General features: G+C 27.3%; 66 protein-coding genes (1 of these 66 running past the window's edge). 2 read left to right on the top strand and 64 right to left on the bottom strand.

All coding sequences use genetic code 11. From position 1 onward, the window contains the following. Positions 1 to 12: 12 nt before the first annotated feature. From scpB to TY07_RS06205, 17 genes are all read right to left on the bottom strand, one after another. Positions 13 to 723 (bottom strand): SMC-Scp complex subunit ScpB, encoded by a 711-nt coding sequence (scpB, locus tag TY07_RS06285; protein ID WP_396021000.1) that lies wholly within the window; start codon positions 721 to 723, stop codon positions 13 to 15. After that, a complete protein-coding gene (locus tag TY07_RS06280) occupies positions 716 to 1,471 on the bottom strand; it encodes a segregation/condensation protein A (RefSeq protein ID WP_042396824.1) in 756 nt (251 codons plus the stop codon). The genes scpB and TY07_RS06280 overlap by 8 nt, the downstream gene beginning before the upstream one ends. A 97-nt stretch (positions 1,472 to 1,568) precedes the next feature. Beyond that, positions 1,569 to 2,234: a TIGR03943 family putative permease subunit gene (locus TY07_RS06275; RefSeq protein WP_042396822.1), complete on the bottom strand. Its 666-nt coding sequence runs from the start codon at positions 2,232 to 2,234 to the stop codon at positions 1,569 to 1,571. Positions 2,235 to 2,252: 18 nt separating this feature from the next. Next, complete coding sequence (locus tag TY07_RS06270) at positions 2,253 to 3,161, bottom strand: permease (RefSeq protein WP_052330627.1); 909 nt, start codon at positions 3,159 to 3,161, stop codon at positions 2,253 to 2,255. Positions 3,162 to 3,177: 16 nt separating this feature from the next. Next, positions 3,178 to 3,813, bottom strand: coding sequence for a GTP-binding protein (locus TY07_RS06265; RefSeq protein ID WP_042396819.1), 636 nt, complete (start codon positions 3,811 to 3,813; stop codon positions 3,178 to 3,180). Positions 3,814 to 3,824: 11 nt separating this feature from the next. After that, the gene (locus tag TY07_RS06260; protein ID WP_042396817.1) at positions 3,825 to 4,775 is read right to left on the bottom strand and encodes a CobW family GTP-binding protein; all 951 of its coding nucleotides are present in this window, start codon (positions 4,773 to 4,775) and stop codon (positions 3,825 to 3,827) included. A 246-nt stretch (positions 4,776 to 5,021) separates the two neighbouring features. After that, the gene (locus tag TY07_RS06255) at positions 5,022 to 5,387 is read right to left on the bottom strand and encodes a methylglyoxal synthase (RefSeq protein WP_042396814.1); all 366 of its coding nucleotides are present in this window, start codon (positions 5,385 to 5,387) and stop codon (positions 5,022 to 5,024) included. A 54-nt stretch (positions 5,388 to 5,441) separates the two neighbouring features. Then, positions 5,442 to 6,053, bottom strand: coding sequence for a DNA-3-methyladenine glycosylase (locus TY07_RS06250; protein WP_042396811.1), 612 nt, complete (start codon positions 6,051 to 6,053; stop codon positions 5,442 to 5,444). Positions 6,054 to 6,116: 63 nt separating this feature from the next. Continuing rightward, on the bottom strand, positions 6,117 to 7,190 hold the full coding sequence (locus TY07_RS06245) for an SPFH domain-containing protein (RefSeq protein WP_042396809.1): 1,074 nt from the start codon (positions 7,188 to 7,190) through the stop codon (positions 6,117 to 6,119). A 46-nt stretch (positions 7,191 to 7,236) separates the two neighbouring features. Further along, a complete protein-coding gene (locus TY07_RS06240; protein ID WP_042396807.1) occupies positions 7,237 to 7,956 on the bottom strand; it encodes a PspA/IM30 family protein in 720 nt (239 codons plus the stop codon). Between the two features lie 121 nt (positions 7,957 to 8,077). Beyond that, the gene (locus TY07_RS06235) at positions 8,078 to 8,698 is read right to left on the bottom strand and encodes a hypothetical protein (protein ID WP_042396804.1); all 621 of its coding nucleotides are present in this window, start codon (positions 8,696 to 8,698) and stop codon (positions 8,078 to 8,080) included. 145 nt (positions 8,699 to 8,843) lie between these two features. Continuing rightward, entirely contained in the window at positions 8,844 to 10,058 is a 1,215-nt protein-coding gene (locus TY07_RS06230) for a D-alanyl-D-alanine carboxypeptidase family protein (protein WP_042396801.1), read from the bottom strand. Positions 10,059 to 10,214: 156 nt separating this feature from the next. Beyond that, a complete protein-coding gene (locus tag TY07_RS06225) occupies positions 10,215 to 11,519 on the bottom strand; it encodes a pyrimidine-nucleoside phosphorylase (protein ID WP_042396798.1) in 1,305 nt (434 codons plus the stop codon). A gap of 17 nt (positions 11,520 to 11,536) precedes the next feature. Next, entirely contained in the window at positions 11,537 to 12,709 is a 1,173-nt protein-coding gene (locus tag TY07_RS06220; RefSeq protein WP_042396795.1) for a phosphopentomutase, read from the bottom strand. A 41-nt stretch (positions 12,710 to 12,750) separates the two neighbouring features. Beyond that, positions 12,751 to 13,629 carry a tyrosine-type recombinase/integrase gene (locus TY07_RS06215; RefSeq protein ID WP_042396791.1) on the bottom strand — a complete coding sequence of 293 codons (879 nt, stop codon included), beginning with the start codon at positions 13,627 to 13,629 and terminating at the stop codon, positions 12,751 to 12,753. A 75-nt stretch (positions 13,630 to 13,704) separates the two neighbouring features. Then, entirely contained in the window at positions 13,705 to 14,340 is a 636-nt protein-coding gene (spoIIM, locus tag TY07_RS06210) for a stage II sporulation protein M (protein ID WP_078061300.1), read from the bottom strand. 84 nt (positions 14,341 to 14,424) lie between these two features. Beyond that, positions 14,425 to 15,093: an HD domain-containing protein gene (locus tag TY07_RS06205; RefSeq protein WP_042396786.1), complete on the bottom strand. Its 669-nt coding sequence runs from the start codon at positions 15,091 to 15,093 to the stop codon at positions 14,425 to 14,427. Between the two features lie 174 nt (positions 15,094 to 15,267). On the opposite strand from TY07_RS06205, the gene TY07_RS06200 reads away from it, so the two are divergent. After that, positions 15,268 to 15,600: a DUF1622 domain-containing protein gene (locus tag TY07_RS06200; RefSeq protein WP_243275558.1), complete on the top strand. Its 333-nt coding sequence runs from the start codon at positions 15,268 to 15,270 to the stop codon at positions 15,598 to 15,600. A gap of 30 nt (positions 15,601 to 15,630) precedes the next feature. Here the strand turns inward: TY07_RS06200 and spo0A are convergent, their stop codons facing one another. From spo0A to dapF, 34 genes are all read right to left on the bottom strand, one after another. After that, the gene (gene spo0A / locus TY07_RS06195; protein WP_042396781.1) at positions 15,631 to 16,449 is read right to left on the bottom strand and encodes a sporulation transcription factor Spo0A; all 819 of its coding nucleotides are present in this window, start codon (positions 16,447 to 16,449) and stop codon (positions 15,631 to 15,633) included. A 309-nt stretch (positions 16,450 to 16,758) separates the two neighbouring features. After that, complete coding sequence (gene spoIVB / locus TY07_RS06190; protein ID WP_042396778.1) at positions 16,759 to 17,949, bottom strand: SpoIVB peptidase; 1,191 nt, start codon at positions 17,947 to 17,949, stop codon at positions 16,759 to 16,761. A gap of 183 nt (positions 17,950 to 18,132) precedes the next feature. Next, positions 18,133 to 19,827 carry a DNA repair protein RecN gene (gene recN / locus TY07_RS06185; RefSeq protein WP_042396776.1) on the bottom strand — a complete coding sequence of 565 codons (1,695 nt, stop codon included), beginning with the start codon at positions 19,825 to 19,827 and terminating at the stop codon, positions 18,133 to 18,135. Between the two features lie 20 nt (positions 19,828 to 19,847). Beyond that, the gene (locus TY07_RS06180) at positions 19,848 to 20,297 is read right to left on the bottom strand and encodes an arginine repressor (RefSeq protein ID WP_042396774.1); all 450 of its coding nucleotides are present in this window, start codon (positions 20,295 to 20,297) and stop codon (positions 19,848 to 19,850) included. 37 nt (positions 20,298 to 20,334) lie between these two features. Beyond that, complete coding sequence (locus TY07_RS06175) at positions 20,335 to 21,165, bottom strand: NAD(+)/NADH kinase (RefSeq protein ID WP_042396772.1); 831 nt, start codon at positions 21,163 to 21,165, stop codon at positions 20,335 to 20,337. A gap of 42 nt (positions 21,166 to 21,207) precedes the next feature. Further along, positions 21,208 to 22,017 (bottom strand): TlyA family RNA methyltransferase, encoded by an 810-nt coding sequence (locus TY07_RS06170; protein ID WP_042396769.1) that lies wholly within the window; start codon positions 22,015 to 22,017, stop codon positions 21,208 to 21,210. 11 nt (positions 22,018 to 22,028) lie between these two features. Further along, positions 22,029 to 23,888, bottom strand: a complete 1,860-nt coding sequence (gene dxs, locus TY07_RS06165; RefSeq protein WP_042396767.1) for a 1-deoxy-D-xylulose-5-phosphate synthase — start codon at positions 23,886 to 23,888, stop codon at positions 22,029 to 22,031. Between the two features lie 17 nt (positions 23,889 to 23,905). Further along, the gene (locus tag TY07_RS06160) at positions 23,906 to 24,775 is read right to left on the bottom strand and encodes a polyprenyl synthetase family protein (RefSeq protein ID WP_042396766.1); all 870 of its coding nucleotides are present in this window, start codon (positions 24,773 to 24,775) and stop codon (positions 23,906 to 23,908) included. After that, complete coding sequence (gene xseB, locus TY07_RS06155) at positions 24,765 to 24,980, bottom strand: exodeoxyribonuclease VII small subunit (protein ID WP_042396764.1); 216 nt, start codon at positions 24,978 to 24,980, stop codon at positions 24,765 to 24,767. The genes TY07_RS06160 and xseB overlap by 11 nt, the downstream gene beginning before the upstream one ends. Next, complete coding sequence (xseA, locus tag TY07_RS06150; protein ID WP_042396762.1) at positions 24,958 to 26,193, bottom strand: exodeoxyribonuclease VII large subunit; 1,236 nt, start codon at positions 26,191 to 26,193, stop codon at positions 24,958 to 24,960. The genes xseB and xseA overlap by 23 nt, the downstream gene beginning before the upstream one ends. After that, positions 26,183 to 27,031, bottom strand: a complete 849-nt coding sequence (locus tag TY07_RS06145; protein WP_042396761.1) for a bifunctional 5,10-methylenetetrahydrofolate dehydrogenase/5,10-methenyltetrahydrofolate cyclohydrolase — start codon at positions 27,029 to 27,031, stop codon at positions 26,183 to 26,185. The genes xseA and TY07_RS06145 overlap by 11 nt, the downstream gene beginning before the upstream one ends. A gap of 25 nt (positions 27,032 to 27,056) precedes the next feature. Next, positions 27,057 to 27,464 carry a transcription antitermination factor NusB gene (gene nusB / locus TY07_RS06140; RefSeq protein ID WP_042396758.1) on the bottom strand — a complete coding sequence of 136 codons (408 nt, stop codon included), beginning with the start codon at positions 27,462 to 27,464 and terminating at the stop codon, positions 27,057 to 27,059. Positions 27,465 to 27,781: 317 nt separating this feature from the next. Further along, on the bottom strand, positions 27,782 to 28,174 hold the full coding sequence (locus tag TY07_RS06135; RefSeq protein ID WP_042396755.1) for an Asp23/Gls24 family envelope stress response protein: 393 nt from the start codon (positions 28,172 to 28,174) through the stop codon (positions 27,782 to 27,784). A gap of 84 nt (positions 28,175 to 28,258) precedes the next feature. After that, the gene (locus TY07_RS06130) at positions 28,259 to 28,789 is read right to left on the bottom strand and encodes a SpoIIIAH-like family protein (protein WP_042396752.1); all 531 of its coding nucleotides are present in this window, start codon (positions 28,787 to 28,789) and stop codon (positions 28,259 to 28,261) included. A gap of 39 nt (positions 28,790 to 28,828) precedes the next feature. Then, positions 28,829 to 29,440, bottom strand: coding sequence for a stage III sporulation protein AG (gene spoIIIAG / locus TY07_RS06125; RefSeq protein ID WP_042396750.1), 612 nt, complete (start codon positions 29,438 to 29,440; stop codon positions 28,829 to 28,831). 5 nt (positions 29,441 to 29,445) lie between these two features. Next, a complete protein-coding gene (gene spoIIIAF, locus TY07_RS06120) occupies positions 29,446 to 30,033 on the bottom strand; it encodes a stage III sporulation protein AF (RefSeq protein WP_042396745.1) in 588 nt (195 codons plus the stop codon). A 4-nt stretch (positions 30,034 to 30,037) separates the two neighbouring features. Further along, positions 30,038 to 31,237 carry a stage III sporulation protein AE gene (gene spoIIIAE, locus TY07_RS06115; RefSeq protein WP_042396742.1) on the bottom strand — a complete coding sequence of 400 codons (1,200 nt, stop codon included), beginning with the start codon at positions 31,235 to 31,237 and terminating at the stop codon, positions 30,038 to 30,040. An 8-nt stretch (positions 31,238 to 31,245) separates the two neighbouring features. Next, positions 31,246 to 31,629 (bottom strand): stage III sporulation protein AD, encoded by a 384-nt coding sequence (spoIIIAD, locus tag TY07_RS06110; RefSeq protein ID WP_042396738.1) that lies wholly within the window; start codon positions 31,627 to 31,629, stop codon positions 31,246 to 31,248. Positions 31,630 to 31,638: 9 nt separating this feature from the next. Further along, the gene (spoIIIAC, locus tag TY07_RS06105) at positions 31,639 to 31,836 is read right to left on the bottom strand and encodes a stage III sporulation protein AC (RefSeq protein WP_042396735.1); all 198 of its coding nucleotides are present in this window, start codon (positions 31,834 to 31,836) and stop codon (positions 31,639 to 31,641) included. An 18-nt stretch (positions 31,837 to 31,854) separates the two neighbouring features. Further along, entirely contained in the window at positions 31,855 to 32,373 is a 519-nt protein-coding gene (spoIIIAB, locus tag TY07_RS06100) for a stage III sporulation protein SpoIIIAB (RefSeq protein ID WP_042396733.1), read from the bottom strand. Beyond that, the gene (gene spoIIIAA / locus TY07_RS06095) at positions 32,358 to 33,281 is read right to left on the bottom strand and encodes a stage III sporulation protein AA (protein WP_042396730.1); all 924 of its coding nucleotides are present in this window, start codon (positions 33,279 to 33,281) and stop codon (positions 32,358 to 32,360) included. Before spoIIIAA ends, spoIIIAB begins: the two co-directional genes overlap by 16 nt. 264 nt (positions 33,282 to 33,545) lie before the next feature. Beyond that, positions 33,546 to 33,911, bottom strand: a complete 366-nt coding sequence (locus tag TY07_RS06090) for a CD1247 N-terminal domain-containing protein (RefSeq protein WP_042396727.1) — start codon at positions 33,909 to 33,911, stop codon at positions 33,546 to 33,548. Between the two features lie 111 nt (positions 33,912 to 34,022). Further along, a complete protein-coding gene (gene efp, locus TY07_RS06085; protein ID WP_042396725.1) occupies positions 34,023 to 34,580 on the bottom strand; it encodes an elongation factor P in 558 nt (185 codons plus the stop codon). A 165-nt stretch (positions 34,581 to 34,745) separates the two neighbouring features. Continuing rightward, positions 34,746 to 35,117: a hypothetical protein gene (locus tag TY07_RS06080; protein ID WP_042396721.1), complete on the bottom strand. Its 372-nt coding sequence runs from the start codon at positions 35,115 to 35,117 to the stop codon at positions 34,746 to 34,748. Then, the gene (locus tag TY07_RS06075) at positions 35,110 to 35,502 is read right to left on the bottom strand and encodes a hypothetical protein (protein ID WP_042396719.1); all 393 of its coding nucleotides are present in this window, start codon (positions 35,500 to 35,502) and stop codon (positions 35,110 to 35,112) included. The genes TY07_RS06080 and TY07_RS06075 overlap by 8 nt, the downstream gene beginning before the upstream one ends. Beyond that, the gene (locus TY07_RS06070) at positions 35,480 to 36,112 is read right to left on the bottom strand and encodes a hypothetical protein (protein WP_042396716.1); all 633 of its coding nucleotides are present in this window, start codon (positions 36,110 to 36,112) and stop codon (positions 35,480 to 35,482) included. The genes TY07_RS06075 and TY07_RS06070 overlap by 23 nt, the downstream gene beginning before the upstream one ends. Positions 36,113 to 36,129: 17 nt before the next feature. Next, the gene (locus TY07_RS06065; RefSeq protein ID WP_042396714.1) at positions 36,130 to 36,570 is read right to left on the bottom strand and encodes a hypothetical protein; all 441 of its coding nucleotides are present in this window, start codon (positions 36,568 to 36,570) and stop codon (positions 36,130 to 36,132) included. Next, positions 36,561 to 37,052 carry a type II secretion system protein gene (locus tag TY07_RS06060; protein ID WP_042396711.1) on the bottom strand — a complete coding sequence of 164 codons (492 nt, stop codon included), beginning with the start codon at positions 37,050 to 37,052 and terminating at the stop codon, positions 36,561 to 36,563. The genes TY07_RS06065 and TY07_RS06060 overlap by 10 nt, the downstream gene beginning before the upstream one ends. Beyond that, the gene (locus TY07_RS06055) at positions 37,045 to 37,479 is read right to left on the bottom strand and encodes a type IV pilus modification PilV family protein (RefSeq protein WP_042396708.1); all 435 of its coding nucleotides are present in this window, start codon (positions 37,477 to 37,479) and stop codon (positions 37,045 to 37,047) included. Before TY07_RS06055 ends, TY07_RS06060 begins: the two co-directional genes overlap by 8 nt. A 3-nt stretch (positions 37,480 to 37,482) precedes the next feature. Continuing rightward, on the bottom strand, positions 37,483 to 37,920 hold the full coding sequence (locus tag TY07_RS06050) for a prepilin-type N-terminal cleavage/methylation domain-containing protein (protein ID WP_042396705.1): 438 nt from the start codon (positions 37,918 to 37,920) through the stop codon (positions 37,483 to 37,485). 11 nt (positions 37,921 to 37,931) lie between these two features. Beyond that, the gene (locus TY07_RS06045) at positions 37,932 to 38,963 is read right to left on the bottom strand and encodes a type II secretion system F family protein (protein WP_042396701.1); all 1,032 of its coding nucleotides are present in this window, start codon (positions 38,961 to 38,963) and stop codon (positions 37,932 to 37,934) included. After that, positions 38,935 to 40,332: a GspE/PulE family protein gene (locus TY07_RS06040; protein ID WP_042396699.1), complete on the bottom strand. Its 1,398-nt coding sequence runs from the start codon at positions 40,330 to 40,332 to the stop codon at positions 38,935 to 38,937. Before TY07_RS06040 ends, TY07_RS06045 begins: the two co-directional genes overlap by 29 nt. Before the next feature lie 123 nt (positions 40,333 to 40,455). After that, on the bottom strand, positions 40,456 to 41,451 hold the full coding sequence (locus TY07_RS06035) for a hypothetical protein (RefSeq protein ID WP_042396697.1): 996 nt from the start codon (positions 41,449 to 41,451) through the stop codon (positions 40,456 to 40,458). Positions 41,452 to 41,468: 17 nt separating this feature from the next. After that, positions 41,469 to 42,287: a diaminopimelate epimerase gene (dapF, locus tag TY07_RS06030; RefSeq protein WP_042396695.1), complete on the bottom strand. Its 819-nt coding sequence runs from the start codon at positions 42,285 to 42,287 to the stop codon at positions 41,469 to 41,471. Between the two features lie 89 nt (positions 42,288 to 42,376). Here dapF and TY07_RS06025 point away from each other — a divergent pair, with 89 nt between their 5' ends. Further along, positions 42,377 to 44,116: an Rqc2 family fibronectin-binding protein gene (locus TY07_RS06025; protein WP_042396693.1), complete on the top strand. Its 1,740-nt coding sequence runs from the start codon at positions 42,377 to 42,379 to the stop codon at positions 44,114 to 44,116. A gap of 66 nt (positions 44,117 to 44,182) precedes the next feature. Here TY07_RS06025 and TY07_RS06020 read toward each other — a convergent pair whose 3' ends face one another. The 13 genes from TY07_RS06020 to mraY form a co-directional block, all read right to left on the bottom strand. Next, on the bottom strand, positions 44,183 to 45,340 hold the full coding sequence (locus TY07_RS06020; protein WP_042396690.1) for a THUMP domain-containing class I SAM-dependent RNA methyltransferase: 1,158 nt from the start codon (positions 45,338 to 45,340) through the stop codon (positions 44,183 to 44,185). Positions 45,341 to 45,355: 15 nt separating this feature from the next. After that, on the bottom strand, positions 45,356 to 45,892 hold the full coding sequence (pyrR, locus tag TY07_RS06015) for a bifunctional pyr operon transcriptional regulator/uracil phosphoribosyltransferase PyrR (protein ID WP_042396687.1): 537 nt from the start codon (positions 45,890 to 45,892) through the stop codon (positions 45,356 to 45,358). A gap of 78 nt (positions 45,893 to 45,970) precedes the next feature. Next, positions 45,971 to 46,882 carry an RluA family pseudouridine synthase gene (locus TY07_RS06010; RefSeq protein WP_042396683.1) on the bottom strand — a complete coding sequence of 304 codons (912 nt, stop codon included), beginning with the start codon at positions 46,880 to 46,882 and terminating at the stop codon, positions 45,971 to 45,973. A gap of 153 nt (positions 46,883 to 47,035) precedes the next feature. Then, positions 47,036 to 47,638 (bottom strand): DivIVA domain-containing protein, encoded by a 603-nt coding sequence (locus TY07_RS06005; protein ID WP_042396681.1) that lies wholly within the window; start codon positions 47,636 to 47,638, stop codon positions 47,036 to 47,038. A gap of 14 nt (positions 47,639 to 47,652) precedes the next feature. Continuing rightward, positions 47,653 to 48,420, bottom strand: coding sequence for a YlmH/Sll1252 family protein (locus TY07_RS06000; RefSeq protein ID WP_042396676.1), 768 nt, complete (start codon positions 48,418 to 48,420; stop codon positions 47,653 to 47,655). 266 nt (positions 48,421 to 48,686) lie between these two features. After that, complete coding sequence (locus tag TY07_RS05995) at positions 48,687 to 49,133, bottom strand: cell division protein SepF (RefSeq protein WP_042396673.1); 447 nt, start codon at positions 49,131 to 49,133, stop codon at positions 48,687 to 48,689. Positions 49,134 to 49,146: 13 nt separating this feature from the next. After that, positions 49,147 to 49,803, bottom strand: coding sequence for a YggS family pyridoxal phosphate-dependent enzyme (locus TY07_RS05990; protein WP_412221602.1), 657 nt, complete (start codon positions 49,801 to 49,803; stop codon positions 49,147 to 49,149). Positions 49,804 to 49,931: 128 nt separating this feature from the next. Then, complete coding sequence (locus TY07_RS05985; protein ID WP_042396667.1) at positions 49,932 to 50,669, bottom strand: DUF881 domain-containing protein; 738 nt, start codon at positions 50,667 to 50,669, stop codon at positions 49,932 to 49,934. Then, entirely contained in the window at positions 50,670 to 51,020 is a 351-nt protein-coding gene (locus TY07_RS05980) for a small basic family protein (protein ID WP_042396664.1), read from the bottom strand. Between the two features lie 12 nt (positions 51,021 to 51,032). Further along, positions 51,033 to 51,752, bottom strand: a complete 720-nt coding sequence (locus TY07_RS05975) for a DUF881 domain-containing protein (RefSeq protein WP_042396661.1) — start codon at positions 51,750 to 51,752, stop codon at positions 51,033 to 51,035. A gap of 10 nt (positions 51,753 to 51,762) precedes the next feature. Further along, positions 51,763 to 52,599: a cell division protein FtsQ/DivIB gene (locus TY07_RS05970; RefSeq protein WP_157029148.1), complete on the bottom strand. Its 837-nt coding sequence runs from the start codon at positions 52,597 to 52,599 to the stop codon at positions 51,763 to 51,765. A gap of 147 nt (positions 52,600 to 52,746) precedes the next feature. Then, entirely contained in the window at positions 52,747 to 53,871 is a 1,125-nt protein-coding gene (spoVE, locus tag TY07_RS05965) for a stage V sporulation protein E (protein WP_042396656.1), read from the bottom strand. 22 nt (positions 53,872 to 53,893) lie between these two features. Beyond that, positions 53,894 to 53,899: the 3' portion of a phospho-N-acetylmuramoyl-pentapeptide-transferase gene (gene mraY, locus TY07_RS05960; protein ID WP_042396652.1), read on the bottom strand. Its footprint extends 981 nt past the window's final position; 6 of the gene's 987 nt are visible here — the last part of the coding sequence; its start codon lies beyond the right edge, outside the window; its stop codon occupies positions 53,894 to 53,896.

Below are 53,899 nucleotides of genomic sequence, written 5' to 3'. Positions count from 1 at the left end.
ATATAATAAAAATTATTTATCTTCATCAATAGCAGCTTCATTCATCTCTTCTGCTACTTCCTCTTCTATATTATTTTCATTATCATTATTTTCAAAATCATCAACTTCTGGTTCCATATCTTCAATTGCTTTATTTAATAAATCAATTGAACTTTGAGTTTCTTCATCACTATATAAATCTAATGATGGTAATTCCTTTATTGTTTTTAAACCAAATTGTCTTAAAAATTCATCTGTTGTTCCATAAAGTATTGGTCTTCCTGGAACTTCTAATCTACCTATATCTTTAATTAATCCTCTTTCAATTAATCTTGCAATAGCAGATTCAGATTTAACACCTCTTATTTCATCTATATCTATACGTGTTATTGGCTGTTTATATGCAATTATTGCTAAACTTTCTATAGAAGCTTGTGATAGAGAATGTTTTTTATTTTTCTTTAATAGCTTTTGAACAAAATCTGAATTTTCACTTTTAGTTACTAATTGATATGCTCCATTTATGCTAATTAATCTTATTCCTCTACTTTTATCTTCATATTCATTTGCCATTTCACTCAGGATTTCTTCAACATTCTTTTCTTTAAGTTCTAAATTATTGCTTAATTCCCTTAATGCTAAAGGTTCACCACTTACAAATAGCATTGATTCTATGGCTGATTTTATATCTGACTTTCTTGATAGTTCATTAAATTCATATTGCTTAACATCAATGTTACTCAATATCTCTCCTCCTCTTAATAAGTATATTTGAAAAACTCTCATCTTGGAAAACTTGAATAGTTCTTATCTTTATAAGCTCTAATAATGCTAAAAATGTTACTACAGTTTCAAGCTTACATGTACTTTCTTTCATTAAGTTATTGAATTCAATAACTTCACTAGAATTAAACCTTTCTAAAAGTTCTTCCATCTTATCTTCAACCTTATACTTATCTACATATATCTTCTTTTGTACTACATTAACCTTATTTTGTTTCTCTCTATAGGTTTCTAATATTTTATTATAAATATTATATAAATCTAAAAGTGTAAGATTTTTAAATATATCATCATTATCGATTTTTTCTGGTTTTATTTCTTCAATAATTTCAGGCTTTTTACTAAAAACTTCACCAGCATTTATATATTTATTCTTAAAGAATTCTGAAACGTTCTTTATCTTCTTATATTCAATTAGTCGTTCCATTAATCTTTTTTCAATATCTTCTTCACTTTCCTCTTCTTCATCAACCTTTACTTTTGGTAAAAGATTTTTTGATTTTATCTCTATTAAAGTAGCTGCTACTACTATAAATTCAGATGTAATTTCAAGGTCCATTACTTTTCTAGTATTAAGATATTCTAAATATTGATTTGTAACTTTATATATCTCGATATTATATATATTCATCTTATTCTTTTTAATAAGATGTAGTAATAAATCAAAAGGTCCTTCAAAATCTGCCACTTTAACCTTTGGCAATTCCATTAATTCATCCCGCCTTTATATTTTTATTAAACTTCCCTATTAATCTTATAGGGTCTCATAACTTATATAATATCAATTTTCTAATAAAAGAACAACCCTAAAGGTGCTCATGATAATATATATCCGTTGGTTCATTTTGAAGCTTATATTCATTAGCTAATATAAAGAACTTTTCATCAAAGCAAATTTCTCCGCTTATACTTATCCATTGCCCATCTTCAAAATCATTATCAATACCTTTTACTCTTATTTGTATTTTTTCTTTATCTGCCTGACAGCATTTCACTGCTATTCTTGAAATAATAATGCAATCAGGATTTTCTTCACTTTTATCTACATACCCTAAAAAAATCATCTTTTTTCCTTCGAACTTTTCTTTATTGTCATTTATGTCATTTAAAATTTCATAATTTTCGCTATTTATAATTATAGCATCATCGTTTTTATTAAGGCCCAAATCACTATTTATATTATTAGTTTTTAATAATGGAAATATAAAAAGCAAAATAAAACCTATACATAATGTGAAAGTTAATGGAATAAATTTATTTGTTATTTCAACCCTTCTTTTAATAGTAAATATTCTTCCAAACTGAGCAATTGTAAACACACCTAAAATAACTATACTTAAGTAAAAGTATTTTATCATGTCTACTCCTACAAAGTTAGTAATATTTCCACTTCTTATTAAAAAAACAATCGAAACTTCCATTAATATTAAAATAATAAACCATATTAATTCATCAACATTGAATTTTTTCATAGCTCCCCCATATATTAATTAAACTACAACTAAACAAATCAGAAATACTACAACAGAAATCATTGCTAAAAGCTTAAGGACAAACTTCTTTTTAAAGAATCCAAAGGCTAAAATTAAATTTTTAAGATCCATCATTGGACCTAATATTAAAAAGGCAATTACTCCTGCAACCCCAAAGTTGTCCATAAACCCTTTTGCAACAAATGCATCTGCTTCTGAGCATAAAGAAAGTAAAAAGCCCAAACACATCATTATTATAATTCCTATGGTTTTTCCTGAGGTCATATTATTTATTAAGCTATCTTGCATAAAAACAACAAAAATACTTGAAAGGAATGCACCAAAAATAAAATAAATACTTATATTTAAAAATTCATTAGAAGCATTTAATATTAAATTCTTTATCTTACCTTTCAATGAAATATAATAATTATTACTATAAGTACAACAATCACAATAAAGTCCAACATTATCATCTTTAACAACTTCATTTTTCTTCTTTTTGTCATACATTATACCAGTCAATAAACCAACTATTAATGCACCTACTACTCCTCCAATAGTTCTATAGATAACAACACTTATGTTATCTGGAAATGCATAATATGTAGACATAATTACAACGGGATTAACTATAGGTACAGCTAACATAAATGTAATTCCAACACCTACAGGTAATCCTTTCTTTATTAAGCTTCTTGCAATAGGAACAATTGCACATTCACAAACTGGAAAAAATATTCCTGCAATTGCAGCTATAAAATATCCTATAATACTGTTTTTAGGTATTATTTTTTTTATAAAATCATCAGAAACATAAATTTGAATTATTGCTGATAAAACTGCACCTATTAGTAAAAAAGGTAGTGCTTCAACAATAATTCCAAGGTAACTCCACATCCAAGATTCAAATTTACTTATACTCACTTTCTCACCTGCTAACTCACTTTCTCATATAATCAATTATCTTAACCCTCATGTTTCTTAAAAAATTATTTTCAAGCAACTTACTTTCATCTAATGCTTTTTCGAAATCCTCATTATTATTTGACTTTATAATTTGTGCTTTATGATTTAATGTACCAAGAAGATCTATATCTTCCTCTATTTTTTCTTCACTTAACTTATAACAATTATTTATTACTAAAACATCACTACTTTGAATAAAAGGAAGTAAAAGTTCTCCCATATTCTTAATATAAAAATCTAAGCTATCTCCGTCACATACAAAATACATTGTATTTAATTTTATGAGTTTTCCTGTTTCATTATCAAAAATGCATCTGTATAAATGTTCTAAAGTTTCTGTACCGTTATACTCAATTATTATCCTATGTGGCTTATATTCCTTAACAATCTTATAAATTTCTCCGTTTAACTCTGAGTTATCCTCTATAAAATCAATATGTTTAACAGTAATATCATTTTCTTCTAACTCTTTAATTTTTACATTTCCGCTTTCACATGTTAAGACTATTATTTTTTCACCAACTGCCTTAGTTTTATTGATTAATGAATTAATAAAGGCTGACTTTCCAGCCCCTAAAAATCCAGTAACTACTTCTATGCCAACCTTCATAATACCACCACCTAAAGAAAGAAATTTTTTATTTTATCTCTATTTAAGTTTGTCCCAATAAAGGAAATAACAGATTCTCCTCTATAAGCTATCTTTTCCATATTTATTTCAGATAAAGTATAGTCAAACTGTTCCTTACCATTATTAGTGTCAACTATTCCTTTTGCTCTAATTATTTCTCCAAATTCAAAGCTATTTTTAATAAAATTAAATTTACTTAAAAGTTCTTCCTTAGAAACTTTTCTATTAACCTTAAGTGCAAAGCTTTCAAATTGGTCTTCTTCATTATTTTCTTTTTTAAGTATTCCTTTAGAAAAACTGCTTTTCTTTAATGATGTTTTTCCACTTTTTGTACCTTTATTCCTTATAATAAAATTCTTTGGTATTAAGTCTTCAGCTTTAGTATTTTTCCATTCCTTACTAACGATGATTGCATTTTTATTTATTTTTCCTATTTCATCATGTAATTTCTTAACCTCTTCACTACTTATATTTTGAGTTCTACTTAATATCACAATATCAGCATTTCTTATTTGGTTATCAAAGAAGCTTTTAAAATTAGATAAATATAAATTAAATTTTTCTGCATCAACAACTGTTATTGCCTTTTCAACATAAGCAACATCTTTCAATTCTTTCTCTTCAAATACTTTTTTTATGTCACTTAGCTTTGCTACTCCTGTAGGTTCTACTAACAGCCTGTCTACATTGCAATTTTCAACAACATCTAAAATTGATTCCTTAAAATCACCGGTTACCTGACAGCAAATACATCCTGCATTAATTTCTTTTACTAATGTATTTGTTCTTTTTAATATTGTTCCATCAATACTTACTTCACCAAATTCATTTTCAATAATAGCTATATTTTCATTATAATAGCCTTCTTCTATTAGCTTCTTTATTAATTGTGTTTTTCCCGCTCCAAGAAACCCTGAAAATAATTCTACTTTAACACTCATTCTAAACTTTCCCTATATTATTGTTCTCAAAAAATTCTATGAAAACTTTCTTACTTTTATGCTTATTTTACTTTCAATAATGTTTATCATATATTTTTTTATTTTTTGTATATAATAATATTGTAGATGTATCATTTTATATGAACGTTATACACAAATAAAAAAATAGAGTTGCCATTATGCAACTCTATTTTTTATACATCAAAAACTATACCTATACGATTTAGTAATTTCTTTATTAAATTTTTATTTATGCAATGCATCTAATACTAATTGGGCTGTTGAAACATTTGTCGCAAGAGGTATTTCATAAACATCACAAAGTCTTAGTAATGCATTTATATCTGGTTCATGTGGTTGTGATGTTAAAGGATCTCTTAAGAATATTACTAAATCAAGCTTTTGTTCAGAAACTAAAGCTCCGATTTGTTGATCTCCACCAAGAGGTCCACTCTTTAATCTATGCACTTCTAAATTTGTATTTTCCATAATTCTTAAACCAGTTGTTCCTGTTGCATAAAGTTCTAAATGAGATAATCTTTCCTCATTTATTTTTGCGAAATTAACCATTTCCTCTTTTTTCTTATCATGTGCAATTAATGCTACTCTCATCTTTATCTCTCCCTTTTACTTTTCTGCACCTTGAAGATTCAGAAATTACATTTGTTATTTTTTTGATACAAAATCATTATCTTTTATATAAAATCTCCATAAAAAATCTTTAGCCTCTTCTGCATAGTCTATTCCAATTCTTTTTGTTTTAACTATTTCAAAATCATTTTCCTCAGATTCTTCAAGATAGATTTTCCCTTGTTCATATAGTTTATCCCCATTTAAATCTTTATCTATTAAATAAGCTAAACATAATTTAGATGGACCATTAGTTAAGTTTTTAATTTGAGTTTTACTTAATTCTTTAAATTGTTTTTTATATCTAACTTGTGAAATATAATCAAATTCATTTAAAGGTTCAATTGCTCTTATTAAAACTGCTTCTGCCACATCTTTTTCATTAGTAACAACATTAAAACAGTGGTATAAGCCATATATAAAGTAAACATAAGCTACTCCGCAATCACTATATAATATTTCAGTTCTTTTTGTTCTTCTACCATTATAAGCATGACAAGCTTTATCTATAGCTCCTATATAGCTTTCTGTTTCAACTATTTTTCCTTTTAAGATTCTACCATCAACTTCTCTAACTAATACCTTTCCAAGTAAATCATTAGCAACATCTATTGCACTTCTGTTATAAAACTCTTTATCGATAATCATAATGTACTCCTTAAATGTTTTTCTTAAGTTTAGGTATTTCCTATTTCAAAATTATAATTCTTTTTAATTTACTTTACAGCCACACTCTCCACAGAACTTAGCACCTTCTGCTACTTGTGCCCCACACTCGCTACAAAACTTCTTCTTTGTTTTAGTAACTTCTTCTTGAACATTTTTCGTTCCACAATTAGGGCAGAATTTAGCATTTGCACTTAAAGGTTCTCCACAACTCTTACAAGTTGTACTAGAATTATTTCCGCCAGCATTATGTGATGAATTAGATGATGAACTATTTTCCATGTTTTTCTTCATTTCATTCATCATATTCATTCCCATTTGCATACCCATTCCTGCTTGAGCCATATTAGCCATTGAGTTATTAGGATTTTTCTCCATAGCCTCTACCATAGAAACATTTTGGTAATGACCTATATTACCTACCATTCCATAAGCTGCATTTTTATCTATCATTTTTTGAACTGACTCAGGATAACTGAAGTTTTCTATATTAAATGATGTTATAGTAAGACCTATTTTAATCATTTCCATATCTAAATCAGTCTTTATACCATTTGCTATATCAAAGGAATTTGCTTGTAAATTAAACATATCCTTTCCTTCTCTAACTATCCATTTCATTAAAAGCTGATCTACAACAGCTAAAGCTCTCATTTTTACATCATCAACAGTAAATTGACTTTTAATACCTGCAATCTTATCTATTAATGTCATATGATCATCTATCTTAACATTAAATGATCCAAAAGCTCTTATAGGCATTCCACCTGGCATTCCTGGTGCTGGAATATTTACTGGGCTCTTAGTACCCCATTTAACTTGAAATTCTTTTGTATTTATAAATAGTACTTCTGCTTTAAGTCCAGACTTAAATCCAAATTTAAACCCTTTTAAAGTTGACAATAAAGGTATTATTTCTGTTTCTATTTCATAATTACCTTCTTCAGTAAATACACCTTCAACTTTGCCATTATGCATAAATATAGCATCTTGACCTGGTCTTATTATTAATCTACTATTCTTTTTAATTTCGCTATTTTTCCATTTCCAGAACAAAACATCATTTCTCGTTTCATTCCATTCTATTACGTCTAACAGTTGATTACTAAACAACCCCATACTATTTGCCTCCTATATTATCCATGCCATTAAAATATTCTATATATTATTTTTCTTCTTTAAGTTTTGCTAACTCATCGTCAATTGCAGAAGCATTATTATTTCCCTTTAAAGCTGCTAGTTCATCTTCTACATCACTATTAGAAGTTTTATCATATTTACTCATTAAATCATCTATTCCATCACTTGGCTTTGAATTTAATTCTGCCATAGCATTTGCTTCATCTAACATTCTATTTGCCTTTTCTTCCATTCTGCTAAATGAATCTAAACTTGATTTTGAATTATTTATAGATGAGCCCATTTTATTAATTCTTTCTTGCATCTTTGCAGTTGCAACTTTAGCTTTAATTGTGCTTCTTCTTTCATTAAGCTCTTCAATTTGACTTGTTAATTTATTATACATTTCTTTCATCTTAACTGAATTATTATGTGCAGCTTCATACTTTGTGTTAAGTGCACTTAACTTTTCAGATAATGATACCTTCTTTGTTAAAAACGCTCTTGCATCATCATCATTTCCTGCATCTACAGCCCTTTTTGCATACTCTAACATTTTATTTACATCTCTTTGGCATTCATCTAATTCTCTTTTAGCTCTAGTCTCTTCCGCCATTACTGAAGCTGTTTCTGCTTTAACTTTATTTAAATCATCATTTAAGTTTCTCATTAATTGATCTATCATTTTAATAGGATCTTCTGCCTTGTCTAATAACGCATTAATATTTGATGACATTATATCACTAAATCTTTTTAAAATTGACATTTTTAATCCTCCTATATTTAAAATATTACTATTTATATTTTACCATTATTTAGCTTAAATAAAAATATTAATTCCTTTTAATTTCATATTTCGCTTTATAAAAAACTAATTATATATTACTTTAAACTATTGAAGCATATAACTTATCATCTTTTGTATAAACCGTAACAGTAAATGTTCCAAGTGGTCTATAATTACCATCAGTTGCAGATAAGTAGCCTCTTAATTCTAATTCAACAATACTATCATTTTCATTTTTACTTTGTAGTATAACCTTATCTAACTTAAAATAAACAGGATCTTCATTTGATAGGCCAAATTGTTCCCCTAGAAAGTTTGCATTTTCCATAACTCTTTCTTTTTCTTCATCCGCTATCAATACAACGTCTTCACTATTACTATCCCAATCACTAACAATATAATTATATGCTTCTGAGTTTTTATGTAGATATTCCGTTAATAAATCTATTGCAAAATCTATTTCCTTATATTCACCTTGCACGTGAGGATAACCATTCATGTCATCATATATCTTATCCCCTTCATTTAATTCATATATATTTTTACTTGATTCATAGCTTTTTCCTAAAGCATTAAACACAGTATATTCCATAGTTTCTTCTTCAATATTTTCTTCAATAATAGTATTATTATTCTCACCATTTGTTACAGTATCATTATTTGCTGAACATCCCGTTAATAAACCCACTATTACCATTACATATATTAATTTTCTCTTCACTAAAGTTCACCTTCCTACATTTACATTGTAGTATAAAAAAAGGGATTAATCCATTTTTTTATGAATTAATCCCTTAACATAACTTTTATATTTTATTTTAGTGACTAACTCAACATATTGTCTATCCAATCACTAAATATACTATTTATACTCCCTTTTTAAATAGATTTTTCATATTATATTTTAAGTTATCAATAAATCCGCCTTTTTCAACATCTCTATCACAATATAACTCTACTTCTCCAACCTTTTGACCATCTAGATATACTTCACATTTTCCTACTATTTCACCTTCAGTATAACTATCTTTTGGCTCATTTAATATAATCTTATTTTGTGGTTCTCCTTCACTGCCTTTTAAGAATACTATAGATAAGTCATCTTTAGCTTTTGCTACATAATATCTATCTTCACTCTTTCCTAAATATACAGTTTCAACATCATCATCTTTATTAAATAGCTTTTTACCTTGATATTTTGAGAAACCATAATTCATAAGCATACTAGCATCTCTATTTCTAATCTTATATGTAGGTGCTCCCATAATTACAGCAAGCATTCTTACTCCATCTCTTACAGCTGTTGCACTTATACAATACTTAGCTTCTTGAGTAAATCCAGTTTTTAAACCATCGCATCCATCAAAGAAACGAACTAATTTATTGTGATTTACTAACTCAATAGGACTCTTTCTTCCTTCAGATATTGTTTCCATATATGTACCGCTATATTTTAATATTGTTGGATGCTTTAGTAATTCTAATGACATTATAGAAATATCTCTTGCTGTTGTTAAATGCCCTTCAACTGGTAAACCATTACAATTTTTAAATGTTGTATTAGTCATTCCTAGTTCTTGAGCACGTTCATTCATTAATTTAACAAATTCATCAGTAGAACCACTTAAGAATTCTGCCATAGCAACTGCTGCATCATTACCTGATGCTATTGCTATTCCTTTTAATATTTCTTCAACAGTTCTTACCTCTCCAGTGTCTAGAAGCATTGTGCTTCCACCCATACTCTTAGCATTTTCACTACAAGTTATCTTATCATCTAATGAAATTTTACCACTATCAATAGCTTCCATTGCTAATAACATTGTCATTATTTTAGTTACAGAAGCTGGGGCAAATTTTTCATCTGGATTTTTTTCATACAGTACTGTACCACTTACAGGCTCAATAAGAATTGCAGATTTTGCATCTACATTCATACCTTCTTCTAAACATGCTGTATAAATATCCTGTGGATATTCATTTTCCCATTCATTTCTTTCAGACGCCATTGGAATAACTGTATTTAAACATAATAAACATAAAAGAATAATAGAGATTTTTTTAAATAATTTTTTCTTCATTTGTTCTCCTCCTTTTAAGCTTATTATTGCCCAAAAAAAATAAAAATATGATAAAAAGAATTTTACTTTCTATTTATCATATTTTCCTCTTAGGCTACACCCCTAATCATTGAAAGTGACAAGCGACAAGCTTGTCACTGATTAAGTTTGTTAACTTTATTTTATAATGTCATAAATTAGCGGAATATTTAAGTCATATTTATCTTCAATAGTTATATTATTTAAGATACTTTCTCTAGCCTTTTCTATATTCCCTTCGTTATTTGAGTGTATGTACGCTAGAACATCACCCTTGTTAACTTTATCGCCTCTCTTTTTATTTAAAACAAGTCCTACAGCTAAATCTATTTCACTTTCTTTAGTTGCACGTCCTGCTCCAAGTTCCATGGCAATTAGTCCAAAAGCTTCTGCTTTAATCTTAGTAATATAACCATCTCTTGGTGCAATAACTTCTTCTATATACTTAGCCTTAGGGAATTTACTAAAATCATCTATTGGTGAAATATCTCCACCTTGTGCTTTTATAAATTCTTTAAGTTTTTCTAAGCCTTTTCCATTAGCTATATTTTCTTGTAACATTTTTCTAGCTTCTTCTTCGCTTTCCGCTTTTTTAGCACAAAGTAACATATTTGAGCCTATAGTTAATGTAAGTTCTAAAAGGTCTTTAGGGCCATTTCCTTTTAATAATTCAATAGCTTCCATAACCTCTAAGCTATTTCCTATTGCATATCCTAATGGCTGATCCATATCAGAAATTACTCCAATAGTTTGTCTTCCAAGATGATTTCCGATATCAACCATTTCTCTTGCAAGTTCTTTAGCTGTTTCTGGTGTTTTCATAAATGCACCATCTCCAACCTTAACATCTAAAACTATAGCATCAGCTCCTGAAGCTATTTTCTTACTCATAATACTTGATGCTATTAAAGACATGTTATCAACAGTTGCTGTAACATCTCTTAATGCATATAACTTCTTATCAGCAGGAACTAAGTTTCCACTTTGCCCCATAATAGCAATATTAATATTATTAACATTTTCCATGAATTGTTCTTCTGTTAATTCAACAGAAAATCCCTTAAATGTTTCAAGTTTATCTATAGTACCACCAGTATGACCTAAACCTCTTCCTGACATCTTAGCAACTGGTATTCCAAGTGATGCAACTAAAGGAGTTAAACAAATAGATGTTTTATCTCCAACACCACCAGTAGAATGCTTATCTACCTTTATTCCATTAATATTACTTAAATCAATTTTATCTCCAGATTCAACCATAGCATTAGTTAATTCTGCAGTTTCTCTCTTATTCATCTTATTGAAAAATATAGCCATAAGCATTGCTGATGCTTGATAGTCTGGTATACTTCCATTTGTAAACCCTTCTACAAAAAAGTTTATTTCTTCTTTTGTTAATTCTTCGCCTTTTCTCTTTTTCATTATAAGGTCATACATTCTCATAAGTTTAATTCCTCCAACTATTCCATTATTTCATTTAAGAAGCTTTTTCCAACTAATTCATTCTTAACATTAAAGAAATCTAATATTGTTTTTCCTATATCAGCGAATGTTTCTCTTGTTCCAATATTAACTCCTGGTTTTACATGTTTTCCATAAACTATTACAGGTATATGCTCTCTTGAGTGATCTGTACTGCTAGTTGTAGGATCACAGCCGTGGTCAGCTGTTATTATAAGGATATCCTCATCAGTCATTTTTGAATAAATTTCTTGTAGTCTATTATCGAACTCTTCTAAAGCTTTTCCGTATCCACTTGGATCATTTCTATGTCCATATAACATGTCAAAGTCAACAAGATTTGTAAAGATAAGACCTTCTTTTATAGTATCCATATAATCTAAAGTTTTATCTACACCATCCATATTGCTTTTTGTATGAACTGCACAAGTAATACCCTTTCCATTGTAGATATCTTCAATTTTACCAACGGCTGCAACTTCTAAATTTTCTTCTTTTAAATATTCAAGCATAGTCTTATTAAAAGGATCTAATGCATAATCTCTTCTATTAGAAGTTCTCTTGAAGTTTGGAGCTTCTCCTATAAAAGGTCTTGCAATAACTCTTCCTACTGCCCATTCATTTACAAGCATATCTCTTGCTATTTGGCACATTTCATATAATTTCTCAACTGGAATAATATCTTCATGAGCCGCAATTTGGAATACACTATCTGCAGATGTATATATAATCGGATATCCAGTTTTAACATGTTCTTCTCCCAAATCTTCAATTATTTGAGTTCCTGAAGCAACAACATTACCTAATATTCCTTTTATATTTGCTCTCTTTATAAATTCATCTATTATTTCCTTAGAGAAACCTTGTGGGTAAGTATTTAAAGGTTTTTCTAAAATTACACCACTAATTTCCCAGTGCCCTGTAACAGTATCCTTTCCTTTTGATGCCTCTTTGCTTCTACCATAAGCACCTATAGCATTTTCACATTTCTTAGGAGCATTAACACCTTCTATGTTACCTATTCCTAACTTTTCTAGTTCTTTTATTTCAAGACCATTACAAGATTTATATACATGATCTAAAGTATGACTTCCTTCATCACCATAGCTCTTTGCATCCTCTAATTCTCCAACTCCTACACTGTCTAATACAATTAATATAGCTCTTTTCATATTTTTTCTCCTTTCGTATATAAAGCCCCTTTTTAAAAGCCTTAAGCTCTCGGATGGGAGTTTTTATAAACCAAGTTTATTTTATCATTATTTATTATCTCATAGTAAGTGTCCATGTAAGTTAATACTTGATTTCCTAAAAGTTTTTGTACCGCTCTTACATTTGCTCCATTTTGAAGTAGGTGTACTGCAAAGGAATGTCTAAATGTATTTAAATTAACATCTTTATTTATTCCTGCTTTGTGAGAATATTCTTTTACTATTCTCCAAACTCCTTGTCTTGTTAATTGGTTACCATTTAAATTAACAAACAAATTGTGTACTCCTGCTGAAGCTATTATATCCCTTATAGATAAATATTCCCTTAAAGCCGCTTCTGCGCTTCTTCCAATAGGGATAAGTCTTTCATAATTTTTATTATCATGACATCTAACATATAGTAAATCTAAATTTACATCTTCAACAGATAGATTAATTATTTCAGAAACTTTCATTCCTGTAGCATACATAAGTTCTAATAATGCATTGTCTCTAATTCCCTTATTACAATCCTTATCTACTACTTTAATAATCTTATCTACTTCTTCAACGGTTAATATTTCTGGAAGCTTCTTTGATTGATCTGTACTCTTATAATATATCTTCGGTATATCTCTTATTATCTTTTGATCTTTTAAATAATTATAAAAGCTTCTTAAGCTAATAACAATTCTACTTATTGATCTTTCAGATTTTCCTTCTTCCAACAAATGGTCGATATAATTTTTAACTGTAACATTGTCAGTTTCATCTAAATATATATCTTTACTATTTAGATACTTGATATACAAATTCACATCAGTTACGTAAGCATAAACAGTGTTATCACTTTTATGACTTTCAAGTAATGACTCACGATATTCATTTACTATTTCTTTCATAATTCTCCCCATTCCCACCTTAATTATTATTATTCGACAACAGCTTTAGAATTTCCTTTTATAATCATCTATTAATTAACCAACTTTATAAACATTTGTAACTACAAACTTAATAATATTTGGACCAAGATATGCTTCAATTAGAGTTCCGATAATGAATACACATGCCAATACCCCAATCTTTAAAATTAGTTCTCTCTCTACTATTGTATTTACTTTACCTTTATTAAAGAACTTATCTTTAAGTTTTGTTGAAGAAAATTCAATTCCAACTATACTTAATGCTATAAAGCAAGGAATATAAATAATATTCTGTGGTATTGTTGAAGCTAACGCTAACCATAATCCTTTACCGTCGAAGGTTGAAATTAAAAAGCTAAAGGTATATCCTAATGTAAATCCTTTAACTAAATCCAATAAAAGAATTATTGGCGTCCCAAATACTGTAAAGGACAATGCTATAATTATTGTTATAAGCATTAAATTTTTCTTTAGTATATTAAATAATAAAACTTTATTATTCACTGCTTCTTTTGCTATACTTTCAGTAAATGTAGAAAAATAGCTCGTAAGATCTGTTGCATCTCTTGCACTCATATATTTGACTATATATGTACCTAATGCTATACCTACGCAAAAGAATATAAAAACCATAAAATAATAAAACTTATTTTCTTTTTTATTTAAGTTTAATTTACTTATAATCTCCAAAGAAACCACCCCCATATTGTTATATCTTAATAATATGATAGTAATTTCTAGTATATTCATAAGTGAATATATGTAACTTAAATTTTATATAATTTTTTCTATTTTTTTCACTTTTTCCTTTATATTTTTTAAATCCAAATTGTAGTTTTCTTCTAAAATTGATATAACTTTTTTTATATCTTCTATTTCTTTTGCTTTTTTATTATCTTCTAATTGCCCTCTTCCTAATCTGTCACTTATAAATAGTAAAATCATATCATTTAAATCTACATCTTTTATCATTTCTTTTGTTTTTGCAAAAGGTAAATCTTGAATTATATAAAGATGATGCATATGATATTTTATTAAATTTAATATTTTACTTTTTTCATCATTTTCATAATTATAATAATCTAATATTTTTTCTGCTAATTTTACTCCTTCTACATCATGATTATACGAAATCCATCTTCCTTGTTTATTTTTCTTTGTTGTTGGGCCTTTTCCTACATCATGTAATAATGCACCCATCATTAAACTTTCTTTATCATTTGCAAATTCTTTTACTTTAGCTGCTGTATCTATCACTTGCATAACATGATTCCAGACATTTCCCTCTGGATGATATTTAAGGTTTTGTTCTGTATTTTGAAGTATAAGTAATGCATCCAAAGGTGTATTTCTTAACGAATCTTTAATTTCTTCTAAATAGCTTGATGGTTTTTCACAAATTATTAATTCTTTTTGTATTTCCCTTAATTTATTTTTTTCCATCCTTTTCTCCTTTACATATAGTTTCGTACATATTTAGTTTTCCTACATTCTTTCAAAATATTTAATACACATATGTTTTATTCTAATAATTATTTATAAGTTTATTACTATATTCGTATTATTTTTTAAGCTTTGGGTAACCTAAAGATATTATCAATTTGAGGTGTATACATTTTGGAAGAATTATTTAACAAATATTTACCTATTCTTATTCATATTTTTGAGCTTATGGGAATTTTGATTTTAACTCTTGGAGTCTTTACAGCTTTTTATCACTATATTTTAAAAAGATTTTTCAAAAGAGATGTTGATATTAAATATGAATTTGCAGATGTTATGGTTACAACTTTAGATTTTAAGTTAGCAGCAGAAATATTGAAGACTGTTATCATTAAAAATATGGATGAATTAATTATTTTAGCTTCAGTATTTATTATAAGAATAATCATGACTTTTGTATTAGAAAAAGAAATGAAAATAGAAAAATCTAAAAAAGACAGTAACTGATTTTAAAATCCGTTACTGTCTTTATATATATTAAGACACTTTATTCTTTAATCTTAGCTTGTCTGCAATGATAGCTATGAATTCTGAATTTGTTGGCTTACCTTTTTCATTGTGTACAGTATAACCAAATAACTTATTGATAGCTTCTACTTGTCCTCTACCCCAAGCAACTTCAATAGCATGTCTGATAGCTCTTTCAACTCTTGAAGCTGTTGTATTATATTTCTTAGCGATTGAAGGATATAATTCCTTAGTTACAGCTGATAATAATTCCATATCATTAACAACCATAGTAATAGCTTCTCTTAAATACATATATCCCTTAATATGTGCAGGTACACCTATTTCATGAATTATGTTTGTAATTTCAGTTTCTAAATCAACAGGACCCCTGTTGTTACTTGTACTAATCATTTCAGTAGCAGTCATAGCAACTTGCTTTTTAACTGGCTCATTATTTCCGATTGTATCATTAAACATATCTCTAATACGTTTAGTGAATATGTCCATATCAAAAGGTTTTACTACATAATAATCAGCACCTAAAGTTATAGCTCTTTGAGTTATTTTATCTTGTCCTACTGCAGATAAAACAACTATTCTTGGGAATTTATCTAAATCCATAGAATTTAATCTTTCTAAAACCCCTAAACCATCTAAATGTGGCATAATTATGTCTAAAACAACTAAATCAGGTTTCTTCTCCTCAATTAGTGTTAATGCCTCTTTTCCATCCTTCGCAATCCCTGTTACAACTATATCTTTTTGATTTAAAAGATAGTCATTCAAAATACTACAGAATTCTTTATTATCATCAGCAATAATTACAGATATTTTATTTCCATCCATCGTTTTCTCTCCCTTTCTACCCATCATAATAGTATTTTTTTTAAATTTAAAACTTAAAATAACATTAAAACTTAAATTAGTTTATTTTCTAAAACTTCTAATTCAGTTATATTTACATGCTTTTTAACTCCATTGATTGTATTATAACATAAAATTTAAAAATATAATAGGGGTTTTGACATTATTTTGAAATTTTTTTATAAAAATGTTGTAGTTTTTTTGTAAAATAATATATTAATCTTAAAATCGTAAGATATAGTATAATTCTTTAAAAATACTATATCTTACGATTGCATTTTTCAACTTTATTTATTCTATAATCCCTGCTTCTTCAAGCATCCATTCTATATATATACCATATCCTATATCTGGCTTATTAATAAGTACATGAGTTACAGCACCTACAATTTTATCATTTTGTATTATTGGACTTCCACTCATTCCTTGAACTATTCCACCAGTTTTACTTAATAACTCTTCATCAGTTACTCTTATTATCATACTCTTTGGTCCACTCTTATCTTGTTGGAGTAACTTAACTATTTCAATATCATATTCTTTTGGTCCTTCATCATCAATTGTAGTTATTATTGTAGCTGGACCTTCAACCACTTCATTTCTAAAACCAACTGACATTGGTTCACTAAATTTAGGATTTATTAATGGTTCATATGAATTTCCAAAAATCCCTGAAGTAGAATTATTTTTTATTTCTCCTATAGAATTCTTTTCATTTACAAATAATCCTCTTAATTCTCCTGGTACTCCTTTTTCACCTTTTCTAACACTTAAAATTGATGCTGATAAAAGATCTCCATCTTTAATTGTAAATGTAGTATTAGTATCACCATCTGTTATAGGATGACCTAAAGCACCAAAAGTTTCACTATCTTCATGATAGAAAGTTAATGTTCCTATACCAGCTGTAGAATCTCTGACCCACAAGCCTAATTTGTAGTCTTCTCCTTCTTTCACTAATTCAATATCTTTATTGAATTTACAACCTTCACGGATAAATTCTACATTAACAGTACTAGAATTTGCTTCTTTAATTAAAGTGATCAATTGCTTTGAACTTTCAACATCTTTTCCATTTACCTTTAATAAAACATCTCCTAATTGTATTCCTGCTGCTTTTGCTGGACTTAATTCATTTCCATCTCTAGTATCTACATCTGAAAAACCTACTACTAATACACCTTCTGTTGATAATTTTATACCTACACTTGTTCCTCCAGGATATAATTTAATATCCTCTAATTTTTGTACTGCCACTGATTTTATTGGAATAAGACCAAGGAAATCAATATTAACTTTATCTTTAGTTAATTTAACAGTATTTAATACACCTTGGTTATGTACAGAAATATCTGACACTTCGGTACTATCATTAATGTATATTTTTTCTGGCAGTTGCGAAACACTTAAATATGCTACTAATGCCAAAATAGCTATTGGAGCAGTAATTATACTAAAATACTTTAATATTTTTTTAATCATTTTATCTCCTCCTTGCCTTCTGACATTAATTTTCCCGCTATACTATCTTTATATGCTGTAATAACTCTGTTAACATAGTTAAAAATTTATATTTAAATACATTTTATATAAAAAAAATAAAACCATGATAAATTACCATGATTTTATTGTTTGCAGTATTTCAAAGCCTTATGTATATAAAAGCTAATTATTTTTCATCTCTTTCTTTTTTATTTCGGCAAATTTCACCATTTCTGATGCATTTTCGATAGTAACATCACTAATTTCATCTCCACCAACCATTTTAGCAATTTCCCTAATTTTATCATCTCTATTTAGCATTCTAATTCCAGTAAATGTTTTTCCATTTAATACTTCCTTAGAAACAAAGTAATGATTATCTGAAAGTGCTGCAATTTGTGGTAAATGTGTAATACATAAAACTTGGTGTTTTATTGATACTTCGTACATTTTTTCACCAACACGTTTTCCTATAGTTCCACTTATACCAGTATCTATTTCGTCAAAAATTAATGTAGGAATTTTATCCTTATCTACAAAAACACATTTTAAAGCTAACATTATTCTTGAAAGCTCACCACCAGATAGTACTTTCTCTAATGGCTTTAATGGTTCTCCTGGATTTGCAGAAACTAAAAATTGTACTTCATCATATCCTCTACTATTCATATTTTCAGTTAAAAGAACTTCTATTTTAATTATAGCTTTTTCAAGCCCAACATAAGACAATTCTTTTTTTATGTTAACTTCTAATATTTCACTTGCTTCAACTCTTAAATTATGAAGTTTTTCACCTATAACCTTCATTTTTTCTTCAAGTTTTCTTTGCTCTTCTTTTAATTTGTTAATTATTTCTTCACTATTAACTAATTCATTATATTTTTCTTTTAAATTTTTTAAATTTTCTAGGATTTCTCTTATTGAATTTCCATATTTCTTTTTATAAATTCCTATACTATAAATTCTTTCATTTATTTGTGCTAATCTATCTTCGTCATAAGTTATTTCACTACCAATATCACGAATTTCTCTTGTTACTTCTTCTAAATTATAAAATGCTTCTTCAATTTGATTTTTCTTTTCTTTAATTACTTCTGAAACATTTTCTACTAATGATAATTCCGATATAACCTTTGATAGTCCTTCTAATACAGAAATTCCATCATTAGATGAATTTAAATACCCATATGATTTAACTAAGCTATTAGAAATTTTTTCAGCATTTGAAAGCATATTGAATTCATCTTTAAGATCCTCTTCTTCATTAATTTTTAGATTAGCTTTTTCTATATCTTCAATTTGGAACTTAATATAGTCTGCTAATTTTTCTCTATCTTCATTACCTTTTAACTCGTTTATCTTTTCAATATTTTCTATATATACATGTCTTAACTCTTCAAATTCACTAAGTAAATCTTTTATTTTTTCATGATAAAATTCATCTACATATAGAATATGAGTTCCTCTATTAAGTAAATTTTGATTTTGATGCTGGCCATGGATATCTAAAAGTTTTTCTCTAATCCTTTTTAATTGAGATAAAACAATACTTCTATTGTTAACTTTAATAATGCTTTTACCATTTAGAGTTGTTTCTCTTCTAATAATAAGCATTTCATCTCTATCTATAGATAATTCATCTAATACTTCATAAACTTCATCATTTTCTATAGAAAAAACAGCTTCAACAATTGTTTTATCTTCACCATATCTTATTTGATCTTTAGAAAACTTTCCACCTAATACATAATCTATAGTATCAATAAGAATTGATTTACCTGCACCGGTTTCTCCTGATAATATATTGAATCCCGCACCAAACTCTACCGATAACTCTTGAATTAACGCGAAATTTTTAATATTTAATTCAACTAGCATTATACCCCACCTTTAAATAATTAAGAAATCATCTTTCTTATCTTAGAAATAAGTTCTAAAGCCTTTTCATCAGTTCTTACTAAAACAAAAATTGTATTATCTCCTGCAATAGTACCAGCAACATCGTTAGTATATAAACTATCTATAGCTTCTGCTGCTGCTGATGCTGCACCTGTTAAAGTTTTTACAACAACAAACTTATCAACTTGTTCTGCAGAAATTGCAGCATTTTTTAATATGCTATATAATTTATCATTTATACCTCTTTCCTCTTTTGTTGGTGCACTATATTTATATTTACCATTTTCACTTTGCATCTTAACAAGCTTTAATAATTTTATATCTCTTGATACTGTTGCTTGTGTTACATCATATCCAGATTTCTTAAGTGCTTCTGCTAACTCTTCTTGTGTTTCTATATCATTATTATTAATAATATCTAAAATTTGATTGTGTCTTTTGGACTTCAAATTAATCACCTTCTCCATCTGTAATTCTTTTCTTTTTTTAATTATCTAATATTTTTTGTCTTAAAACATTAAAATAATCATAGTTATCAAATAACATAATTTTTGCTAAATAATCAGATTTTTTTATTATTATGGATGTATTATCATTAATTTGTTTAGCTTCTTGTCCATCAAAGGTTAAATAAATTTCTCCATTATAATTTTCTGCTTTTATAAGTATTTCACTACTACTTTTTAAAACTATAGGTTGCATTCCCCTTGTATGTGGACAAATAGGAGTCAATGTAATTACATCTACATCAGGATAAATAAATGGTCCTCCTGCTGAAAATGAATATCCAGTTGATCCAGTAGGAGTTGCAATTATTATTCCATCACCTTTAAATCTATAATAAAGCTTATTATCGATAAACACTTCAAATTTAACCATTCTTGATAATGTACCTCTTGCAATAACTACATCATTTAAAGCTTTACCTTTTTCATTATTTTCATCATTTAACATTGTACATTCTAAAAGGATTCTATTTTGAATAGTATAGTGTCCATTTTTTATCTTATTTAAAGCTTCGCCAAAATCCTGTATTTCTATACTAGATAAAAAACCTAAATTTCCAATATTCACTCCTAAGATTGGTACATCATATCTTCCATTTATATCTCTAGCTATACCTAGTAATGTACCGTCTCCCCCTAAAACTATTAGCAAATCAAGTTTATTATCAAATTTATATTTACTCATCTCATAACTATTTAATACAGTAATTTTTGAATATTTAAACACCTTTGTAATTTCCTCTATAACTAAAGATAATATCTTACCATCTTTATCTTTTGAAGGATTTAATGCTACTATAATATTTTTCATATTAACTCCTTTTATTATTTGCTATATACCTATAGCCAGCATTTATAGCTGGCTATGTGATTCTCTTACTACATCATCAATTTGACTTAGTTCAAAAGTGCCTTCTTTTTCTTTATCTTTTGTAAAGTAAACTAAATATTCCCTATTACCTTCTGGCCCTTTAATTGGTGAGAAACTTAATCCTAAAACATTAAAGTCATTTTCAATTAAGAAGTTTACAATTTTATTTACAACCTCTAAATGAACTTCTATGTCTCTTACAACACCTTTTTTCCCTACCTTTTCTCTTCCAGCTTCAAACTGTGGTTTTATTAGTGCAACAACTTCACCTTTGTCACCTAAAAGATTTTTAACTGCAGGCATTATTGTTCTTAATGAAATAAATGATACATCTATTGATGCAAAATCTAATGGCACACCAATATCTTCTGGAGTTACATATCTTATATTTGTTCTCTCCATGCAAACAACTCTTTCATCTGTTCTTAACTTCCAAGCAAACTGTCCATAACCAACATCTACTGAAAATACTTTACTTGCATGATTTTGAAGCATACAATCTGTAAATCCTCCTGTTGAAGCACCTATATCCATACATACTTTATTAGTAAGATCTATTCCAAAAGTATTCATTGCTTTTTCTAATTTTAATCCACCACGGCTTACGTACTTAAGTTCTTCACCCTTAAAAACTATATCTGCATCAACACTTACTTTTTCTCCAGCCTTATCAACTCTCTGTCCATCAACAAATATAAGTCCTGCCATAATATTAGTTTTTGCTCTTTCTCTCGATGTACAAATACCTTTGTCAACTAATAATACATCTAATCTTTCTTTTTTTGATGCCATATTCTTCTCCTTTATTTCATAACGTTTATAACGCACTTTTCTATTGATTCTGGATCTAACTCCGCATCCCTATATAATAACTCCACATCTCCATGTGGAACAAAACTATCACCATATCCTAAAGCTTTAAACTTACCTTTAAAATCAAGTTTGCTTAATTCCATTAAAACATAGCTTCCAAAACCGCCATTTATAGCATTGTCTTCAATTGTGATAATATCATATCCTTGAGTAGACAATTCTTTTAACATTTCTGTATCTATCGGTTTAACGAAAGTAGCTCCTATTACTGTTGGATTTATTCCTTTATCCTTTAATGAATCTGAAGCTATCATTGCATGTTGAACCATTTTACCAACAGCAATTATTGCAATTTTATCACCGCTTATTATTTTTTCCCATTTTCCATATTTTATTTCAGTTATAGGATTAATATCTTTAACACAATCAGCACCTCTTGGATATCTTATTGCTATTGGACTGTTTTGATTTAATGCCCATTTAAGCATTAAAGGTAACTCCTCTAAATGTTTTGGTGCTAAAATTGTCATATTAGGTATAGCAGATAAATATGATAAATCAAAAACTCCTTGATGAGTTTCACCATCATCTCCTACAATACCGGCTCTATCAATTGCAAATACTACAGGTAAATTTTGAATACACACATCATGAACTATTTGATCATAGCCCCTTTGTAAAAATGTTGAGTACACTGCAAAAACTGGTCTTAAACCTGCAGATGCCATACCTGCAGCAAGTGTAACTGCATGTTGCTCTGCTATTCCTACATCAAAAAATCTATCCTTATATTCTTTTGCAAACTCTTTTAAGCCTGTACCATCAGGCATGGCTGCAGTAATTGCAACTATATCACTATTACTTTTTGCAAGCTCTATCATTGTATCTCCAAATACTTTTGAATATGTCTTTTTTGAAGGCATAAATGCTTCTCCACTTTCTAAATCAAAAGGAGAAACTCCATGAAATTTATTTGGATTTTGTTCAGCATACTCATAACCTTTACCTTTTTGGGTAATAGTATGAATTATAACTGGACCTTTTATTTGCTTTGCTTTAGTAAATACATCATTCATTAATTCTATATTATGCCCATCTATAGGTCCAATATATTTAACTCCCATATTTTCAAATAACATTGGTGGAACTAATAAATGTTTAATACTATCTTTAACTCTATGTAAACACTCAACTACAGTTTTTCCTGCATCACTATGGCTAAGTGTACTATTAATATCTTCTTTTAGCTTATTATATCCTGGGCCTACTCTAAGTTTATTTAAATGATCTGAAAGACCACCTACATTTTTAGAAATAGACATTTGATTATCATTTAGAACTATAATAATATTTGTTTTATTAAATCCAACATCATCAAGGGCTTCTAATGCCATTCCTCCAGTTAATGCACCATCGCCAATAACTGCAATAACATTGAAGTTTTCTTTTTTTATATCTCTAGCTCTTGCTATTCCTAAAGCTGCTGAAATTGAAGTACTACTATGCCCAACTCCAAATGCATCGTATTTGCTTTCACTAATTTTAGGGAATCCACAAAGACCTTTATATTTTCTTAATGTATCAAATTTATCTTTTCTTCCTGTTAATATTTTATGCACATAACTTTGATGTCCAACATCCCATACTATTTTATCTTCTTCAAAATTAAAGCTCTTATATAAACTAAGCGTTAACTCTACTACACCTAAATTTGAAGATAAATGTCCTCCAGTTTTTGATACCTTATCTATTAAAAAGCTTCTTATTTCATTACTAAGCTCATATAACTCTTTATCAGTCAAGGCATGAACATCTGTTGGTGAATTTATATCCTCTAATAGTTTTGACATAATTACCATTCCTTTGTTTAGTTTTCTCTATCCAAAAGTTCCTTAGTTAAAATTTTTAAAGCTTCCGTATTTACAGATAAGCTATCTAGTATATTAATACTTTCATTAGTTAGTCTTTCGCATTCCTTAATACAATAATCCAAACCATGCATACTTATGAAATTAGTCTTATCATTTTCTTCATCACTTAAAACTTTTTTGCCTAGTTTTTCAGTATTACCAATAACATCTAATATATCATCTTTAATTTGAAATGCTAAACCTAAATTTTCCCCGAACTTTTCTAATAATTCAATTTCTTCTTCTGATGCATTACCAAGTATTGCACCAGCTACTATTGAAACTTTAATAAGTGCGCCTGTCTTTTTCATATGCATATATCTAAGCTCTTCTTCACTTATCTTTTTTCCTTCGTTTATTATATCAACGACTTGACCACCAATCATTCCTTCTGCACCCGCAGCTTCTGCTATCTTTTGAGATGCCACTAATGCCTCTCTACCATGATTTAATGAAAATTTCATCATTACATTCATTGCTTCATTCAATAAAGCATCTCCTGCTAATACAGCAATATCCTCACCATATACCTTATGATTGGTTGGCTTTCCTCTTCTTAAATCATCATTATCCATACAAGGTAAATCATCATGAATTAATGAATATGTATGAATCATTTCTATTGCACTAGAGAATTCTAATATTTCTCTCCAATTTTCTTTATACATATTATAAGTTAGCAACATAAGTAAAGGTCTGATTCTTTTTCCACCAATATTAAGACTATAACTAGCTGAATCATAAATTACTTTATTAAAACTACCTTTATTTTCAAAATAATTTAATAGAAAAGTATTAACTTCCTTTTTCATTTCACTAAACATCATTTTCCCTCACAACTTCAGAATTTTCTTTAATAGTTAGAAATTTCCCTTCTAAAGTATCTAGGGTTTTATATAGTTTATTTACTATTTTGCTTCCTTTTTCATATTCCTTCATAGCTTCTTCTAAACTTAATTCATCATTTTCTAAAGTTGATAAAATGCCTTCTAAGTTTTCTAGCATCTCATTATAACTTTCCTTCTTGGCCATGACAATTTCCCCCTTTTTCTATTGGAACAAAATTCCCTATAACGTATCCATCTTCCATAGAAATTTTAATTTCTTTATCTTCACTAAAGAAATCTTTACTTTTTATTATCTTTCCATTTTCATCTTCTATTATAGCATATCCTTTTCTTAATATATTTATTGGATTATGAGCATTTAATACATTATTAAGTGAAAATATTTTTTCTTTATTGCTCTTTATTTTAAATGCTATAATTTTTTCTATTTTTTCTTTTAAATTATCTATTTCTATATATGCATTAGCTATTTTGCTACTTGGTGAATTTAAACTTAAAACTTTTTCTAAATTCATAAGTTTTCTTTTTTCACTAGATAATTTACTATCTATAATAAAGTTTAATTTATTTTCAAATTCATTAATTTCCCTATATAATTCTCTTTCTAAAGGTACAACTACCTCTGCTGCTTGTGAAGGTGTAGCAGCTCTAAAATCTGATACAAAATCAGATATTGTAAAATCTACCTCATGACCTACTGCTGAAACTATGGGTAAATTTGATTTATGGATTGCATAAGCTAAGGCTTCTTCATTGAAATTCCATAATTCTTCAAGCGATCCTCCGCCTCTTCCTATGATTATAACTTCTACACTCTTAGTCTTATTAAAATATTCAATCCCATCAATTACAGTTTTATAAGCCCCTTCTCCTTGCACTAATGCTGGATAAAGAACAATATCTACTTTACTATTTCTTCTTCGTATAACATTTATTATATCACATATAGCTGCACCAGTTTCTGATGTAACTACTCCGATTCTATAAGGATTTTTAGGAAGGGGTTTTTTAAGTTCTTCATCAAAATACCCCTCCCTACTTAATTTTTCTTTTAGCTTTTCAAACTTTATGTGAAGCTCACCTAGTCCTTCTTGTTCAATTCTATCACAGTATAACTGAAAAGTTCCATTAGCAGAGTAAACAGAAGCTCTACCAGAAACTATTACAGCCATACCTTCTTTAAGAACAAAATCTAAATCATAGCTTTTGCTTTTGAACATAATACAGTTAATTTTGCTATTATCATCTTTTAATGAAAAATAAATATGACCACTTGAGTGATATTTTAAATTAGAAATTTCTCCCCTAACTGAAAGATTATTTAATATAAAATCATTATCTAATATTTTTTTTATATAATTATTAACTTCAGATACCGTTAAGGTTTTAATCTTCATACTTTTCTATAGCCTCACATGCATTTTTCATAAGTAAGGTAGTAGTAAGCGCGCCTACACCGCCAGGAACTGGAGTAACAAATGAAGCTACATCAATAACTTTATCAAAATCTACATCCCCTGTAATCTTTCCTTCAACAGAGTTTGTTCCTACGTCTATTACTATAGCTCCATCTTTTACAAAGCTTTCATCTACAAACTTTGCCTTTCCAATTGCAACAACTAAAATGTCTGCTCTTTTACATACTTCCCTTAAATTTTTAGTTCTTGAATGGCACATTGTTACTGTACAATTTTCCTTAAGTAATAATGCTCCAGCTGGCTTACCAACAATATTACTTCTTCCAATAACAACAACTTCCATACCTTCTAAATTAATATTTAAGCTTTTTAAAATTGTTAATACCGATTTAGGCGTACATGGCATAAAAGTATCTTCTCCCATATATAGCTTTCCTTGATTAACAAATGTTAAACAATCAACATCCTTCTTAGGAGATATAGCTGATATAACTTTCTTTTCATCTATATGTTTTGGTAATGGTAATTGAAGAATTATTCCACTAACAGTATTATCATTATTTAATTTATCTATCTTATTAATTAATTCTTCTTCTGTTACTTCTTCATTTAAATGAACTTTTTCAAATTCCATTCCTAATGATGTTGCTACCTTTTCTTGATTATTTAAATAAAATAAAGATCCTCCATCATTTCCAACTAATATAGATGCTACCTTAGGAACATTTAAATTGTTTTCTTTTCTCTTATTTACAAACTCTTTAATTTCCTCTTTTATTTCTAAAGCTATTTCTTTGCCATCTATTCTTTTACCCATTTTTGCCCCTCCAGTTTATTAATTATTACTCTAAAGTTTTTAATACTTTATCTAAAACTCCATTTACGAAAGATGTACTCTTTTCATCTGAATACTTTTTAGTTAATTCTACAGCTTCGTTAATTGCTACACTACCTGGTACATCGTCAACAAATAACATTTCACCTACAGCTAATCTTAATATTGTTAAATTAACTTTTGAAACTCTATCTAATTTCCAGTTCACTAACGCATTAACTATTCTGCTATCAATATCTTCTAAATTGTCAGTAACAACTTTTACAACATTTTTTATGTAATCAACATCTATAGTTTTTAAATCCATTTCATAATCTTCTATGAATGTTTCTATTGTTTCCTCGTAAGTATTTTTACTTAATTCCATACTAAAAAGCAGTTCCATTGCTTTTTCTCTTGATTTTTGTCTTTTCATAACTTCCTCCTAGGTATATATAATATACATAATCTTCTTATCTGTATTATAAGCTTATATTACATTAATTAAACATATGTATATTACAATATTATCTTATTTCTGTCTAGAAAAATAATACTTTCATACTTCATTTTTTTTTATTTTTAATAAATAATTTAATATTTTTTATTATTATATCACATGTTTTTTTGTAATACTTCTTCCATAAAGTAAAATTCAAATTTTACTTTTTAATTGAACTTAATCATCTACTGAAAGATATAATATTTCCTTATACATTGAGAAACCCTCTGAATATCAGAGGGTTTTTTTAACTATACTTCTTTTTCAGCTTCTGGTTGTTCTTGTTTTGGAACATATATGTTTTGAACATTAACATTAACTTTGTCAACTTTCAATCCAGTCATAGCTTCAACAGTTCTTTTAACATTTTCTTGAACTGATGCAACTACTTCAGGAATTCTCATTCCATATTCTACAGCTACATTTATTTCAATTGTAGCTTTATCTTCTTCTAATGTAACTTTTACGCTTTTACCACTAGAAGCTTTTTTTCCTTTTAAAATTTGTGATATGTTACTTGAAACCCCATGTGGAATTTCAACGATTCCTTTAATTTCATCAGCCGCTATTTCTGCTATAACACTTACAACCTCGTCAGAAATTTTAACAATTCCTATTGCAGATTCATTGTTTACATTTTCCATTCCCTAACCTCCTAAAGGTTTATCTTGTTAAACCTACTTTTACTTATGTTCATTATAACAAAAGAGTTATTACTTTACAATGCATTATTTCATTGATGTTATATCTACATCACTTAATGTAGTGATATCTTCTACTATCTTTTTAATTGTTGCAGCATCTTCTTCTGCTAAAACATCATCAACTTTTACATATACTTTAACAGTTCCATTATCATTAATCATACATAATGAATCTTCATACCCTTTATTTCTTATTTCAGATTCTACTCTGCTTTCTTGGTCTTTCATCTTAGCTTTGGCAACTAAAGCATTATTTGCAACATCTTTAGATTCTTGAGAAGCATTAGCATCTTCAGTAATAGCCTTCATATCATCAACATACTTATCGTCTTGTTGCTCTTTAGTTAATCTCATGCTATAGAAATATTCAGATGTACTTAATGTTTCTTCTGTTGAAGCCTCACTTTCATTAGTTTTATCTGTATTTTGTTTTAATACAGCTTCTAAACTTGTTGGATCATTTAATCCATTTTCATTTAATTTCATTGATAGAACTCCTACACATACTATCAAAGCCATTAGAGTAAAGATAATCCCAAATTGTTTTTTTGTCATTTTTAATTCCTCCCATATATTTTATATAACATTTATATGCTAGTTATTCATTGGATATACGTTAACTTGATCTAAACTTAAATTATATAAATTTGAAACTGCCTTTTGTATATTATATTTAACCTCACTGCTATTTGCGCCTTCTGCAACTATTAATACTCCTGTAATCGTTGGTTTATATGTTTTAGTTATAAATGGTTCACTTGTGCTAGAATCACTTTTCATAACCACAGTTGTACCTTCTGTCTCTTGCTTTGTAACTCTTGTACCTCCATTTGTATCCTCTTCTTGCGTCTCAGATGTTTGAGTACTTGAATTTGTTGCTGGCACTTGTATTTCTCCACTTTCAAAGTAAATATTAACTATTACTTCTCCTACTCCACTCATCTTAGAAAGTATTTTTTCTAGCTCTGCCTTTTGTTGATCTTCATAATTTAGTAATTCCTTAGATGTCATAAGTCCATCATCTGTAGATACTTCTTGTGCTCCTTGTGGCGTATCACTTCCTTTCGATATTCCAATATCATCTCCTAAAAAATTACTTACTGCCAACCATAGAAATATAATAGCTAATAAAACAATTAAACAATTAACAAACTTTTTATTTTGAAACATTTTGTTAATTTCTTTATTAAACTTATCTTTATCCATACTCTTTATCCTCCCATACTGTATAATTTTATTTTTTCTACTGGTATTTTAAATACTTCTGATAAATATTTTTTTATTTCTTCTTCATTTTCAATATTTTCTTCATTAGATACAGTTTCTTCACTTTCATCATTTATGTTAATTTTAATTTTATCTACAATTTTAATACCACTTTCTTTTACTCCTACCTCTAAACCATCTATACTGTATGTCATATCTTCTAAATTTATAGTACACTCTACATTTGATTTAAAATCCATATCTGAAAACTCTTCCTTCAGCATACTATCACAATTGCTATTTAAATTTTTTTTAAAAGATTCCTTTTGCGTTTCGCTTATATCCTCTGAAGTACTTTCACTAGTCATACCTTGTGTAAGCATATTTTCATAATTTTTGATTATTTTAACTACCTCTTGCTCCCCACCAGTAAAGAATTTAATTATTGGATTAATCATTACTGAAATTAATATTAATCCTAAAACAAATTTTATATATTTTTTCATTGAATTATCAGGGGCAATTATCTCTACAGCTGTCATAAAAATTATTGTTGCAACTAATGTAATAACAAAATTATTTAAATATTCCATTTCTCTATCCTCCTACAACAAACTTTCCAGCTGATATCATTATTGCTATAAGTACAAAAAACATTAAGCTTACACATAATACGCATGACATTATTAAGATTAATGATTCACCTGCTGCTGCAATTGAAGATGTAATTCTTTTATCAGTTATCGGCTCTAATAATGCGGCTGAAAGCTTAAATATAAGTGATGATAATACTATTTTTATTATTGGATATATAATTATTAAAATAATTACTATAAGTCCAATAGAGCCAATTGCATTTTTAATTATCAATGAATATCCAGCTACGGAAGATATAGCATCCGATAAGGATTTACCTACAATTGGGATAAAATTATCTATTGTAAATTTTGTAGTTTTTAATGTAACTGCATCTATTGTTGAAGAACTTATTCCTCTTATAGTTAAAACTCCAATAAATACTGTGATAATAAATCCTTGTATCCATACAGTAGACTTTTTAATAAGACCACATAAGTTAGATAACTTTGGTTCCGTAGAAATATTATTAGCAAATTGCAACACAAATGTAATTAATATTAAAGGTATAATTATATTTAAATAAATTTTAGGTATTAATATTGTTGCTCCTAAAATTATTGGATCCATTGTTGCCGCTTGTGTTAATCCTCCTGATGCAATTAGTAGTGCTGCTAATAATGGTAATACTTTATCCATGAATGTAGCTATTTGTACTATTACATCCTTAGCAAGCGATAAAGAAATAATAAATGTCTTTGATAGCAATATAATTAATATTGCATAACATGCAAAAAATGCTATCTGTGAAATTCCTTCACTTGAAAAAGAGGATTGTAAATTTTTAAACAATGAGCATATTATTCCAATTACTACAATTGAAAAAGCTAATGATAATACTGTTTTTACCTCTTTAAAAAACAAACTCACTACAGCGCTTATTACCGTTGAAACAGACAAATTTCCTTCTCCATTTTCAATATAACTTTGTATATATGAAACTGGATCTAATTCATTCATTAGTTCAACATCACTTTTCATCGTATTTATATAGTCATATAAATTATTTAATTTCGATTCTGTTTCTTCATCATTAATTAATGTTGTTGTAGTTTGATCTTCAGCATAAACTTCATTTTCTGTTGTAATAAAAAAACTACTTAAACTTAATACAAATGCACAAACAAAAATTAAAACTATCTTTAAAATATTGCTTTTCATTTTCTCACCTACAATATCTGAAGTATTGAATCTAATACAGCCATCAGTATTGGTATCGCTAATCCTAAAATCATTATTTTACCTGCAAACTCTACCTTACTTCCTATGCTACCTGCTCCTGAATCCTTACAAATCTCACTACAAAATGAGGTTATATATGCAATGGCTAAAATTTTAAGTACAATTCCTATATATACAGTATCTATATTAGCTTTATTTGCAATGTCATTTATAAAATCTATTACCTCTCCGAGCTGCCCTATCATATATAGAAAAATACCAGCCCCAGCTACAAGTATTACAAGTGGTCCTAAATCAGATTTAGTTTGTTTTAATAAAAGATATATAAATAATGCAGTAAAAGCAAAAAATGCAACTTTAATAATATCCATATAAGTCACCTAAAGACTGAACATAGTTCTAACAGTATCAAATAAATTTGAAATCATTCCAATTACAGTAATCAATATAATGACTATTCCTGCTAAATTTGCTAATACTGCTATTTCTCCCTTACCATTGTCCTTTAATATTTTCTCTATAACCATAAGCAAAACTCCCATTGCACCTATTTTAAATAACAAACTTACATCAAACATCCCTAAGCCTCTCCCCTTTTAGATAAAAAATATTGCTAACATAGCACCTATAGATAATCCCAACGTTCTATATAATTTAATATTTTCTTTTTCTAACTTTTTAGCTTCCTTATAATTAATATCTATATTATCTAAAGCTAAGCTGAAAATTCTTTCTTGACCCGTTACTCCGCTATTACCTAATGTCTTAAAGAAATCATTTATGATTTTATAATCATCTTTATTTAAACTTATATTATCCTTATTTTTTTCATAAGCTATTTCAAAACTTTCATATACACTACTAATATTGCCTTCCTCTAATATGGAAGCCATTTCAATAAATATAAAAGAAATAGGCTCTGAAACTTTGTTTCCAATTTCAAATAAGGCATTTGGCAATGGTGTATTGGAATATAGTATTTCATTATTTAAAAGCAATAATGCCTTTTGCATTTCCTTTAAATGAATACTTCTTCTTTTGTAATTTTCTCCTATAAAATAACCTATAAAGGTACATATTAGAAACATTAAAAATATCATTATATTTCTAAGCATTGTAATCCCCTTTCTCTACTGACCTTATATACTTTTTCTATAGTTCCAGCCCCCTTCCTATTACTTAGTAATATAATTCTCTCTAATATGCAATTATCAATTAAATCCTTAAATACAGCCCTTCCATAAACATCAGCAATATCATATCCATGAACTGTTACTATTACATTCACTCCTGAATTAAATGCCATGTTTAAAGCTTCTAAATCTCCCTTTGTTCCAATTTCATCGCAAATTAAAACTTCAGGTGATAAACTTCTTATTGCCATAATCATTCCTGACTTCTTTAAACAATTATCTAAAATATCAGTTCTTATCCCGACGTTCATTTGTGGTACACCATTATAACAAGCTGCTATTTCACTTCTTTCATCTACAATCGTTACTTTTTTACCAGATAAATTTATCTTGTACATTCCATTTGATATATTCTTTGCTATGTCTCGTAAGATTGTTGTTTTCCCACACTTAGGTGGTGAAACAATTAACGTATTATATACTCTATTATTGTTAGTTATTAAATTCATTATCTTGTTAGAAGAACCTATTATTTCTCTACAAATTCTTATATTTAAAGATGAAATATTTTTAATAGTCCTAACTTCTCCATTTGATATAACACACTCTCCTGCTAATCCAACTCTATGTCCACCCTTTAAAGTAATATATCCTTGCTTTATCTCCTCTTCAAAAGCATATAAAGAGTAATTCGATACCTTAGCCATCATAAACTTCAAATCTTCACTAGTTGTCCTATAATCAAGCACCTTTTCTCCATATGATAAATTTAATATTACTGGCTTTCCGCTTTTAATTCGTATTTCCTGTACGGCATCTTCTTGTAAATATTGCTTTACTATATTACTAATCTCTTTGGGAAGTATTTTGTAAATCTCATCATATTCCATAAACTCACTTCCTTAATTATCTTTCTCTTTAATTTTTATTTCACATAATAGATAATTATTCATACTATAAAAAAATATGTAAAATATTTATTTTATAACTATATAATTTACAAATTTTAATACTATGTAAAATAACTCCCTCTTTAAAATATATTTAGTTATTATCATATAAATGCTTTTAAATAGAAAAAAAAGCATAGACTATTGCAAATTTAATTGCATTAGTCTATGCTTTCACTTTAATATGTATAAAATAATTATTTATCACTCTCTTGCCTTTCCTCCACAGAATGGACAAGGAATACTAGAATTATTATTTAAAGCTTGTTGTTCAACAAAAAGTGGTTTATCACAATTGTCGCATTTAATCTCTACATATTCATCTTCAATAGAATTTAAATCATCAAATGAAACCTCTTCAAAAAGTTCATCTTGAATATCAGTTAAATCATTGTCAATATACTCAATATTCTCTTCTAAGTAATCTTGCTTTAATGATATTTCTTCAATCTTAGAAGATAAATCACTTAAAATATCACTTACAGAATCAAATAACTCTTTATATTGTTCTTCTTTGATACCTTCTATTTTTTCTTTAAGATTATTTATCTTATTATTTATATCTTTCATACTTTCACTTCCTTCGAAGAAATACTTTACTTATTACTAATTATACCCATTTTTGCTTTTTTTAAATAAAACAAATGCTAAGTTTTTAAACCTAGCATTTACTTTTAAATATTAAACTCTTTCCATGTATTCGCCAGTTCTAGTGTCAACTCTGATAGTGTCACCTTCATTAACGAACATTGGTACGTTAACAACAGCTCCTGTTTCTAATGTAGCTGGTTTCATAGCGTTTGTAGCTGTGTTTCCTTTTACTCCTGGATCTGCTTGAGTGATTAATAATTCAACAAAGTTTGGTGCTTCAACTGAGAATGCATCACCTTTGTAGAACTTAATTACAGCAAACATGTTTTCTTTTATGAACTTTATAGCATCTTCTACTTTTTCGTAGTTTAATGGAATTTGCTCATAAGTTTCTTGATCCATGAAGTAGTATAATTCTCCATCAGAATAAAGGTATTGCATTTCTTTTCTTTCAATTACAGCTTCTTGTAATTTAGTTGTTGGGTTGAAAGTTGTATCTGTAACTCCACCAGAAATAACGTTTCTTAGCTTAGTTCTAACGAAAGCAGCTCCCTTACCTGGTTTAACGTGTAGGAAGTCTATAACTGTATACACTTGTCCTTCATACTCAAAAGTTGTACCTTTTCTTAAATCTCCTGCTGATATCATAAAAAAATTCCCTCCAAATAACTTGAATTCATTGTTATTATGACCTTTATTAATTACAAATAGTCATAACTTCTTTTGTTGTTTAATGACACAACAAAAACATTCTATCAAAATTACTAAAGAAATGCAATTATTTAAGGAAGAACATCTAAAATTTTAATCAATTTATCTATATAACTCCAAGTTTGCTAACAAAACTCCATCTTTTCCAATGATATTATAAGATTTTATATCAAAAAATTCTAGTTTATCTAACACTTCAACTATATTCTCTTCATTCCCACTTATCTCTATTTTTATATTCCACTTTTCTGCTCTTTCTTCCATTTCTAAAATATTGATATTTTTTATAGTTTTTAACTCATTAAAAACATCACTATAAAGTAAATTTACTTTTGTCATAACAACCGGCATTTCTTTAATATCTTTTTCCTCTTTTATTGTACTACAAAATAAAAAAAGTAAAACTTGTAAAAACGTTAGTAAAATAATTACACTTTCTTTATTATCATGCATATATAATTTAAATTTATTCATAAAAAATTTTCACAACCTTTAAATCATCTTTGTTTGTTATCTTTTTTATTACAATACCACGTTCTTCTAAATAACTAATATCTTCATCAATATTATAAGTGATATCAGCTTCATTATTTTCTACATGTAATTCTACAATTTTATTATCATACAACCCTAACCATTTACTTACCTCTTCAGGTTTAATATAACTATCATCAATTTCATAATTATTATTAGTTTTTATTTCTTCCTTAAATAAAGGTTTTAAATTAAAACTTAATAATATTAAGTTAAGTAATATTAATGCTTGATATCCTTTTTTATTTTCTTTACTTTCTTTAAGCTTCTTTTTTTCTATATAATCTAAAGGAAGAAAATTTTTATACCTCAAATATTTTTTCATTAATTTTATCTCCAATATTTAATCTTATAAAAGTCCTTTTTTCCTTAAATTGTTCCATAAGCTCATTATCTATATTTTTGTCTATAACAAAAGTTTTTCCTTCATTAATATCTTTATAATTAAAATTTTTAACAAAATTTTCTTTATTATCTACAATACTTTTTGTAATTAAATTATTGGTAATCTCTAAATAATAAATGTGATCCTTTATTTTTGTTAAAACTCTATACTGCGATGGTTTTTTAATTTTTTTCATTGTTATTTCTCTAATATAAAATTGTATAGGTAAAATAGTTACCTCACTTAAACCCTCACATAAAAACTGTATTCTTTCAACATCTCCAATTGAATATAAAAATAGTTTTTTTCTTTTTTTATCATATTCATAATGCATCAAAACATTATGATTAACTCCATATTCATCATTAATTATGTCACAAATAACATTTTCCTTTACACTTTTTATTCCATCATAAGATTTTATTAATAAATTTTCTTCTATTATATATAAATTAACCTCTTTATTTATTATTTTTTTAATAGATATATCATCATATATTTTTCCTTTGTGAATATATTTATTTTTATTAGCAATTACAATATCTCTCATACTTTCTCCTTGCTTTCTTAGATAAAGATTTTATATAAGCTTGGAACAAAAATAATATCTATACTTTCTTCATTTTCTATAAAAATACAATCTATTTTTCTAATTAATTGTGATGTTTCACTTTTAACATCATTCAAAAAACAGTTTCCATTAGATATTATAAGTTTTATATTTTCATTTTCGCTAAAACAATATTCAAAGCTTATGCTATTATCATCTTTATAGCTTTCAAATTTATTTAATATTTCTTGATCATTAAATATAACTTCCTTAACTTCTTCTATTAATTTATTTTCTTCATTTGTTAATGTTAAAACATCTTCTCCTATTTCATATAATGAATATTTACTGCTATTTGCAACTATTGTTTTGCTACTTAAAACTATTAATACTATTAATATATTTAACAAAATTAACACTTCTAACATTATAACTCCATGCTTTTTAACTATATACATCTTATTCTTACTCCTGAATTTTCACTACTTATGCAGTAATATATAAGCTTTCCCTTTTTTATAACAGTAAAATCATTGATATTATCAATTATAGTGTTATTACCAACTTTAATTTTTCCATCTTCACTACTTATAGTTTTTAACATTAATTTTCCATTACTTAAATGAATTATTTTAGTTTTTTCATTACCACTTATTTCTTTAAATTTAACTACTATATTATCCCCAGTTATCTCACTTGTATATACATCATCAAAACTGCTGTTTATTTCTATAGCTACAATAGCTGAACTTTTCCATAAAGACTCTATATTTAATAAAGCATTATCAAATTTATCTTCATAATAACAATTATATAAACTAATATAGTAGTCTTTTACTCCTTCAAAAGATAAACCTATAGTTATACCCCCTAAAATAAAAACAATTGCTATTACAACAATACTTTCAATTAATGTATAACCTCTTTTATTTTTACTCATAATACTCCATCCATTTATACTTTAAAAAGCTCTTTTCTAATTTATCAATATCATTTTCAAGATAAACTTCTATTTTAACCTCTAAGATTTCTTCATTATCACTTTTTTTATTGATAAAAATAAATATATCACTTCCAAAATCCATACTAGTTAATGATTTTGTAGTCAAATTTTTCAAAATATCCTCATCATATCTTAACGAAAGATATTCTATTTCATTTTCATCTATTATTTCATTCATTGATATATTATATTTTATTTCTTGCATGATACAATATACTACTCTACTTGCTTCTTCTATCTTTCTCCTTTTATAATAATTAGCTCTATTGCTTGCAATTAACATGGTAACAACTAAAAACATCATCATTATAATATTCACTGCAACAATAGTTTCTATTAATGTACTACCCTTTTTCTTGCTCATTATCTAATTACCCTCATATATATTTACTGTATCAACTCCAGTTGCTATTGCTATTTTATGAATATTACCGTTACCATCTAAAATTTGAATTGTATCAGAATCTATATGTCCTAAATTGTTAATCTTCAAAATATATACAGTTAAAAATTTACACTTACTATTTAAATATATACTTTTTATTATTTTTCCCCCTTGTTTTTTATCTTTAAAATTTACAGTACCAACACTCTTATTAATTTCAATTTCACCATAACTAGCATTTTTAACACAGTAAAACTTTGCATAACTTATCATATTGCTTAGTTCATTACAAAAACCAATTGCTTCAGCCCTATTTATTGTGCTATTAATAGAATTGGCTATATTTATAGTTGGTAGTAACAATACTGAAATTATTGCTATTACAATTATTAATTCTATTAATGTATAACCCTTTTTCATAAAAAAACTCCTTAAATTAAAACAATATCTAAGAGGGGAACTACAAATTTTATAATAAAACTTAATATGATTATTCCTATAGTTAATATTAATAAAGGCTGGACTAATACAGTTATTTTACTAATTTTATCGTTTAAGTTATTAAATATTTCTGTTTCTAATATAATAAGCCTCTTATCTAAAGAACCACATTCTTCCCCTAATTTTATATGAGCTAATGTATATTTAGAAAACATCATCGTTTCATTCATAGATTCTGATAATACTTTTCCATTTTTTATATCATCATTTATCTTTCTTAAGACTTTAGTTATCTTTTCATTTAACTCTCCTTCACAACAATATTCCAAACCTATAGCGATATTAATACCACTATTAATAACTACTGACATAAGAACAATAGTTATATATTCATTAAACAAATTATAAACCTGAATTTTCTCTATATAATAATAAAAACTCTTTCTAAGAAAAATATTAAATATGAATATTGGTGCGATTATCCCCCAAATCATTACTTGAAGTATTATTAAAATTGGATTCCTAAAAACAAATTTCTTCATAGAAATTATTTTTAAATAAATATCTGGTATATCTTTCCCCATAGCACCATAGATATTAGCCATACTAGGAATAAAGAAAAACAAAACAAAAAAACCTAATATAATTAAAGCAATCATTAAAATTAAGGGATATGTTATTGAATTTATAATTGTTTTATTTATATATTGTAGCTTATTGTAGTACATTTCTAATCCCTTCAACACATAAACAATTCTCCCAGTTCTTTCTCCTATCCCAACCATAGAAAGAAAAAATATTGGTATTAAGCCTTCCCCTTTACTAAAAGCTTTTCTTAAGGTTCCTCCATCTCTTATTATGATTTCCATTTCCTTAAGAAGCATCTTATATTCTTTCTTTAGTGGTAATTCATCTAATAATGAAAATATATGTAATAGCTGAATACCTTCTTCGTATAATTTAGAAATATTACCTGCAATTAATGCTAAATCTTTATAGCTTACTTTCTTTTTTGAATTCAAAACTTAATCCCTCCACTTCAATAAAGTTTTCATAATCTAACAATGAAATATTCCCATTAATCAATAGAGCTTTTAAGTTTTTAATCATTTCTAAATTCGAAAGAAGACTATTATCATTATTTATATTTTTTATTTTCTCTTTCATCTCATTATCAATGACATGTATTGCAGCAACTAATGATCGACCTTTATATCCAGTAAAATTACATTCATTACATCCACACTTTTCATAAAGTTTAATTACTTTTCCATCAATATTTTTTTCATCAATTATAGTTTTACAATTATCACATAATAACCTAATAAGTCTTTGAGATACTATTCCAACTAATGAATCCCTTATTAAATATTTTTCAACCTTCATATCTTCAAGTCTAAAATAAACTTCTCTTGGATCCCGTGTATGTATTGTAGAATAAACCTTATGTCCTGTTAAAGATGCCCTAACAGCCATTTCCGCAGTTTCCTCATCTCTTATTTCACCTATCATGATAATATCTGGATCCTGTCTTAAAAAACACCTTAAACCTTCTGCAAAGCCAATATTTAAAGTTTTATTTAAATTCATTTGATTTATTCCTGGAATAATTGCTTCTATAGGATCTTCTAAGCTTGATATATTAACTTCATCTTTATTTAACTCCTGCAATATACTATATAAAGTTGTTGATTTACCTGAACCCGTAGGTCCATTAACAATAATAAGGCCTGAATTAACTTTCATAATATATTTTAACTTATCTTTTTGTTCAGCCGTTAAGTTAAGCTTATCTATTGAATAATTAAATCCATTTCCATATAAAATTCTTATGACAACCTTTTCACCAAAAACAGCTGGCATTGTACTAATTCTTAAATCATAACTTTTCTTATTGTACTCAAATGAAATTTTACCATCCTGTGGTTTTCTTTTTTCAGTTATATCAATATTAGAATTCAACTTTATTTTTGATAAAATTAATTGATATTCTTCTTTATTAAAAATATACATAGACCTCAATAATCCATCAATTCTAAATCTTACTACTACATAATCCTTATATGGTTCATAATGTATATCAGATACATTAAGTTTAATGGCTTCTTTAATAATTATGTCATATGCTTCTTTTTTCTGGCCTAAATATGCTATTTTAATAAGATACTGAATTTCTTCCTTCTTAATTAAAATTAAAATAACTTTTTTTCTAAAAATGAAAAGCATATCCTCTTCAACCTTTTTATTTACCTCACTACAATAAACATAAACCTCCTTTTCATTTTCTTTAAAGGGAATTGCATTAAAGATTTTAGCTTTTTGTTCATTAATTTTTCTAGCAACTGTAATATTAATATTTTTTAATAAATTATTATAGATTGTTTCTTTCATCCTTTATAAAACTCACCATGAATGCTTTTTATATACCAAAAATTCATTTCTTTGTTTATTTCAACAAAAATTTTGTGATTTTTCACAAAAAAATAAGAATTTAGAATAACTCTAAACTCTTATTTACTCAATATTTATAAAATCACATGTTTTAAGACTATCGTCAACTAAAGTAACAGTTCCTTCTGCATATTTATAAAGATGCTCATTTTTACTTGTTCCACTTCCACCTACAAATAAAATTTCTCCTTTATCATTAACGGATAATCCTTTTTCTACATATAATGTATTTGGAAAATCAAATACAAGTCTTTTTAATTCATCATTATTGATTTCATAAATAGAAAAATTATTATTTTTTACTCTTCCTAATAAATATATGTTTCCATTAACCTCTTCAATATCATTAACATCTATAACTTCATCAGAAACCTCACTTATAGTCCCATCGATATTAACTATCTTAAGCATTGTACTTTCTTCATAATGTTCTTCTACAAGTGCAACTCCATCTTTAATATGTTTTAAAAACTTTACAAATCCATTATTAATTTTATAAAGATTTTCTTCAGAATTGCTTTCAATATCATATGTAAATATCCCTGACAATTTATTTACTGTATCTACTCCATAAAAAGCTAATTTTTTATCAGTGATCCAATCAATAAACTGACCAGAAATAACAGCATTATTTTCTAATAAAATTTCTTTTTTATCATTAAGCCTCATAACTGCAGGAACAAGATATTCATCATTAATAAAATAAAAAACATAGTTTCCATCTGGCGATATTTTCAAACCTAAAATATTATCATGTTCAATCTTAATATCTTCTGAATTATAATTAACATAAAAACTATTATCCTTGAAGAAAGTATAAGTATTAGATGATAAATTATAGTTATTAATTATTTTACCTTCAGTATCAATTAGCTCATATTTTCCTTCATCATTTATATTAAAGGTTTCATAATCATTTCCTTCATCAACAAATGCCCCTTTATTTATTATAATGCTTTCTTTATTTTCTTCTTCGTTTTTATTGCAACCAATAAGTATAAAACCTAATACTACAACTTGAAATACTACTAATAATTTTATATATATTTTTTTAGTCATTTATTTTTCCTCATTTTTTAATACACTATTCCATCACAAATAAAGTTTGCATCTCCAATCATATAAATTGAATTGCCTTCAATTTCTATTCTTAACTCACCTCCAGGTACTTTTACATTTACTTTTTCTTTTGTTAAATTTAATTTATTACATACAACAACTGATGCTGAACATCCTGTTCCACAAGAATAAGTTGCTCCAGCACCTCTTTCCCATGTTCTTACTATTATATTTTCATCGTCTACAACTTTAACGAAATTTACGTTTGTTCCTTCTTCAAAAAGTTCAAACTTTTCAATATATTTCCCTTCACTAACATCATAGTTTTCATCATCTTCAAATATGACAGTATGTGGTACGCCTACTAAAAGAGCTGATGCATTATATTTTTTACCGTTAACATTTATTTCTTCATTTATTAATTGTGATTTATTCTTTAACGGAACTAATGAACCATCAAAAGATATTTCACCCATATATACTTTAACACCATCTACAGTGCCATTATTTATTGTAAGATTCAGTTTTTTAACTCCATCTCCAGTTTCAACAGATATTAAATCTTTTGATACAATATTTCTTTCATAAACATATTTTCCAAAGCATCTTATAGCATTTCCACACATATTTGCCCATGAACCATCACTATTTATTATTACCATTTTTATATCAGCAATATCAGATTTTCTTACAAGAACTACTCCATCTGCTCCTATACCAAATCTTCTATGACAAAGTTTTTTTGCTAAACTTTCTTCTTGTCCAATATACTTATTATCTAAATCTAATAAAAATATAAAATCATTGCCTGTTCCGTGCATTTTTGTAAACTTCATAATATCTGCCTCCTTTATTTAACCGTTTTACTATTACAAAAAATAATGATATACTTACTTTAATTAATACTAAAGAAAGGATGAAATTTATGGCAATAGACGGTATCTACTTATATAGTTTAGTTGAAGATTTAAAAAAATCAATATTAAATTCTAAAATTGATAAAATTAATCAGCCTGAAAAAGATGAAATTATAATAACTTTACGAAAAGAAAGAAAGAATCTTAAACTTTTAGTATCTGCTTCACCAAAATATCCAAGGTTTAACTTAACAGAAGTTATAAAAGCTAACCCTTTGCAGGCTCCTATGTTTACAATGGTTCTTAGAAAATATTTAATCGGTGGTAAAATAATTGATATTGTCCAACTTGAAGGTGATAGAATTGTAAAATTCCTTATTGAATCATCTGATGAACTTGGTTTTAATAGTATCTACACATTAATAGTAGAAATAATGGGTAGACATAGTAATATTACTTTAGTAAGAGAAAGAGATAATAAAATTATGGAGTGTATAAAACATATTTCTCCTTCAATGAATAGTTTTAGAGTTTTGTATCCAGGAATAACTTACAAACTTCCTCCAAAATCAACTAAAATTAATCCTTTCTCTTATAATAATACCACTTTGCAAGAGTTTGTGAATAATAATTCTATAACTTTTAACAAAAATTTCTTTGTTTCTTGCTTTACTGGTATTAGCAAACCATTATCTGAGCATTTATTTATGGAATATAATAAAACTTATAATGATTTTTCAATAGAAAATATAAGCATATTTTTATCTAAATTCTTAAAAGATTTGATTGATAACGAAGTCTTTACTATATACAAAGATAAAGATGGCAATTATGTAGACTTTTATATGCTTCCATTAGATCAACTTGAGGATAATTTTACACCGCAAGTATTTGATAATATTCATGAATTAATGGATAAATACTATTTAGAAAAGGATAAACAAGAAAGAATTAAAGGACGTTCTGTAAATCTTCAAAAATTAGTAACTACTAATATTGAAAGATGTTTAAAGAAAGAAAATAAATTAAATAGTGTCTTAGAAAAATGTAATGATAAAGAAGATTTCAAAATAAAAGGCGATTTATTAACTTCCTATATCTATAGTATTAAAAAAGGTGATAGTTCATTCACTACTGTTAATTTCTTTAGTGAAGATGGTGAAGAGGTAACTATACCACTTGATGAAAACAAAACACCATCTGAAAATGTTCAAAGCTATTATAAAAAGTATAATAAGTTAAAAAAATCAGAGGAATCAGCTATTGAACAATTAGAAAAAAATAGTGATGAATTAGAGTATCTTAACTCAGTATTAACTAACATTGAAAATTGCGAAAGCTATACTGAAATTGATGATATTAAAGAGGAACTTATTTCAACTGGTTATGTAAGAAAAAGAAAAGCTAATGGTAAAAATAATAAAAAAGCAAAACCATCAAAACCGCTTCACTATATCTCATCAGACGGAATTGACATTTTTGTAGGTAAAAATAATATTCAAAATGATAATTTATCATTAAAGTTTGCAAACAAAAATCATATGTGGCTTCACACTAAAAATATTCCTGGATCACATGTAATTGTTTGTTCTAACGATGTTCCTGATAATACTTTAGTAGAAGCTGCAACTTTAGCTGCATATTACAGTAAAGCAAAAGAATCTTCAAAAGTAGATGTTGATTACACATTAGTAAAAAATTTAAAAAAGCCTAATGGTGCTAAACCTGGAATGGTTATATACCATACAAACTATACAATGACTGTTGATCCTTCTGATATTAAAAGTTTGAATCTAGAAAAGAAATAGATTAAAAAGGTTAAATTGCTTTACAATTTAACCTTTTTCATTCTCTTTATTCTAACTCTAACTACCTTAAATATGGTTTACAACCATATCTCCATTGTTCTTTATCTTTTCATTATCAAAGTATTGATAGTAGTAACATTTTAATTTACCATTATAAAGCTTTCTATTTTTCGTAGCTTTTCTACCAAATGGTACTTCAAAACCTTCATAAGAAGTTAGTATATTGAAATCCCAAGTATCAAGCTTTCTCTTATTCATACCTAAATACTTATAAAGCTCTTCTACTTCTTTTTTCTCTCCTAGTCTTTCACCATATGGAGGATTTGTTATAATAAATGCATTTTTCTCACTACTTGAGAATTGTTTGAAATCTCTCTTTTGGAATTCAATGTATTTAGCAACTCCAGCTTTTTGTGAATTGCTTCTAGCAATCTTAAGCATTCTTCCATCTATATCATAACCTATAAGTTTTATATCCTTATTTTTAATAGATCTTTCTGCACCTTCTTTTACTTGTTCAAATACCTCTGAACCTATAGTTGGCCAAGTTTCTGCTACGAAGTTTCTAAATAAACCTGGTGCTATATTTTGCATTATCATTGCTGCTTCTATTAAAATAGTTCCTGAACCACAAAATGGATCAACTAAAGTATAATCTTCTTTCCATCTTGATATTAAAACTAATGCAGCTGCTAATGTTTCTTTTAATGGAGCAATACCAGCTTCTTCTCTATAACCTCTTTTGTGAAGACCTACACCACTTGTATCAATAGATAAAGTTACAACATCCTTTAAAATTGATACTTCTATCTTATAAACTGGTCCATCTTCAGAAAAATGAGATACTCCATATGATTCGCTCATACTTGTTACTATAGCTTTTTTAACAATTGATTGACAATCTGGAACACTAAAAAGTGTAGACTTAACAGATTTACCTACAACGTGCATAACACCATTTGCAGGTATAATATCACTCCATTTTACAGCTTTAGTTCCTTGGAATAATTCTTCAAAACTTCTTGCTTCGAATTCTGCCATTTTAATAAAAATTCTATCTGCAGTTCTTAAATGAACATTAGCTATTGCAATATCCATTTCATCCCCTTCAAAATGAACCTTTCCATTTTCAACTGTTAAATCTTCATATCCTAATGCCTTTAACTCTTTTGCTGTTATTCCTTCCAGCCCAAAAGTTGTTGTTGCTACTAAATTATATTCCATTATTTATGTCTCCTTTTAAGATTCATATATTTTAACTGAATCTTCTCCATCTATTTCGTTTATTTCAACTGCAACTATTTCAGTTTTTGATGTTGGTATATTTTTTCCTACGTAATCTGCTCTTATTGGCAACTCCTTATGTCCTCTATCTATTAGTACAGCTAATTGAATTGATAATGGTCTTCCGCCATCAATTATAGCCTCTATAGCTGCTCTTACAGTTCTACAAGTAAATAAAACATCATCAACTAATATTACTTTTTTACCCTTTACTTCAACTCCTAAATCAACTGAATTTATTTTAGGTGCTTCTGTAACTTCAGTTATGTCATCTCTATAAAGAGTTATATCAACATATCCAACTTCTACAGATACTCCTTCTATTTTTTCAATATTTTCAGCAATTCTCTTAGCTAAAGGATATCCTCTTCTTTTTATCCCAATTAATACAATATCTTCTACACCTTTATTTTTTTCGATTATTTCATGAGAAATTCTAATTAAACTTCTTCTAACTGCATTTGCATCTAATAAATTTGCCTTTAATTTCATAAAAATAACTCCTTACTTTATATATTTTCAGATATTAAATTTTAACTTCAATTTAAAGCTAAAACTTTCTTTATAAATTTAAGAATTCAGTTTATTTAATAATTCTTTAAAATACTCTGGCAACTCTGATGTAAATTCCATATATTCATTAGTTCTTGGATGAATAAACCCTAAAGTTTTAGCATGTAATACTTGACCTTCAACATTAAATTTTTGTCTTTTATATCCATACACTAAATCACCTACTAATGGATGACCTATAGAAGCCATATGAACTCTTATTTGATGTGTTCTCCCCGTTTCTAGCGTACATTTTACTAATGATATCCCCTTATCATATTGCTCTAAAACCTCATAATGAGTAACAGCTCTTTTACCATCTTCATTAATAGCCATTTTTATTCTGTCTTTTTTATCTCTTCCTAAAGGCTTATTAATAGTTCCAGTAGTACTACTAAACTTTCCTTCTACTAAAGCATAATACTCTCTCTTAATAGAATGATCCTTAAATTGAACTGCTAATTTATTATGAGCCTCATCATTTTTAGCTATAACAAGTATTCCTGATGTATCTTTATCAATTCTATGTACAATACCAGGTCTTATTATACCGTTAATTCCTGATAAATCACTGCAATGATGTAATATTCCATTAACTAAAGTTCCAGTATAATTTCCTGGAGCAGGATGAACAACAACCCCTTTTGCCTTATTTACTATTATAACATCTTCATCTTCATAAATAATATCTAAATCCATTTCTTCTGGTTCAACATTTAGTTCTATCGGATCCGGCATTTCTACAGTAATCTCATCATTATTTTTTAACTTATAGTTGCTTTTTATAACCTTTCCATTAGCCATAACTTTCTTATCATCTATTAAACCTTGAATGAATGATCTAGATTTTCCTTCTATCATCAATGATAAATACTTATCTATTCTTTGTCCCTGTTCTTCATTACTTATTGAATAATTTAATTTTTCCATATAATTTTACTCCGTCTATTTGTATTCTTAAGACATTATAATATATAAACTTATGTTACTCAATAGTAGTATGAATTATAAACTAAATTCTTAACTTAAAATAATAATGAATAAATTAACTAAAGGAGACCGAATATCGGCCTCCTATATGTATTAGTTATTAGCATAGAAGCTCTTAACCTCATTTATATCATCATTAAGATCTTCTACATTAAATTCTTCTTTTTCATCATTAGTAAAAGTTTCAGCTTCTTTTTCATGAAGCTCATACTTGTCTATAGGTTGAGCAACATTGTAATTCTTTGTTAAATCTTTTTCTAATTCATCGAATGTCTGAAGCTGTGTATTCATAAATCCTCTAAATTTAGCTCTAAACTTTATAAACTCTTGCTTAACTCTTTCATACTCATCGTTAATTGCAATAACATCACCATGAGCTTTATCTAAAATTCTTTGTGCTGTTTCATTTGCATTTCCAATTATTAATTCTGCTTGCTTTTCAGAACTTTCCTTAGCTTGATCAGCTGCATTTTGAGCTAATAAAAGTGTATTTTGTATTGTAACTTCTAATTTTTCATAATGTTCAAGTTTCTCATTAACTCTGCTTAAGCTTTCCTTTAATCTAGAATTTTCTTTATATACTTCCTCATAGTTTTCAACAACTTCATCTAAGAACTCATCTACTTCTTCAACTGAATATCCTCTTATTCCTTTTTTAAATTCTTTGTTGTTTATATCCATAGGAGTTAATTTCATTCCATCCACCTCTTCTATACAAATTTGTTTATTTTAACTTTATATTTTCCACTTTTTGTGCTTCCTACAATTTCCCCTATTATGAACTTTCCTGTTCCTCCAATAGTAATCCTTTGATTAGTTTTTATATCTTTACTCTTTTGTGAACTCTTAGAATAATCAACTAATACTTTTCCACTATCAATCAAATCAATTGCTTTTCCTCTTGATAATTTAGCAAGTTTTGCAACTATACTATCTAATCTAAGAGATGAAACTATTATAATTTCCTCTACATAATTGCACTTAGGTAAATTATCTTCAAATACTTCTTCAACAATTACAGGAGCTCTTCCTACGCTACTTAATTCACTTATAACATAATCAGCAACCTCATCATAAATAGGGACTATTGCAAAATCATCGATTACTCTTAAATCACCTAGCTTTTCTCTTTCTAATCCTAAAGCCATAATAGCTCCTAAATAATCTTTATGACATAAATTGTTAAATTTAGATTTATTAATAATTTTTACAATCCTATAAGGCATAGGAATATCATAAATATTATTAAATGCTAGTATTCTTCTATCACATTCATCAAAGGCACCCTTAGCTTCTACTTTGAAATTATTCGAATTAAATTTATTAATAAAGAAAAGCCATATATTAGGTTTACAAAAGAATTTAGTAAACATAGGAATACCTTTGCTATAGGCTAAACTCATGCATTCATAAACCTTTAAAACATCTTCAGTATCTTCTTTTAAAAAATTTTTTAAAATATCTTCTTTAGAAATCATTATTATAACAACATCCCACTAATTAAATTTAATACAACAATTGCCATAAGAGGCGCAAAATCAATCATCATATTTTCAAAAAATTTTTCTTGAATTCTTCTAAAAGGTTATAATATAGGATAATTCAATGAAATTAAAATTCTATAAAAATTACTTTCAGTAATACTAGGTATATATGATAAAATTACCTCAGCTAAAATTGTTATATTCAAAACTGAAAATAGTAAATATAAAAAACTACCTATGATTCCTATTGGAATCACCTCCTACTTATTCCAATTGAAAAGTGCTTTTGAGCTTATTTCAGTTCTTAATTCATTACTAACTTCAACATTTGATGGTGAAAGTAAATATACTCTTTGTTCAACTTCTTGAAGCTGAGCTCCTAATACACAACAAGCACCACTAATAAAGTCAACTAATCTTTGTGCTATTTTAGTTTCCATAGCTGTAGTGTTAACAACTACAATTTTTCTATTTTTTATTGCTTCCGCAATTTCTCTAGCTTCATCATAAGAAGCAGGCTTAACAACCATAACCTTAGCTGATGCTGAATTATGAATATTAACAACCTTATTACCCCTTTGTTTAGAGATTATTGGTTCAACTTCTTCAACTTCTTCTTCCTCTTCTTCAACTTCATCTATATCATCGAAGTCTTCATCATAATCTCCGCCACCTATTATTTCTTTAAATTTTTCAAACATACTCATTTACTCCATCCTCCTACTTTTCTCTTAATCCAAATATTCCAGAACCAACTCTTATCATTGTAGCTCCTTCTTGGATTGCAATTTTATAATCATTTGTCATTCCCATTGATAAAACTTGCATAGATATATTTTTAAGCTTTCTATCTTTTAAGTTATCAAATATTTTTTTAGTTTTATTAAAATAATATCTATTTTCCTCATCAGTACCTTTCGGTATTATAACCATAAGGCCTTTGACATTAACATGATTGCAATTTTCAACAGCTTTGATCATATCTTCAAGCTCTTCTTCATAAATACCACTTTTGCTTTCTTCTCTTCCAATATTTATTTGAATAAGTACATCTGCAGATAAATTATTTTTTCCAAATTCACTTTCTATTTTTTCCAATAGCTTTATACTAGATAAAGAATGTATTAAGTGAACATTATTTACTAAATACTTCACTTTATTTGTTTGTAATTTACCTATAAAATGCCACCTTATATCTTTAGGTAATACTTCTTTTTTAGCAATTAAATCTTGAACCTTATTTTCTCCAAAATCTCTTTGACCAATATCATAACATTCCATTATCATTTCTATGGGTTTAGTTTTAGATACAGCTACTAAAGTAACGTCCTTAGGTATTTCATTTAAAATTGCCATATTTTTCTCTGCAATACTAATATTTATCCCTCCCTTGAAAGAGCATAATATCTTCCATACATTTATATTCTTCAAAAGTATAAAATTCCCTTCTATACTACTATATAATTATAACATTTTTCTTTATAATTTTTAATACTTTTTTTAATTTAATTATCGGCTCTTTCCATAAATTTGGGTGAAATTGATTTAACTGCCTTTGGTAATTCCATTTCATCATATTTGTCAATGGTAATCTTCAATTTTCTTATTAATAATTCATTGATATGACTACCTTCTGCTAGTAATGCTGCTTCTAATTGATCTGGATCTCCTATTGCATAAAATTTAAAAGGAGCTCCTTCCATATCATTACCATTTTCCTCGAATCTTATAAATGCCCATGCACATACAAGTCCAGTTGTATTTAAAACTCTATAATTATTTATTGCAATAGCTTCAGCTCCTGCGGTTCTTAATTCATTTAATATTAATGCTGCATCTGCTGAATGTAAAGTTTTTCTATTTACTTCATCTTGAGAATCAGTATTGATATTGTAATCTCCATCATTAATTGTCAATATAATACCTGACCCCTTTGTTGCATCTACTCCCGAAAGTAAAGAATATATATCTAATTGTTCTTTCATATGCTCTACTACTTTTTCACTATTTCCGTCATCATCAACATCAAGTAATGCAATTCTTTTAATTAACTCATAATTGTCTTCACTTAATGCTGTTATATCATAATATAGCTTATTTCTTTCTTCAATTGCATCCTTATATTCAATTGAATTCATATTAAAGAATCCATTAATACTATTCTTTCCTACATTAACTACAATTAAAAAACCTATTAAAATCGAGGCTAGTAAAATAAAAAATTTACTTGTATTTTTTATCACTTAATCACCTCTTTGTTTATTTTTAAACTTTTCTAATAAAATTCTTCTAATTGATCCAAAATTATCAAATATTCTACCACCGAATACTATTACTGCTGCGATATATATTGGAATCCCTAATTTATCTCCTAAATATGCTAATCCTGCAGCAAGTAAAGCATTTCCAAAAAAACCTGATATAAATATATCTGGCTTAAAATTATTATTTAATGATGCCCTAAAAGCTCCAAATACAGAATCTAAACATGCTAAAATTGCAACTGACATATAAGGAGAAAAATTCTCTGGTATATTTACATCAAAAATTAATCCTAAAAACACGCCTAATAATAAACCTATAACTGCTATCATAAACTTCCTCCTTTATTGTACCGGTTTTATATACTCATACCTTAATGATTGAGTTGTCTTTACTATTGTTATATCATCACTTTGTTTAACATCACTACTATAACTTTTTAATGCTCCATAATCTAAAACTCCTGGAAAATTAACAGCAAGATTTAATTTATTTTTATCTCCAATAGCTTTTATAGTAATTTCACTATTAGGATCAATTCTACCTGCAGAACCTATAGAAATTGAACTACCAGCAGTCTTTATACCTGTTTGAGGCGTAATTCTCATTTCATTTATAGAAATTGCTTCCGCTCCTGCATACCATAAAGAGTTAATTAAATTTACAATTTCTTCTTCACTAACAGTATTTACATTTTGAGTTCCATTAGTTCCAAATACTGAATTTTTTAAAGCTAATGTAACAACTAATCCTGGTCCTTTTACATCTAATAGTCCAAGTTGCATTCTTGCATTATCCAGTTGCTTTTTAATTTCTCCTTCAACTTCCCCTTCTTTTGCTGCTGCATCTTCTAATTGTTTTAACTCTTCTGAAAGTATTTCATTATTTTTTTGCAAATCTTCTTTTTCTTTTTTTAAGTTTTCTATTTCTGATAAAATATCCGAACTATTATAATCAATATTACCACTATTAGCTGAATTTAATTCCTTAAACTGATAAGTTAATAAAAAACCTAATAATGCACAAACAGCTGCCACAACTACCTGAGATACTGCTCTATTCATTTTATTCCTCCTACTCTAACCCCTGAATAATTACATCCTGCTCAAATTCATCTGTAACTTGATTTTCTTCATTACTTTCTGCTTCATCTTCTTCAACTGGTTCATTTTTTATTACTGGTGAACCATTTATACTAACATTAATATATCCTTTTTTCATATTTATACCATCATTTAGAATTATTCTATACACATTTTCCATTTTATTGTATAAATCACTATCATCGCCAAAGAATATTTCAATATCGCCTATATATCCAATTATGTTTACAATATTGCTTATATCTAAACTTGAAAGATGAATTTCTTCTTTATTTTGAGAAATAAATGGATAAAAATTAGCTAAAATATTCTTGTATGTATGCAAATCATCTACACGACTTTTATCATTAACTATACTTAAATCCAATCCCTTTATCTCAACTAAATTTCTTCCTTCAAGATTATCAACTTCTTCTATTACATCTAAGTTTTCATTAATAATTGAAATTTTAGTTCTATCGTTTATGTAATAAACTGGAGCTTCCTCTGTTATTTGTATCACTAATCCATTAAGGCCTTTTCTTTTTACACTAATAGAACTAACATATCTGTTCTTTAAAATTTCCTCTTTTATGCTTTTCTGATTTACAGTAAAAATATTTAACCCTATTCTATCCTCTACTTCACTATATAAAACCTCTTTTGCTATAGTAACATTTCCCTTAAAGGTAATAGACTTAATATTAAAAATTGGTGCTTTAGTAAAGAAAATAAATAAAGCTACTACTATTACTATCGTCATTAAAGTTACCTTTTTTATTAACTTTTTTCTTTTTTTTGCTTTTATAAACTTTTTTGCGTCTTTCATCACTTACCTTATCCCTCATTATTTCAATCTTTTACTATAATTTTAACATAAAACCTGTAATTTTTTATAATTATTTTATATTATTCTTGGATTATTGTACATAAAAATTTAAGAGCCTCTAAAATTAGAAGCTCTTACCAACCTATATTATACTATTTTCCTTTCAACTTGCCTTGAAATGTTAAGTAAAATCCCCATTGCCGTTAAATTAATTACTAGTGACGTACCACCATAACTAATGAATGGCATCGGTACTCCAGTAACAGGCATAGAACCAGTTACAACTGCTATATTTATTATAGCTTGAACTGCTATAATTGAAGTTATACCCATTGCTAATAATTTACCATAAGTATCTCTTGCATTCATAGCAACTTTAACACCTCTCCATATAAATATCAAAAACAACCCTATTATAAATAAGCATCCTATTAATCCTACTTCTTCACCTATTATGGAAAAAATAAAATCATTATGGGGTTCAGGCATATATAAGGTTTTTTGTCTTGATTGACCTAACCCTAATCCTGTTAATCCTCCAGAACCTAATGCTAAAAATGATTGTATTAATTGATATCCAGCATCTGCTGCATCTTTCCATGGATCTATAAAGTTTAACATTCTTTCTCTTCTGTAGTCCGAACTAAATATAAAAAATATAGCTAATGTAAATAGTGCAGGTAAAATAATTCCAAAAAGATGTTTTATTTTTCCTCCTGCTACAAAAAGCATTATAAATGTAACTATCATTATAATAGCTGCAATACTCATATTATGTTCAGCTAATATTAATGCTGCAAAGAAACCTGCAACGCCTAAATATGGTACTAACCCATGCCAAAAGTCTTTTACTTTATCACCTTTTAAATCAATACTAAAAGCTAAAAACATTACAACTGCATATTTTGTTAACTCAGACGGTTGAAAAGATAATGGACCTAACGAAATCCATCTCTTCGCACCATTAATTGCTGGGAAAAAGAATACCGCAATTAATAGTGGAATTGTACATATAAGTAATGTTGGTGTAATTTTCTTAAGCTTATGATAATCAATCGACATCATTACTGTCATAGAAATTACACCAATAATTGCCCAAATTAATTGTCTTTTAAAGAAATACATACTATCATTATTATGAAACATAGCATAAAATGAGCTAGCGGAATATACCATTACAACACCTATAGATAACAATATACATAGCGTGTAAAAAATCCCATAATCTATTTGCCCCATATTCTTATTATCCTTGGGCCTATTAAAATTCATAGACATTCCTCCAATTTAATTACTAAAT

This window comes from Clostridium saudiense (assembly GCF_000577815.1).
GTDB classification, from domain to species: domain Bacteria; phylum Bacillota; class Clostridia; order Clostridiales; family Clostridiaceae; genus Clostridium; species Clostridium saudiense.
The sequence above is the reverse complement of the archived record's forward strand: the minus strand, read 5'-3'. Positions and strand labels throughout refer to the sequence as shown.

Bases quoted from the DNA above. Each gene is read 5' to 3' on its own strand.
- TY07_RS06280 (WP_042396824.1), bottom strand. From the start codon at position 1,471: ATGGAATTGCCAAAGGTTAAAGTGGCAGATTTTGAAGGACCTTTTGAT.
- TY07_RS06275 (WP_042396822.1), bottom strand. From the start codon at position 2,234: ATGAAAAAATTCAATGTTGATGAATTAATATGGTTTATTATTTTAATA.
- TY07_RS06265 (WP_042396819.1), bottom strand. From the start codon at position 3,813: ATGAAGGTTGGCATAGAAGTAGTTACTGGATTTTTAGGGGCTGGAAAG.
- TY07_RS06260 (WP_042396817.1), bottom strand. From the start codon at position 4,775: ATGAGTGTTAAAGTAGAATTATTTTCAGGGTTTCTTGGAGCGGGAAAA.
- TY07_RS06255 (WP_042396814.1), bottom strand. From the start codon at position 5,387: ATGAGAGTAGCATTAATTGCACATGATAAGAAAAAAGAGGAAATGGTT.
- TY07_RS06250 (WP_042396811.1), bottom strand. From the start codon at position 6,053: ATGATTATCGATAAAGAGTTTTATAACAGAAGTGCAATAGATGTTGCT.
- TY07_RS06245 (WP_042396809.1), bottom strand. From the start codon at position 7,190: ATGGGGTTGTTTAGTAATCAACTGTTAGACGTAATAGAATGGAATGAA.
- TY07_RS06240 (WP_042396807.1), bottom strand. From the start codon at position 7,956: ATGTCAATTTTAAAAAGATTTAGTGATATAATGTCATCAAATATTAAT.
- TY07_RS06230 (WP_042396801.1), bottom strand. From the start codon at position 10,058: ATGAAGAAAAAATTATTTAAAAAAATCTCTATTATTCTTTTATGTTTA.
- TY07_RS06225 (WP_042396798.1), bottom strand. From the start codon at position 11,519: ATGAGAATGTATGACCTTATAATGAAAAAGAGAAAAGGCGAAGAATTA.
- TY07_RS06220 (WP_042396795.1), bottom strand. From the start codon at position 12,709: ATGAAAAGAGCTATATTAATTGTATTAGACAGTGTAGGAGTTGGAGAA.
- TY07_RS06215 (WP_042396791.1), bottom strand. From the start codon at position 13,629: ATGAAAGAAATAGTAAATGAATATCGTGAGTCATTACTTGAAAGTCAT.
- TY07_RS06205 (WP_042396786.1), bottom strand. From the start codon at position 15,093: ATGGAAAAAAATAAATTAAGGGAAATACAAAAAGAATTAATAATTTGT.
- spo0A (WP_042396781.1), bottom strand. From the start codon at position 16,449: ATGGATGGAAATAAAATATCTGTAATTATTGCTGATGATAATAAAGAA.
- spoIVB (WP_042396778.1), bottom strand. From the start codon at position 17,949: ATGATTAAAAAAATATTAAAGTATTTTAGTATAATTACTGCTCCAATA.
- recN (WP_042396776.1), bottom strand. From the start codon at position 19,827: ATGCTAGTTGAATTAAATATTAAAAATTTCGCGTTAATTCAAGAGTTA.
- TY07_RS06175 (WP_042396772.1), bottom strand. From the start codon at position 21,165: ATGAAAAATATTATAGTAGCATTAAATCCTTCAAAAGATAAAGATGGT.
- TY07_RS06170 (WP_042396769.1), bottom strand. From the start codon at position 22,017: ATGGCATCAAAAAAAGAAAGATTAGATGTATTATTAGTTGACAAAGGT.
- dxs (WP_042396767.1), bottom strand. From the start codon at position 23,888: ATGTCAAAACTATTAGAGGATATAAATTCACCAACAGATGTTCATGCC.
- TY07_RS06160 (WP_042396766.1), bottom strand. From the start codon at position 24,775: ATGATGTTTAGTGAAATGAAAAAGGAAGTTAATACTTTTCTATTAAAT.
- xseB (WP_042396764.1), bottom strand. From the start codon at position 24,980: ATGGCCAAGAAGGAAAGTTATAATGAGATGCTAGAAAACTTAGAAGGC.
- xseA (WP_042396762.1), bottom strand. From the start codon at position 26,193: ATGAAGATTAAAACCTTAACGGTATCTGAAGTTAATAATTATATAAAA.
- TY07_RS06145 (WP_042396761.1), bottom strand. From the start codon at position 27,031: ATGGGTAAAAGAATAGATGGCAAAGAAATAGCTTTAGAAATAAAAGAG.
- nusB (WP_042396758.1), bottom strand. From the start codon at position 27,464: ATGAAAAGACAAAAATCAAGAGAAAAAGCAATGGAACTGCTTTTTAGT.
- TY07_RS06135 (WP_042396755.1), bottom strand. From the start codon at position 28,174: ATGGAAAATGTAAACAATGAATCTGCAATAGGAATTGTTAAAATTTCT.
- TY07_RS06130 (WP_042396752.1), bottom strand. From the start codon at position 28,789: ATGACAAAAAAACAATTTGGGATTATCTTTACTCTAATGGCTTTGATA.
- spoIIIAG (WP_042396750.1), bottom strand. From the start codon at position 29,440: ATGGATAAAGATAAGTTTAATAAAGAAATTAACAAAATGTTTCAAAAT.
- spoIIIAF (WP_042396745.1), bottom strand. From the start codon at position 30,033: ATGGAATATTTAAATAATTTTGTTATTACATTAGTTGCAACAATAATT.
- spoIIIAE (WP_042396742.1), bottom strand. From the start codon at position 31,237: ATGAAAAGCAATATTTTAAAGATAGTTTTAATTTTTGTTTGTGCATTT.
- spoIIIAD (WP_042396738.1), bottom strand. From the start codon at position 31,629: ATGGATATTATTAAAGTTGCATTTTTTGCTTTTACTGCATTATTTATA.
- spoIIIAC (WP_042396735.1), bottom strand. From the start codon at position 31,836: ATGTTTGATGTAAGTTTGTTATTTAAAATAGGTGCAATGGGAGTTTTG.
- spoIIIAB (WP_042396733.1), bottom strand. From the start codon at position 32,373: ATGCTTAGAAATATAATGATATTTTTAATGTTTCTAATATGTACCTTT.
- spoIIIAA (WP_042396730.1), bottom strand. From the start codon at position 33,281: ATGGAATATGATGAGATTTACAAAATACTTCCCAAAGAGATTAGTAAT.
- TY07_RS06090 (WP_042396727.1), bottom strand. From the start codon at position 33,911: ATGAAAGATATAAATAATAAGATAAATAATCTTAAAGAAAAAATAGAA.
- efp (WP_042396725.1), bottom strand. From the start codon at position 34,580: ATGATATCAGCAGGAGATTTAAGAAAAGGTACAACTTTTGAGTATGAA.
- TY07_RS06080 (WP_042396721.1), bottom strand. From the start codon at position 35,117: ATGAATAAATTTAAATTATATATGCATGATAATAAAGAAAGTGTAATT.
- TY07_RS06075 (WP_042396719.1), bottom strand. From the start codon at position 35,502: ATGAAAAAATATTTGAGGTATAAAAATTTTCTTCCTTTAGATTATATA.
- TY07_RS06070 (WP_042396716.1), bottom strand. From the start codon at position 36,112: ATGAGAGATATTGTAATTGCTAATAAAAATAAATATATTCACAAAGGA.
- TY07_RS06065 (WP_042396714.1), bottom strand. From the start codon at position 36,570: ATGTATATAGTTAAAAAGCATGGAGTTATAATGTTAGAAGTGTTAATT.
- TY07_RS06060 (WP_042396711.1), bottom strand. From the start codon at position 37,052: ATGAGTAAAAATAAAAGAGGTTATACATTAATTGAAAGTATTGTTGTA.
- TY07_RS06055 (WP_042396708.1), bottom strand. From the start codon at position 37,479: ATGAGCAAGAAAAAGGGTAGTACATTAATAGAAACTATTGTTGCAGTG.
- TY07_RS06050 (WP_042396705.1), bottom strand. From the start codon at position 37,920: ATGAAAAAGGGTTATACATTAATAGAATTAATAATTGTAATAGCAATA.
- TY07_RS06040 (WP_042396699.1), bottom strand. From the start codon at position 40,332: ATGAAAGAAACAATCTATAATAATTTATTAAAAAATATTAATATTACA.
- TY07_RS06035 (WP_042396697.1), bottom strand. From the start codon at position 41,451: ATGACTAAAAAAATATATATAAAATTATTAGTAGTATTTCAAGTTGTA.
- dapF (WP_042396695.1), bottom strand. From the start codon at position 42,287: ATGAAGTTTACAAAAATGCACGGAACAGGCAATGATTTTATATTTTTA.
- TY07_RS06025 (WP_042396693.1), top strand. From the start codon at position 42,377: ATGGCAATAGACGGTATCTACTTATATAGTTTAGTTGAAGATTTAAAA.
- TY07_RS06020 (WP_042396690.1), bottom strand. From the start codon at position 45,340: ATGGAATATAATTTAGTAGCAACAACAACTTTTGGGCTGGAAGGAATA.
- pyrR (WP_042396687.1), bottom strand. From the start codon at position 45,892: ATGAAATTAAAGGCAAATTTATTAGATGCAAATGCAGTTAGAAGAAGT.
- TY07_RS06010 (WP_042396683.1), bottom strand. From the start codon at position 46,882: ATGGAAAAATTAAATTATTCAATAAGTAATGAAGAACAGGGACAAAGA.
- TY07_RS06005 (WP_042396681.1), bottom strand. From the start codon at position 47,638: ATGAAATTAACTCCTATGGATATAAACAACAAAGAATTTAAAAAAGGA.
- TY07_RS06000 (WP_042396676.1), bottom strand. From the start codon at position 48,420: ATGATTTCTAAAGAAGATATTTTAAAAAATTTTTTAAAAGAAGATACT.
- TY07_RS05995 (WP_042396673.1), bottom strand. From the start codon at position 49,133: ATGAGTATGTTTGAAAAATTTAAAGAAATAATAGGTGGCGGAGATTAT.
- TY07_RS05980 (WP_042396664.1), bottom strand. From the start codon at position 51,020: ATGATAGCAGTTATAGGTTTATTATTAGGCGTGTTTTTAGGATTAATT.
- TY07_RS05975 (WP_042396661.1), bottom strand. From the start codon at position 51,752: ATGAATAGAGCAGTATCTCAGGTAGTTGTGGCAGCTGTTTGTGCATTA.
- TY07_RS05970 (WP_157029148.1), bottom strand. From the start codon at position 52,599: ATGAAAGACGCAAAAAAGTTTATAAAAGCAAAAAAAAGAAAAAAGTTA.
- spoVE (WP_042396656.1), bottom strand. From the start codon at position 53,871: ATGAATTTTAATAGGCCCAAGGATAATAAGAATATGGGGCAAATAGAT.